This window comes from Mogibacterium neglectum, assembly GCF_030644205.1.
In the GTDB taxonomy this organism is placed as follows: Bacteria; Bacillota; Clostridia; order Peptostreptococcales; family Anaerovoracaceae; genus Mogibacterium; species Mogibacterium neglectum.
Map to the genome: position 1 here is coordinate 1,669,660 of NZ_CP128647.1, position 57,671 is coordinate 1,727,330.

The 57,671-nt window shown below is 42.3% G+C and carries 53 protein-coding genes (2 of these 53 only partly in view); 13 read left to right on the forward strand and 40 right to left on the reverse strand.

The window, feature by feature from the left end:
* The 10 genes from QU661_RS07945 to QU661_RS07990 all read right to left on the reverse strand — a co-directional run.
* Positions 1-1,489, reverse strand: the 5' portion of a protein-coding gene (locus QU661_RS07945) for a heavy metal translocating P-type ATPase (protein WP_304989679.1). The gene continues 638 nt to the left of window position 1, outside the view; the window shows 1,489 of its 2,127 coding nt (coding positions 1-1,489); it begins with the start codon at positions 1,487-1,489; the stop codon falls past the left edge of the window.
* Positions 1,489-1,833 (reverse strand): DUF6110 family protein, encoded by a 345-nt coding sequence (locus QU661_RS07950; RefSeq protein ID WP_304989680.1) that lies wholly within the window; start codon positions 1,831-1,833, stop codon positions 1,489-1,491. The genes QU661_RS07945 and QU661_RS07950 overlap by 1 nt, the downstream gene beginning before the upstream one ends.
* Before the next feature lie 226 nt (positions 1,834-2,059).
* Positions 2,060-2,728, reverse strand: coding sequence for a GntR family transcriptional regulator (locus QU661_RS07955; RefSeq protein ID WP_304989681.1), 669 nt, complete (start codon positions 2,726-2,728; stop codon positions 2,060-2,062).
* Positions 2,719-3,720 (reverse strand): 4-(cytidine 5'-diphospho)-2-C-methyl-D-erythritol kinase, encoded by a 1,002-nt coding sequence (gene ispE / locus QU661_RS07960; protein ID WP_304989682.1) that lies wholly within the window; start codon positions 3,718-3,720, stop codon positions 2,719-2,721. Before ispE ends, QU661_RS07955 begins: the two co-directional genes overlap by 10 nt.
* 103 nt (positions 3,721-3,823) lie before the next feature.
* Positions 3,824-4,612: an Ig-like domain-containing domain gene (locus tag QU661_RS07965; RefSeq protein ID WP_304989683.1), complete on the reverse strand. Its 789-nt coding sequence runs from the start codon at positions 4,610-4,612 to the stop codon at positions 3,824-3,826.
* Complete coding sequence (locus QU661_RS07970) at positions 4,613-5,134, reverse strand: nucleoside deaminase (protein ID WP_304989684.1); 522 nt, start codon at positions 5,132-5,134, stop codon at positions 4,613-4,615.
* A gap of 131 nt (positions 5,135-5,265) precedes the next feature.
* Entirely contained in the window at positions 5,266-6,423 is a 1,158-nt protein-coding gene (locus QU661_RS07975; RefSeq protein ID WP_304989685.1) for a CD0519/CD1768 family membrane protein, read from the reverse strand.
* Positions 6,424-7,135: 712 nt separating this feature from the next.
* On the reverse strand, positions 7,136-8,029 hold the full coding sequence (gene pepI, locus QU661_RS07980; protein WP_304989686.1) for a proline iminopeptidase: 894 nt from the start codon (positions 8,027-8,029) through the stop codon (positions 7,136-7,138).
* A 29-nt stretch (positions 8,030-8,058) separates the two neighbouring features.
* Complete coding sequence (locus tag QU661_RS07985; protein ID WP_304127370.1) at positions 8,059-9,153, reverse strand: M24 family metallopeptidase; 1,095 nt, start codon at positions 9,151-9,153, stop codon at positions 8,059-8,061.
* A gap of 199 nt (positions 9,154-9,352) precedes the next feature.
* Positions 9,353-11,143 (reverse strand): aminopeptidase P family N-terminal domain-containing protein, encoded by a 1,791-nt coding sequence (locus tag QU661_RS07990; protein WP_304989687.1) that lies wholly within the window; start codon positions 11,141-11,143, stop codon positions 9,353-9,355.
* 112 nt (positions 11,144-11,255) lie between these two features.
* On the opposite strand from QU661_RS07990, the gene QU661_RS07995 reads away from it, so the two are divergent.
* The 7 genes from QU661_RS07995 to lpdA all read left to right on the forward strand — a co-directional run bounded on the left by QU661_RS07995 (position 11,256) and on the right by lpdA (position 18,955).
* Positions 11,256-11,915 carry a CvpA family protein gene (locus QU661_RS07995; RefSeq protein ID WP_304989688.1) on the forward strand — a complete coding sequence of 220 codons (660 nt, stop codon included), beginning with the start codon at positions 11,256-11,258 and terminating at the stop codon, positions 11,913-11,915.
* A gap of 137 nt (positions 11,916-12,052) precedes the next feature.
* Entirely contained in the window at positions 12,053-13,141 is a 1,089-nt protein-coding gene (gcvT, locus tag QU661_RS08000) for a glycine cleavage system aminomethyltransferase GcvT (protein WP_304989689.1), read from the forward strand.
* 65 nt (positions 13,142-13,206) lie between these two features.
* Positions 13,207-13,578, forward strand: a complete 372-nt coding sequence (gene gcvH, locus QU661_RS08005; protein WP_304989690.1) for a glycine cleavage system protein GcvH — start codon at positions 13,207-13,209, stop codon at positions 13,576-13,578.
* A 40-nt stretch (positions 13,579-13,618) separates the two neighbouring features.
* Positions 13,619-14,944 (forward strand): aminomethyl-transferring glycine dehydrogenase subunit GcvPA, encoded by a 1,326-nt coding sequence (gene gcvPA, locus QU661_RS08010; RefSeq protein ID WP_304989691.1) that lies wholly within the window; start codon positions 13,619-13,621, stop codon positions 14,942-14,944.
* Positions 14,944-16,362: an aminomethyl-transferring glycine dehydrogenase subunit GcvPB gene (gene gcvPB / locus QU661_RS08015; protein WP_304989692.1), complete on the forward strand. Its 1,419-nt coding sequence runs from the start codon at positions 14,944-14,946 to the stop codon at positions 16,360-16,362. Before gcvPA ends, gcvPB begins: the two co-directional genes overlap by 1 nt.
* Positions 16,363-16,534: 172 nt before the next feature.
* Positions 16,535-17,536 carry a lipoate--protein ligase gene (locus QU661_RS08020; protein WP_304989693.1) on the forward strand — a complete coding sequence of 334 codons (1,002 nt, stop codon included), beginning with the start codon at positions 16,535-16,537 and terminating at the stop codon, positions 17,534-17,536.
* A gap of 45 nt (positions 17,537-17,581) precedes the next feature.
* Positions 17,582-18,955: a dihydrolipoyl dehydrogenase gene (gene lpdA, locus QU661_RS08025; protein ID WP_304989694.1), complete on the forward strand. Its 1,374-nt coding sequence runs from the start codon at positions 17,582-17,584 to the stop codon at positions 18,953-18,955.
* A gap of 115 nt (positions 18,956-19,070) precedes the next feature.
* On the opposite strand, the gene QU661_RS08030 is transcribed toward lpdA, so the two are convergent.
* Both QU661_RS08030 and QU661_RS08035 read right to left on the reverse strand, forming a co-directional pair.
* The gene (locus tag QU661_RS08030; protein WP_304989695.1) at positions 19,071-20,189 is read right to left on the reverse strand and encodes a hypothetical protein; all 1,119 of its coding nucleotides are present in this window, start codon (positions 20,187-20,189) and stop codon (positions 19,071-19,073) included.
* A 369-nt stretch (positions 20,190-20,558) separates the two neighbouring features.
* Positions 20,559-21,104: a glutathione peroxidase gene (locus tag QU661_RS08035; protein WP_304989696.1), complete on the reverse strand. Its 546-nt coding sequence runs from the start codon at positions 21,102-21,104 to the stop codon at positions 20,559-20,561.
* 323 nt (positions 21,105-21,427) lie between these two features.
* On the opposite strand from QU661_RS08035, the gene QU661_RS08040 reads away from it, so the two are divergent.
* From QU661_RS08040 to QU661_RS08055, 4 genes are all read left to right on the forward strand, one after another.
* Positions 21,428-22,699 carry a double-cubane-cluster-containing anaerobic reductase gene (locus QU661_RS08040; RefSeq protein WP_304989697.1) on the forward strand — a complete coding sequence of 424 codons (1,272 nt, stop codon included), beginning with the start codon at positions 21,428-21,430 and terminating at the stop codon, positions 22,697-22,699.
* A gap of 1 nt (position 22,700) precedes the next feature.
* A complete protein-coding gene (locus QU661_RS08045; RefSeq protein WP_304989698.1) occupies positions 22,701-22,955 on the forward strand; it encodes a putative Se/S carrier protein in 255 nt (84 codons plus the stop codon).
* Between the two features lie 141 nt (positions 22,956-23,096).
* On the forward strand, positions 23,097-23,861 hold the full coding sequence (locus tag QU661_RS08050; RefSeq protein WP_304989699.1) for an acyl-CoA dehydratase activase: 765 nt from the start codon (positions 23,097-23,099) through the stop codon (positions 23,859-23,861).
* A 179-nt stretch (positions 23,862-24,040) separates the two neighbouring features.
* Positions 24,041-24,526: an imm68 putative immunity domain-containing protein gene (locus QU661_RS08055; RefSeq protein WP_304989700.1), complete on the forward strand. Its 486-nt coding sequence runs from the start codon at positions 24,041-24,043 to the stop codon at positions 24,524-24,526.
* Between the two features lie 92 nt (positions 24,527-24,618).
* On the opposite strand, the gene QU661_RS08060 is transcribed toward QU661_RS08055, so the two are convergent.
* The 10 genes from QU661_RS08060 to rpmE form a co-directional block, all read right to left on the reverse strand.
* Positions 24,619-26,265, reverse strand: a complete 1,647-nt coding sequence (locus QU661_RS08060) for an InlB B-repeat-containing protein (RefSeq protein WP_304989701.1) — start codon at positions 26,263-26,265, stop codon at positions 24,619-24,621.
* A 174-nt stretch (positions 26,266-26,439) separates the two neighbouring features.
* Positions 26,440-27,321, reverse strand: coding sequence for a LysR family transcriptional regulator (locus QU661_RS08065; RefSeq protein WP_304989702.1), 882 nt, complete (start codon positions 27,319-27,321; stop codon positions 26,440-26,442).
* Positions 27,322-27,721: 400 nt separating this feature from the next.
* Positions 27,722-28,051: a hypothetical protein gene (locus QU661_RS08070; protein WP_304989703.1), complete on the reverse strand. Its 330-nt coding sequence runs from the start codon at positions 28,049-28,051 to the stop codon at positions 27,722-27,724.
* A gap of 106 nt (positions 28,052-28,157) precedes the next feature.
* Entirely contained in the window at positions 28,158-28,616 is a 459-nt protein-coding gene (locus tag QU661_RS08075) for a C-GCAxxG-C-C family protein (RefSeq protein ID WP_304989704.1), read from the reverse strand.
* A 141-nt stretch (positions 28,617-28,757) separates the two neighbouring features.
* Entirely contained in the window at positions 28,758-30,086 is a 1,329-nt protein-coding gene (gene tyrS, locus QU661_RS08080) for a tyrosine--tRNA ligase (protein ID WP_304989705.1), read from the reverse strand.
* A gap of 66 nt (positions 30,087-30,152) precedes the next feature.
* Positions 30,153-30,794 (reverse strand): uracil phosphoribosyltransferase, encoded by a 642-nt coding sequence (upp, locus tag QU661_RS08085; protein WP_304989706.1) that lies wholly within the window; start codon positions 30,792-30,794, stop codon positions 30,153-30,155.
* A 53-nt stretch (positions 30,795-30,847) separates the two neighbouring features.
* A complete protein-coding gene (gene rpiB / locus QU661_RS08090) occupies positions 30,848-31,276 on the reverse strand; it encodes a ribose 5-phosphate isomerase B (RefSeq protein ID WP_304989707.1) in 429 nt (142 codons plus the stop codon).
* 112 nt (positions 31,277-31,388) lie between these two features.
* A complete protein-coding gene (locus tag QU661_RS08095; protein ID WP_304989708.1) occupies positions 31,389-32,381 on the reverse strand; it encodes an L-threonylcarbamoyladenylate synthase in 993 nt (330 codons plus the stop codon).
* A 17-nt stretch (positions 32,382-32,398) separates the two neighbouring features.
* Positions 32,399-33,463 carry a peptide chain release factor 1 gene (gene prfA, locus QU661_RS08100; protein WP_304989709.1) on the reverse strand — a complete coding sequence of 355 codons (1,065 nt, stop codon included), beginning with the start codon at positions 33,461-33,463 and terminating at the stop codon, positions 32,399-32,401.
* Between the two features lie 206 nt (positions 33,464-33,669).
* Positions 33,670-33,867, reverse strand: coding sequence for a 50S ribosomal protein L31 (rpmE, locus tag QU661_RS08105; protein ID WP_304989710.1), 198 nt, complete (start codon positions 33,865-33,867; stop codon positions 33,670-33,672).
* A 222-nt stretch (positions 33,868-34,089) separates the two neighbouring features.
* Between rpmE and coaBC the strand changes: the two genes are divergently transcribed.
* A complete protein-coding gene (gene coaBC, locus QU661_RS08110; protein ID WP_304989711.1) occupies positions 34,090-35,292 on the forward strand; it encodes a bifunctional phosphopantothenoylcysteine decarboxylase/phosphopantothenate--cysteine ligase CoaBC in 1,203 nt (400 codons plus the stop codon).
* Positions 35,293-35,412: 120 nt separating this feature from the next.
* Positions 35,413-40,170, forward strand: a complete 4,758-nt coding sequence (locus QU661_RS08115; RefSeq protein WP_304989712.1) for a hypothetical protein — start codon at positions 35,413-35,415, stop codon at positions 40,168-40,170.
* A gap of 76 nt (positions 40,171-40,246) precedes the next feature.
* Here QU661_RS08115 and QU661_RS08120 read toward each other — a convergent pair whose 3' ends face one another.
* The 18 genes from QU661_RS08120 to QU661_RS08205 all read right to left on the reverse strand — a co-directional run.
* Positions 40,247-40,735, reverse strand: coding sequence for a hypothetical protein (locus QU661_RS08120; protein ID WP_304989713.1), 489 nt, complete (start codon positions 40,733-40,735; stop codon positions 40,247-40,249).
* Positions 40,736-40,839: 104 nt separating this feature from the next.
* Positions 40,840-41,382, reverse strand: a complete 543-nt coding sequence (locus QU661_RS08125) for a hypothetical protein (protein ID WP_304989714.1) — start codon at positions 41,380-41,382, stop codon at positions 40,840-40,842.
* A 42-nt stretch (positions 41,383-41,424) separates the two neighbouring features.
* Positions 41,425-41,835 carry a hypothetical protein gene (locus QU661_RS08130; RefSeq protein ID WP_304989715.1) on the reverse strand — a complete coding sequence of 137 codons (411 nt, stop codon included), beginning with the start codon at positions 41,833-41,835 and terminating at the stop codon, positions 41,425-41,427.
* 163 nt (positions 41,836-41,998) lie between these two features.
* Entirely contained in the window at positions 41,999-42,223 is a 225-nt protein-coding gene (locus QU661_RS08135; RefSeq protein WP_304989716.1) for a helix-turn-helix domain-containing protein, read from the reverse strand.
* 18 nt (positions 42,224-42,241) lie between these two features.
* Entirely contained in the window at positions 42,242-42,700 is a 459-nt protein-coding gene (locus QU661_RS08140) for a hypothetical protein (protein WP_304989717.1), read from the reverse strand.
* A 246-nt stretch (positions 42,701-42,946) separates the two neighbouring features.
* Entirely contained in the window at positions 42,947-43,546 is a 600-nt protein-coding gene (locus tag QU661_RS08145; protein WP_304989718.1) for a helix-turn-helix domain-containing protein, read from the reverse strand.
* 256 nt (positions 43,547-43,802) lie between these two features.
* On the reverse strand, positions 43,803-44,885 hold the full coding sequence (locus tag QU661_RS08150) for a D-alanine--D-alanine ligase family protein (RefSeq protein WP_304989719.1): 1,083 nt from the start codon (positions 44,883-44,885) through the stop codon (positions 43,803-43,805).
* Positions 44,886-44,962: 77 nt separating this feature from the next.
* A complete protein-coding gene (gene prmC, locus QU661_RS08155; protein WP_304989720.1) occupies positions 44,963-46,897 on the reverse strand; it encodes a peptide chain release factor N(5)-glutamine methyltransferase in 1,935 nt (644 codons plus the stop codon).
* 14 nt (positions 46,898-46,911) lie between these two features.
* Positions 46,912-48,501: a transcription termination factor Rho gene (gene rho / locus QU661_RS08160; protein WP_304989721.1), complete on the reverse strand. Its 1,590-nt coding sequence runs from the start codon at positions 48,499-48,501 to the stop codon at positions 46,912-46,914.
* A gap of 14 nt (positions 48,502-48,515) precedes the next feature.
* Positions 48,516-50,609, reverse strand: coding sequence for an LTA synthase family protein (locus tag QU661_RS08165; protein WP_304989722.1), 2,094 nt, complete (start codon positions 50,607-50,609; stop codon positions 48,516-48,518).
* Between the two features lie 6 nt (positions 50,610-50,615).
* Entirely contained in the window at positions 50,616-51,491 is an 876-nt protein-coding gene (rsmA, locus tag QU661_RS08170; protein WP_304989723.1) for a 16S rRNA (adenine(1518)-N(6)/adenine(1519)-N(6))-dimethyltransferase RsmA, read from the reverse strand.
* Between the two features lie 23 nt (positions 51,492-51,514).
* Positions 51,515-52,087 carry a ribonuclease M5 gene (rnmV, locus tag QU661_RS08175; protein ID WP_304989724.1) on the reverse strand — a complete coding sequence of 191 codons (573 nt, stop codon included), beginning with the start codon at positions 52,085-52,087 and terminating at the stop codon, positions 51,515-51,517.
* Positions 52,071-52,496: an FtsB family cell division protein gene (locus tag QU661_RS08180; RefSeq protein WP_304989725.1), complete on the reverse strand. Its 426-nt coding sequence runs from the start codon at positions 52,494-52,496 to the stop codon at positions 52,071-52,073. The genes rnmV and QU661_RS08180 overlap by 17 nt, the downstream gene beginning before the upstream one ends.
* A 21-nt stretch (positions 52,497-52,517) precedes the next feature.
* A complete protein-coding gene (locus tag QU661_RS08185) occupies positions 52,518-54,293 on the reverse strand; it encodes a peptidoglycan DD-metalloendopeptidase family protein (protein ID WP_304989726.1) in 1,776 nt (591 codons plus the stop codon).
* The gene (locus QU661_RS08190) at positions 54,266-55,624 is read right to left on the reverse strand and encodes a DnaD domain protein (RefSeq protein WP_304989727.1); all 1,359 of its coding nucleotides are present in this window, start codon (positions 55,622-55,624) and stop codon (positions 54,266-54,268) included. Before QU661_RS08190 ends, QU661_RS08185 begins: the two co-directional genes overlap by 28 nt.
* Positions 55,625-55,656: 32 nt before the next feature.
* Entirely contained in the window at positions 55,657-57,018 is a 1,362-nt protein-coding gene (gene dnaB, locus QU661_RS08195) for a replicative DNA helicase (protein ID WP_304989728.1), read from the reverse strand.
* Positions 57,019-57,020: 2 nt separating this feature from the next.
* Positions 57,021-57,467: a 50S ribosomal protein L9 gene (rplI, locus tag QU661_RS08200; RefSeq protein WP_304989729.1), complete on the reverse strand. Its 447-nt coding sequence runs from the start codon at positions 57,465-57,467 to the stop codon at positions 57,021-57,023.
* Between the two features lie 190 nt (positions 57,468-57,657).
* On the reverse strand, positions 57,658-57,671 hold the 3' end of the coding sequence (locus tag QU661_RS08205) for a DHH family phosphoesterase (protein ID WP_304989730.1). It continues 1,789 nt past the right edge of the window; the window shows 14 of its 1,803 coding nt (coding positions 1,790-1,803); its start codon lies beyond the right edge, outside the window; it ends in the stop codon at positions 57,658-57,660.

Consider the following 57,671-nt stretch of genomic DNA (forward strand, 5'->3'; position numbering starts at 1 on the left):
GCAGTGTATCAATCTTGCCCTCTTCGCCATCTGGCACTATGCTCTTCCTATCTTCAACTACGAAGTGGTAGCTACCAATTATTGCATTCTTACTGTCGATATTGCTCGAAATTCCATGAGCAACTACGTACTCAACCTTCGAATGCATCTCTTCATGCGAGATATTGCGCTTCTTGGCTTCTTCAACTACTGCATTTGCAACAGAATGAGGATAATGCTCTTCGAGGCAAGCTGCAATGCGCAAACTCTCCTCTTCCTTTGCATCGCCGAAAGTAATAATATCTACTACAGACGGCGTAGCGTGTGTCAGCGTTCCTGTCTTATCAAATATTACAGTATCTGCCGTTGCGGTCGCCTCGAGGAACTTACCACCCTTTACAGATATGTCATACTTGCTAGCTTCCTTGATTGCAGAAAGCATCGAAAGTGGCATCGACAGATTCAAAGCACAAGAGAAATCTACCATCAAGAATGACAGCGCTCTTGTCGCATTTCTGGTCAAGAGATAAGTTATTACGGTTCCTGCTAGAGAATATGGAACCAGCCTATCAGCCAAGTGGAAAGCCTTCTCCTCAGTCTCTGACTTTAGCTTCTCCGACTCCTCAATGATCTTTACGATCTGGTCATACTTACCTGTACCTGCAGACTGAGCAACCTCTATAACGCAGCTTCCATCTTCAACGACAGTTCCAGCATATACATATCCACCAGGATCCTTGCGAACCGGAATAGATTCACCAGTCATAGTCGCCTGATTTACAGATGCGGAGCCTTCAATTACCTTTCCGTCTAGCGGAATTACGTTAGAAGTACGAACTACGATTTTATCTCCTGGCTTTACTTCTTTGATATCGACTAATACATCGACATCTTCCGTTCTCTTCCATACCTTTGTTACGTTAAGAGACATGACACTAGCTAGATCTGTAACCGACTTGCGACGAGTCCATTCGCCTAGTGCATCTCCGACGTCAAGTAGGAACATTACGGATGAAGCGGTGTCAAAATCATTCCTAAGCATTGAGACTGTAATTGCAGTAGCATCAAGTGTTGCAACTTCCAGCTTACCTTTAGAGAGCGATTTTATACCCTTAGCGATGAATCTAGTGCTCTTGGCTATTGTAATGCCGTTGCGTAACCAGATTGGCAGAAATATATTTCTCAGGACTCTAAACATAATCATGCTAACCATTTTCTCCTGGTACTTATGATCAAGTGCCCTGCTTGTCTGCTCTGGTACTAGCGCGATAGCATTTTCATCACTGAAGGAGAACCCCCTCAGCGCATCAAGAAGAGCCTGTCGTCCTTCTGCACCACCTCTGTATCTAATCGATGCATCGCTAGTTCTGTCGTGAACTGTCGCTTGAATGACAAAGGGTTTATTTCTCAGGTAGTACTCTAGAATATCGGCCTGCTCCATGGTCATATTATACTTTGGAACACGCACACGTATCCTAGAACTCGATTCGTGAAGTATTACAAATCGCATTATTCTGCGTCCTTAGCTTCTTCTACCTGCTCCCCAGCAGCCTCTTCATCTTCATCGTATGCTTCGACGATTGCTCTAGCGTTCTCTACCATTAGCATCTCTTCTTCAGCATAACGAACAGCATTCATATCCATAGCATCCTCATAGATGTCTTCGCAGTTCTCTCTTAGAGTTGTTGTCGTCTCCATAAGAGTATCCTTGCCACGTAGAACTGCAGCTGTGCAGTGTGTATATACTTTCTTAGCATCCTTGCTTGTAAGGATTAGCTTGCCAACTGTTCCAGCAAGGAATCCTGCTGCAACGCAACCAATACCAACACAACTCTGCTTACCTATAAATTTCATAATAAACCTCCTAGTCTTAATCTTTTATAATTATATTGATTGTATCAAATATATCACCTATAAAATTCGCTAGTCAACATTAACTTTTGTTTCGTACCCCTAACTATGGGAGTGTTTTCAAGGGTTTCAGCGCCTATATCGGTCTTTTCTATGTATATTCTCAGAAACATCACAAAAAACGCACAAAAAAACGGGCAGCCATGAGCTACCCGCATCAAAAAAATGACTATATCATGCCATTTCCTTTATCTTTCTCTACGACAAACTTTCTAAGTGTTGTGATATGATCTGACGCCGCTTTCCTTGCCGCTTCAGCATCACCAGCTACGATGGCATCTACTATCTTCTTATGCTCAATCGGCTGAATCATATACTTGCTCTGGCTCTCGTAATATACATAACGGAATCTCATCGATAGTTCCTGAGCCTGCTTAACCATCTGTGTGAGAGTCTTGTTTCCACTGCACTCCACAATATAACTGTGTAGCTTAACGTCATACTCTACCATCTCGTCCATCTCACCGTTCTCCATCGCGAGCTCTCCTAGTCTGAGAAGTTTCTGCAGAGCTGCTTTATCCTCATCTGTTGCCTTAACTGCAGCAATAGAAGCTGCGAGTCCACCAAGAGTTTCTCTCACCTCAAACACGTCTTCAAGATCCTTGATTGAAATTTCAGATACATATGCACCGTGACGCGGTTCAATAACAACTAATCCTTCGTTTGCAAGTTTGCGAATCGCCTCTCTGATAGGTGTTCTGCTTACGTTCATCTTTTCCGCTAGGTCAATTTCCATGAGTCTTGTGTGCGCATCGATCTCACCTGTTAGGATTCTCCTCTTGAGTTCTAGGTACACTAACTCTCTAAGTGGTTTCTGAATCTGAAAATCTAACTCCATAAGTTAAGTCCTCCGCTCTTTGTCTTCCAGTATCGCCAAGTCGGTTCAACCCATCTAGCAGATTCTAAAGCTTCATAGTCAGCCTCGAATCTAGTTTTGTCGGTATAGTAAGCTGCCACTGTTGGACCGCTACCGCTCATCAGAACTTCATCAGCATGCAAATACTCGCGCATACGCGACACTAAGTTCTGCACTTCTCGGTATTTCGTAAGTGTGTACAGTTCAAGTTCATTATAGAAGCGATTAACATCCACTTCCCTTTGCGCAAAATCTGTACCTTCGGATTTCCCATCAATTGCCTCATATACTTCCTTAGTAGATACAGCAATGCCAGGATTAAATAAAATCACCAAATATGGTTTTGGCATGACCGCCTCAACCACTTCGCCTATTCCAGAAACTATAGCAGCACATTTAGCCTCCTCGAGCTCTAGCAAGCCCTTCAGTTCATCAGCATTAAGATGTGCGTTCATCATTATAGAAAAAGGTACATCTGCACCAACCTTAGCACCCGCATCCATGAGTTCCCTTAGAGACAAGGGGTTACCAAACAGGTGATTCACTCCGAGCATGACCACCGCAGCATTTCCGCTGCCACCAGCAATACCAGCCGCTACAGGTAGCTTTTTATTGATCTCGATTGAGATACACTCTGCATCTCTCTCTTTCATCAATTCGTTGAGATCATATCGATTAGAAATCACCTCTATGACGGTTACTGCGCCTTTTACAGCCAGATTGTCTGCAGTTAATGGAATATTCTTATTTGTCGATGATAAGTATATGTTAGTTTCTGCAAAAAAACAATTATAATTGAAACTATTTATTAATTTGGTTCTTATTTTCAAAATATCGAAAATATTGATACCTTGCATAAATGACTTTATATCGTGATATCCGTCCGTTCTTCTAGATAACACGTACAACGAAAGGTTGATTTTCGCATACGCCTTTAGTTCAATTTCAAAAGGCTTTATATCTTCTCTGCCCATATATCCCGCCCTAGATTCTAAAAATGCGAGGACGCTGTGCATCCTCGCATATATTGTACTATTTTCCATACATAATTGTATATATTATTTGTGTTTTTTCGAATTACTTCGATGATTTTTTACCCTCAGCCTTACGGGCTTTAATTGGGCTTGGCTTGTGAACCTTATACACATTAGGTAGAAGTTCGCTTATCTCAAGTTTCTCCTCAACTTTTTTTGTACCCTTTCTCTTAGCTCGCTTTTCAGCCTTAGCAACTCTCTTCTTCTCTTCAGCGATTACTTCTTCTACTGACTTGCCAGTCTTCTTCGCTTCCTTGTAAGGATTAAATGTGGATTCTCCAGATTTCTCCTTCTCAACCTTATCGTCATCATCCTTGTTGTGCTGCTGTCTTATCGTTACAACCATGATACCACCGAACATGATCACCATCATAATCATGTTAATAGTTGTGTTCAATGTTTGGTTAAAGGTCTTAAAATTTACAACGGTATCTTTACCAAGGGTGTTTCCGTTATCATCTACGAAATTCTTTCCGATTACAAGTTTGTACTCCGAGTTATTCTTGACCTTGAATTTCTTGTTAGTACTATCTCCGAGTACAAGTACAAGTCCCGAATCGTCGTTGGCAGATAGAACCTTGATTGGAATCTTTTTGCCATCCTTATCTACAATCTTAACATTCTTTTTATTATTAGCCTGTGCTGCCTTACTTGACACAGAGTGGTTAAAGTAAAGTTTCACTCCCAGGTTCTCAATTGAGGTATTTTTTTGACCATCCTTAGGATATGACGACTTCAGCACAAAAGCTGTATCATCTGCTGCAAAGCACATTGTTGCGCTAAGAACAATCATAAACATTGATAGAACTGCAATTAGTCCTCTTCTTTTCATCTAATTTTCCTCCAATATATCAACTTTGTCTTCGAATGAATCTATATTTTTCTTGCGAAACTGAGACTTAGATATCCTAAGTTCTCTAAAGAAGCTGGTTAGCACCTCCGCACATTTATCGGCAAGTATTCCTCGTTCTACGTCTATCCTGTGATTGAGCTGTGCTTCGTTCGTAATATCAAATATAGAGCCGGCTGCTCCATGCTTAGGATCCATCGTTCCTATATATAGCTTATCCAGCCTCGAGAGCACCATAGCACCTGCACACATAGAACAAGGCTCTAGTGTTACATATAGTTTGCATCCGCTTAACCATTTAGTACCGAGCTTAGCTTCAGCTACGTCCATCACTAGCATCTCGGCATGAGCTGATGAAGATGCATATGCCTCTACCATATTGTGAGCTCTGGCGATAATTTCATCGTCCTTCACTACAACAGCTCCAACTGGAACCTCTCCGAGCTCTGCAGCTATATAAGCTTCTTTCAAAGCTTCTTTCATGTAGAAATTGTTATCTCGCATATCAGTTTACTTTATCATAGAGACATGTGTTTTTCAATAAGAAAACCAGCCAGACATACGTCTGGCTGGTTTTCTGTGTCATGTGTTTTAAATAATCTAATACGCAATTTGTACAAATCCTGCACTGTTTTCTAGTGGATCAATAATATGAACATTAGATGTGCAACTATACCTGCACAAAGACCTCCGATTGTATGAGACAGGATAGCCTTTCCTGCAAGTGCTCTTGATTTAAGAGCATCCATCATTCCGATGTGCGTGCTGAGATATCCTGACCAACACATCCCCATAGCTGTAAACACTGCTATATCATTAGGTGAAACTTTGCCCGTCTTGATGAACTCAGGTACTAGTGAAATAGCAGCTCCTACTGCTCCTAGAGATGTGATTGGGAATGAAATAGCCTCTGGTGAGTGGAATCCGAACAGTGGCTCAATTATGAAGTTTATCTTCTGTCCAAGATATGGCAATAGTTTGATGCCTTCGTATGCTGCGCCTGTATATCCGTTCTTGCCAGGTCCAAATGTAAACATCATTACGAATGTGCATACAATCAGAACTCCTGGAATGATTGCAAGTCCCATCTCAACTCCGTTCTTGCCACCTTCGAGTAGTGAATCGAGCACTCTCTGAAACATGTTTCCTTCGCGGATAAGCCTGTATTCGCCTTCTGTCTTGAGATCTTCTTCTGAGAAATGCTTTGCATATGGTTTCATAGCTTCATCGCCGTAGAACTTCTTAGTCTGCCAAAGCATAAGTCTTACACTAATAATTGACCCTATAATAGCAGCAACATTACCTAACAGTGCGGGGGCGATAAATTGCTTGCCCTGTGCAATCATAAATGTTGTAACAATAAGTCCCATTCCGAATGAAGTTCCTAAATTACAAAGCGCTGGAACCTGATACTTACGGAAGTACTGTGTGAAAGTCTTGTCCTTTGCAAACGAAATGATAGCTGGGTTATCAGATAAGTATGTAGCTACTGCTCCTGTGATACTTGCCCCTGGTAGTCCCCATATCGGTTTCATAAGCGGGGCGAATATTTTATTAATAAGCGCAATTGCTCCGAATTCAGAGAGGAGTCCACTGATGGCGCCAGCGAGGACGGCCATCGCCATGATTAGAAATACGGTTGATAGGAGCAGGTCATGTGCTGTAGCCATCATAGTTTTGAACATGTTCCCCACGCCCATCTTATGCCCTAGCCACGAGAATCCTCCGATAAATATGAACAAGAATATGAATGTTTCAAGACTGACGGCTTTTACTTTCTTCTTGCCTTCCATTGGTGATACCTTCCTTTCATATAGGTCTATTATTTTAATCAAATTTGTTACAACAACTCATTACAGGAACTTGGATATATACCTGAACTTTTTTGATAATTGATTCACTATTTTGTCTCGGCTAAAGCATTTTTCTCATCTTTTTCATGCGCCGGGTGAGCCCTGTAAGATTATTTATGCTGTCGTTTCCGTTGAATTTATTATCATTTATAGGTATTTATATGTCAAATTGGCAAATTTCTAAAAAATTATATTTTGATAATTTTTTATCGTAATTTGGTGATTTGCTTTAAAATTTTCTGTTTTTTGTCGTTTTATGACAAGTTTATGCAAATTTTAGCACCATATATGTTGGTGATTAAAATTTTTTTTAGCACAATATATAGTAAGTGCACAAAGTGACAATACCGATATAATGTGGTTTAGTCACTTTACGTATTCGTATTTTTAACAAAAAGTAAAAAACAGGCAGATTTTTTAAAATTCTGCCTGTTAGCTCATAAATCAGTTTTTATTTAATCAGCTTAATAGTCAGAGCGACTACTTATAGCGTTTCTTCTTAGCGAATACTGCGAGTGTACCTGATGCAATAGACATCATAGCTAAATATAGTGTAAAAAATTGACCATTAGAAAAGCGCAGCATCCGCTGCGCTTTTTCTTTTGCAATATTTGCTACTCGCGACTTAATCAGCTAATTTCGGGGTTGCCGATTACTTATCGTACTTGTTAAGCCACTCGATGAGCACTTTGCAGTAATCATCGTGTCTGTCTACGAAGCACGTGTGTCTTGAATTCTCCCAGAGAATCCACTCTGAGTTTGGAATTCCATCTGCAATAGTCTTAGCTATTAGTGGTGAGCATAGATCGGAGATTCCGCTGCATACTAGCGAAGGAATCTTAATCTCGCCTAGTCTATCAACATACTCGAAGTCCTTTAGCGAACCTGTAGGCGCGAACTCATTTGGTCCCCACCCGTATAGGTATGCCTCGCCGCCAGCCTTCTTAGGACGTGTACAGCACTCTGGTGCATCTTTGCCAATCCAGTAGTCACAGTATCTGTGCATATACTCAGCTACCGCTTCATTATAAGCCTCTCCTGAGAACTCTCCAGTTTCAAGAGCGTGATTAATCGCATCCTGCATGTGCTGTGGCATCATCTTAATACGTCTTAGACCTTCTTTCTCCCAGAGACTGCTTGATGGATGTCCACTGGAAATAACGAAAGACTTAACACCCTTAGGCTTTCTTTCGATAGCATATGCAATCTGCATCATGCCGCCCCATGACTGTCCGATGATATGGCACTCGTCTAGTCCTAGGTGCTCTCTTAGCGCCTCAAGCTCATCTAGCCATGTATCCTGAGTCCATAGTTCTTTGTGACCATCTAGATACGAATTTCCGCAACCAATCTGGTCATACATGATAATCTGACGATCGTCATCATCTGCGAGATTATCTAGAACCTCGTAGTAGTTGTGTGTTGAACCTGGTCCACCGTGCAAACAGATGAGCGGTGCCTTGCCATTTTCTTTTTTCTCACCTACAACTCTATAATAAGTTTCGTAGCCGAGAAAAGGCATGTAACCTTCTGTAACCTTTGCCATTAATTAACCTCTCCCTTTAACTAATTTTTTTATTTCTCCGCAGGAACAACAATTGGCTCTTCCTTAGGATATCCGTTTAGTACTTCGCATCCATCTTCTGTGATGTATAGGATGTCCTCGATACGAACACCGATTCCCTCATCATATAGATAGATCCCAGGCTCTACGGAGAAGCACTGTCCTGGCTCAATAATCTCATCATTTACAAGAGATACATCACCAACTTCATGATCCTCAAGTCCAATTGAGTGACCAGTTCTGTGTGTGAAGTATTCGCCAAAGCCCTTCTCTGTAATGTAATCTCTTGCAGCCTTATCGACATCGCTCATCTTGTTGCCAGGCTTAGCAGCAGCGATACCTCTCTTGTTGGCTTCAAGAACAACATTGTAAACTTCTCTCTGTCTGTCGTTAATCTCGCCTATAAATACTGTTCTAGTAGTGTCTGATGCATAATTATTCCACATACCACCGATATCAAGCACTACGGAATCTCCATACTTACCCTTACTATCATCAGTTACATGGTGTGGATCAGCTCCGCCCTTTCCGTATGCTGTAATAGGATCGAAAGATAGACCCTGAAATCCAACTTCCTTGCAAAGCTCAACGCACTTAGCATTTAGTTCTCTCTCTGTTAGGCCCTTAGCAACCCAAGGAATCAGCTTATCCATAACCTCATCGATCTTCTTAGCAGACTCTCTCATAATCTGACGCTCATGCTCGTCCTTAATCTGTCTAACCTTATCAACAATTACAGACCCGTTTACGAACTTGCTTCCAGCACCTAAATCCTGAAGCTTAAGAAGGAATCTTGCTGGCCAGTTCTTGTCAATACCGATAGTCTTATCCTTCTCAATGAACTTAGCTAGAATCCCAACAGGTTCCTCGATATCATCATAATATGTTAGCGGTACACCGAGGTCTTCTGTCTGTGGGAAGAGCTTGTTGAGAACAAGCTGTACATCCCCATTTACATTTATGTAGAGTGCTAGCATTCTCTCACCAGGAATAATCCACTTGTCGAGCATGTAGAAGATGCTTACAGGATCAGTAATAATCATCTGTGGCATATCCTGCTCTTTCATCTTTGCAACAACTCTCTCTAGCTTAGACTTATTAAGCATAATGTTCCTCCATTTCTATTGTGCATTTATGCATGTACAAATATACATTCATTATACATCTCCGCCATGTGATTTAATATACATTTGGCAAAAATTAATCATAATATCTGAATAATTGCCAAACCATTTCTTAATCTCCTAAAAATCATGAGTTTTTCAAATTGCTTAAGGCTTAACATGTACTCCGCCACGGAAAGCTTTAAATCTCTCTAGTGTACTCCTCGAGCCAAGCGCGCTCTTCGTCATTCATATATGGCGAAAGCTTTTTAAAACATTCTTTGTGATATTCGTTGAGCCATTCCTTCTCGGATTTTGTAAGCTCATCTGGTTCTATTCCATCGAGGTCAATAGGTACAAAATTCAACGTCTCGAAGTGCATGAATTGCCCATATTTATTCTTCTCTCCTTTTACGGTTAGCAAGTTGTTCTCGATACGAATTCCGAACTCTCCCTCTTCATAGATTCCAGGTTCGTCCGTTACCATCATGCCTGCTTCGAACTGATGGTGCTCATTCTTAGAAGGAACTATGTACCAACGGAATCCGGTTGGTGGCTCATGTATGCTGCCCAGGTAACCGAAGCCGTGCCCAGTTCCGCACTGAAAATCTTTATTCAAATCCCAGATTGGCTGTCTAGCTAGCACGTCGAGTGACCAGCCATGATTTCCATATAGGAAATTTGCCGCCGAGAGGTGCTGCATGGATTTATATACAGCTGTATAATATTTTTTCATCTCATCACTTATTGAACCAAGAATCGTAGTTCTGGTGATATCTGTAGACCCCTCTAGGTAGCCGCCACCAGTATCCGAGAGTAGCATCTGTCCACCTTTTAGTTCAACATCTGACTCTGGCGTTGGAGAGTAGTGCATCATCGCAGCGTGTGCACCAAATGCGTGTAGAGGCTCAAAGGAATCCCTGACATATCCTTTCTGCTCACTTCTTAGCTGGGTTAGTTTTTCTGAAGCGCTAAGCTCGGTAATCTTCATCTTGTCGTAGTTGTTCTTAAGCCAGTAGATGAACTTTGTGAGAGCTACACTGTCCTTTAGCTCCGCTTTTCTGACATTCTTAATCTCGGTTTCATTCTTGATAGCCTTCATAAGTATCGTAGGATTTGCCCCTTGAACGACCTTACATGGTAGATTCTTGTATAGTGCGTAGTTCATCTTCATAGGGTCAATCAGTGCTGTTGCACCAGCGTCGACCTTCTTAGCATCTTCATATATATCATTGTATGGATGAACATTTACATTGTTCTCTTTGAGCATCTTGCGGAGATCATCATTTAACTTTTTCTCTTCAACATATAAATCCGCACTATCCTCCCTAACAATTACATATGCTAGGACAAGAGGGAAGAAGTCAATATCGTTACCTCGCATATTGAGAAGCCATGCTACATCATCAAGGGATGCAACCAGATGAATATTTGCTCCAGCTTTCTTCATCTCCTCGCGAACTCTATTTAGCTTGCTACCGGTGCTTTCTCCACTATACTTGTCTTCTAGGAACCATGCTGGCTCTTCGGATAGTGCCGGTCTGTCTTTCCAAATCTCCTCAACTAGGGCCTGCTCATAGTCAATTTCTACATTTCTACCAGCAAAAGCCTCCTCGTATGCCTGTCCATCGCCCATCGATAGAACTCTTCCGTCAAAAGCAACCTTTCCGCCATCTGGGACTTGCTGCGCAACCCACTCGACAGTTCCTGGTGTATCGTCAACAAACATCTTCATGAGCTCGATACCACTGCCCTCACACTCCGTGAGAACCTGAGTAAAGTATCTGCCATCAGTCCATAGACCAGCCTTATCCTTGGTAATGGCCACTGTCGCATATGACCCAGAAAAACCTGTTACGAATCTAATAGCTTTAAAATGTTCGCCTACATACTCGCTCTGATGGAAATCTGCCATCGGTATAACGTATGCGTCTATACCTCGCTCTGCCATAAGCTTTCTTAGCTGAGCAATTCTTTCTGCCGCTGCTGTCATAATAGCCTCCCTAACCATAAAATGTATAAGCTTAAATAATAGCAATATTTTAACAAGCTCATTCTAGCACTCTTTTGTGCCGTTTTGGTGACGCAATAGTGGTATTGATTATATGACTCAGATGTTAGATAATTTAGTCATGGTATTAGATATTATAATAGTATTAATTTTCTTAATATGTGCACTGCGTGGCAAGTCGCAAGGGTTTCTTGAATCCCTTATCAGACTAGCTGCAATTTCTGGTGGGGTTATAATTGGCATCATGAATACAGATAGGATTAGGTCGCTTCTCTTTGCACTTCCTATCGATGATTTTATGAAAGGTAAGCTAACAAAAAAATTCAACGGACAAGAGATGGATTTACTACAGTTCATCCCTAAAGTGTTGCGCACTAAATTCGAAACATTTGGTCTTGATGGTATTAACACCACCGTGAATAGATTTACAAATCTTTCCATCACGATTATCTCTTTCTCACTTATAGTATCTGTTGTGTGGATTATTTCTACACATGTGAGAAAAAGGATTATGCGTGGACGTAAGAGCAAAAACTTGCTCGGAACCGTAGATTCGAGCGTGGGACTTCTGTTCGGTTCTATCAAAGGGGCAATCATCATATTCTTGCTCCTTGCCCTCATGTTTCCGCTCACATCATTGTTTGCACCGCAGTATATTCATACATTAAACGAACAATTAAACAACTCTTATATAGCCGGGTACCTATATGATATAAACCCATTAATCTACTTTATGCGCAGGCTATATATTTAATATTTCTATATGAAAAAGCATGACACAAAATAAACTTTTGATGTCATGCTTTTGTTCATTGATTGTAGTGTTTTGCTATGCTATATTTTGAGTATATTCAATGTATCTAATCAAAAACACTCAAGGAGGTAGTCTTGATGGATAAGAAAACACCACTATATGATACCCACGTTAAGTATGGCGGCAAGATTGTGCCTTTTGGCGGATTTTTACTTCCAATTCAGTATGAAACAGGTATCAAGCAGGAACACATGGCAGTTCGTACAGCGTGCGGTCTATTCGATGTTTCCCACATGGGTGAGATTCTCGTAAACGGTCCTAAGTCTGTTGATTTTCTTAATTATGTACTAACTAATGATTTTACTGACCTTAAAGTTGGTCAGGCAAGATACAGCCCAATGTGCAACGAACACGGTGGAACTGTAGATGACCTGATCGTGTACAAGCGCGGAGAAGACGACTATTTCGTTGTTGTTAACGCAGCAAATATAGAGAAGGACTTCGCTTGGATGGTTGATCACAAAATTGACGGCGTTGAGGTTGTAAACGTTTCAGATGAATGGGGACAACTCGCTCTGCAAGGTCCTAAGGCAGAAAGGATTCTCGCTAAGGTTGCTAATCCTGCACTCATCCCTGCCGGTTACTACACAGCTAATTTCGATGGCTCAATAAAGGGAATCCCTTGCGTTCTTTCCAGAACAGGATATACAGGCGAAGATGGATTTGAAATATATATGCCAGCTGACAAGGCTGCAGATGTGTGGGAAATCCTTATCGAAGCTGGTAAGGAAGAGGGACTTATCCCTTGCGGACTTGGAGCTCGTGATACACTTCGTATGGAAGCGGCAATGCCACTATACGGACACGATATGAACGATGATATATCACCTAAAATCGCCGGTCTTGGTTTTGCAATCAAGATGGACAAACCTGATTTTATCGGCAAAGCTGCAATCGAAGCGGCAACCCCTCTCAAGGAGAGAAGAGTTGGAATCAAGGTTACTGGTCGTGGAATCATCAGAGAAGAGTGCGACGTATACAGAGATGGTGAAAAGATTGGACACATCACTTCCGGAACATTCCTACCATATCTAAACGGCTCTTACGGAATGGCTATCGTTGAATCGGCAAAGCGCGAAATCGGTGCAGCTGTTCAAGTAGATGTTCGCGGTCGAAAGATCGACGCTGAGATGGTTAAACTTCCTTTCTATAAGAGAGAGCAGTAAGACGATCTGTATTTGTTAAAAATAATATTTTATATCAAAATAATATATACAAAAGGAGAGATAAAATGGCAGATTTAAAGTATTCAAAGTCGCATGAGTGGATCGCTGAAGAGGAAGGTCTATGCGTTATCGGTATTTCTGACTATGCTCAGCATAGCCTTGGTGACATCGTATTCATCAACCTTCCTGAGGTTGACGATGAAGTAACAGTTGGCGATGCATTTGGTGACATCGAGTCAGTAAAGGCTGTTTCCGATGTGCTATCCCCAGTTACAGGAATCGTTGCTGAAATCAACGAGAGCTTGTTCGATGCACCTGAGACAATCAACGAGGACCCATACGGCTCTTGGCTAATCAAGGTTAAGGATATAGTTGAGACAGAGGAACTTCTAACCTCAGACGAATATGACGCGTTTGTAGAATCAGAAGAAGCATAAACCGTATTTACATTAACGCTTTTGGACAAGGAGGTTCGAATTGGGTACATTTATTCCTAACACTAAAGAAGAACAGCTCCAGATGTTAAACGATATTGGCTACAAAGATTGGGATGATCTATTTAAGGACATCCCTGCTGCAGCTAGAATCAAGAGCGAGCTCAACATTCCAGCTGGTAAGTCCGAGCTAGAAACTGCTCAAATTATGGAGAAAATGGCAAACCGCAACGTGGTATATGATTCAATTTTCCGCGGTGCTGGTGCTTACAATCACTACATCCCCGCTGCAGTAAACTCAGTAGTAAGCAAAGAGGAGTTCATCACTGCTTATACCCCTTATCAGGCTGAGATCAGCCAGGGTATACTTCAGTCAATTTTCGAATATCAGACTATGATATGCGAACTTACTGGCATGGATGTGTCGAACGCTTCGCTTTATGATGGTGCTTCGGCAGCTGCAGAAGCATGCGCTATGACAAAGGATCGTAAGCGTAGCACAATTTACGTATCGGAGACTGTAGATGCTAGAGTTCTTGAAGTAATAAGGACATACTCTTTTGGAAGGGACACTGAGGTAAAGGTTGTTCCAGCATGCGAGTGCGGTGGCGTTACTGATGTAGAAGCACTTAAGGCTGCTCTCGCAAAGGACAAGTCAGCAGCTTGCTTCTTGATGCAGTATCCTAACTACTATGGTATTGTCGAAGATGCTGACGAAATTGCTGAGATAGTTCATGGAGCTGGTGCACAACTCATCATGAGCGTTAATCCAATCGCACTCGGAGTTCTGAAGACTCCTGGTGAGATTGGCGCAGACATCGTTTGCGGAGAAGGTCAACCTCTAGGATTAGGCCTCGCATACGGTGGTCCTTATCTAGGCATTCTAGCAACAACTACTAAGAACACTCGCAAAATCGTAGGACGGCTAGTCGGTGAAACAGTTGACTCGCGTGGAGAACGCGGGTTCGTACTGACTCTACAGGCTAGAGAACAGCACATTCGTAGAGAGAAGGCTAGCAGCAACGTGTGCTCCAACCAAGCTCTCTGCGCTCTAAAGGCTGGTGTATATATGACAGCTGTTGGTCCTGCTGGAATCAAGCAGGTTGCAACACTTTGCTCATCAAAGGCACACTATCTGGCTGAAGGCCTTGTAGGCGCAGGACTTTCGCTAAAGTTTGACAAGCCATTCTTCCATGAGTTCGTAACAGTTTGCAAAAATGTGGATGCCATTCTTAAGGCACTTGCCGACAAGGGTATCCTCGGTGGACTTAAGCTAAGTGACACAGAGATTCTCTGGTGCGCTACAGAGCTTAACACTAAGGAACAGATGGATGAAGTAATAGAGATCGTTAAGGGGGTGAGCAAGTAATGAAACTTATATTTGAAAGAAGCATTCCTGGCAGAGGTCAGGATTTATTCCCTGCTTGCGACGTTCCTGTAACGCTACCTGAGGTTCCAATGAGAGCTAGTGCCCCTAATCTTCCAGAGGTTCCTGAGAATGAATTGGGTCGTCACTACACTGCTCTTGCAAAGGAGGCTCACGGTGTTAATGACGGATTCTATCCGCTAGGTTCTTGCACTATGAAGCATAACCCTAAGATTGACGATGCAGTTGCATCGCTTAGAGGATTTACTAATATCCACCCTCTTCAGCCAGCTGAAACAGTAGAGGGCTGCACAGAGGCAATAGACACACTAGAGTCATATCTATGTGAAATCACTGGTATGGATCACGTAACATTCCAGCCAGCCGCTGGCTCGCAGGGAGAGTTCACAGGACTGCTTCTCATCAAGGCTTATCTACGCGACAAGGGTCTTGGACATAAGAACGAGATTCTAATCCCAGACGCTGCTCACGGAACTAATCCTGCAAGTGCTGCAATGGCAGGATTCAAGGTTGTAGTTGTTAAGTCTAATGAGCACGGGAGCATCGATATGGATGACTTCAAGTCTAAGATTAACGAGAATACAGCTGGTCTCATGCTCACAAACCCTAACACGGTTGGTATCTTTGATAAAAATATCTTCGAGATTACAGAGCTTGTTCATGAGGCTGGTGGTCTCTGCTACTACGATGGAGCTAATCTAAATGCTGTAATCGGACTAGTAAGGCCTGGAGACATTGGATTCGATGTAATCCACCTCAATCTGCATAAGACATTCTCGACACCTCACGGTGGAGGCGGTCCAGGAAGCGGTCCTTGCGGATGCAAAGATTTCCTTGGAAAGTACCTACCTGGATTAACTGTTAAGGATGGCAAGTACGTTCGTGCAGAGAAAAGCATCGGCAACGTTACTGGATTCTACGGCAACTTCCTAGTTAGCTTGAGAGCTCTAGTATACCTAACGTACATCGGTGGAGACGGCGTTCCTGAACTTGCTCACAACGCTGTTCTAAACGCTAACTATATGATGGAGAAGTTAAAGGATCTATATCCCATGGCTTACGACTGCACTTGCATGCACGAGTTCGTAATGAGCCTCGAGAAATTCCATAAGGAGAACAATGTCTCCGCACTAGACGTTGCTAAGGCACTCCTCGACTTCGGAATTCACCCACCTACGATGTACTTCCCACTCATCGTAAGTGAGGCTCTCATGGTTGAGCCTACTGAAACTGAATCACGTGAGACTCTCGATGATGCAATCGCTGCATTTAGAAAGATTTATGACTCGATTATAAATTCACCTGCTTCTGTTTCTGCTTCACCTGTTACTACTCCAATGCGCAGATTGGACGAAGTTAAGGCTGCGAGAGAACCAGTTCTAAAATACGAATTTTCATAAAAACCTCGCTAGAAGATACTTCTCACAATTCAAACACTGATTTTGATTAACGATTGATCGTCTTCTGGCTACATAAAAACTTAAGCCTGGGTAGATTCTAGCTTGCGCCTGACGCGACTGTCTATCTAGGCTTGATTTAACTTAAATCTAATAGCAAGGAGCTATAAATTAAATGAGATTAAGATATACTGAAACTGATTGTACCAATCCGTTTATCAACCTCGCTACCGAGGAATATATGACTTTTCGCGCAGCTGAAGGCGAAGTTACTATGTACCTATGGCAAAACGCTAACACTGTAGTTATCGGAAAGAACCAGAACCCTTGGCGTGAATGCAGAGTTGAGTCCATGAGAGAAGGAGACTGCAAGCTAGCTAGAAGAATCTCTGGCGGTGGAGCTGTATATCATGACCTTGGAAACCTCAATTTTACATTCATTGCAAGGGAGGGTGAATATGATATCCCTAAGCAGACAGAGGTCATTCTTGAAGCGGTTCGTTTACTAGGTATAAATGCTGAAAAGACTGGAAGAAATGACCTCACTATCGATGGCATGAAGTTCTCAGGACACGCATATTACCAGAGCAACGGCTACTGCTATCACCATGGAACTATTATGTTCAACGTTGACCCAACTCCACTTGGAGAGTATCTCAACGTTTCCGCTTCTAAACTAAAGTCAAAAGGCGTAAAGTCCGTTCGTTCCAGAATCACCAACCTCATCAATCACAAACCTGACGTAACACTTGAAGAGCTCAAAAAAGCTCTCTATGACGCATTTGCAAAGGTTTATGGCGGAGAGGTTGAGCGCTTTGACATCCCTACAGCTGATTCCGATCCAGAGCTTAAGGCTCTAATTGACAAGTACTCATCTGAGGAGTGGCGCTTCGGACGCAAGATACCATTCACAACTTCAATCTCCGAGAGACTTGATTGGGGCGGTATTGATATTGAACTTCAGGTTGAAGGAGGTGTGATTAAGGACTCTGGAATATTCTCTGATTCGCTCGAGACCGAAGTATTTGAGGTGCTAAAGGAAAAACTAATTGGTTGCAAATACAGCAAGTCTGCAATGGCTACACTTGTTGAAAGTGCTCTGCCATATGCACCTAACAGCAATGAATACCAGATTTGCTGTGACATCATTAATCTGATTGCTGAAGGTATTATGTAGGTATATCTTGGTGCATCTGCACTATCGTTATGAAAAGAGGAAGATATGGCTGAATTTAATTATGATCTAGTTGTTATTGGTGCTGGCCCTGGTGGCTATGAGGCTGCTTTTGACGCTGTTAAGTACGGCATGAAGGTTGCTGTAATCGAGAAGGATAGAGTTGGTGGTACCTGCCTCAACAGAGGCTGCGTGCCTACAAAAACTATCATGCGCTCGTCCGAACTCGCTAAGGAAGCGAGAGAGGGTTCTAAAATCGGTGTTAATGCTGCTGATGTTAAGGTTGACCTCGACGCTGTTAGAGCTCGTAAGGACGAGGTGCTTGATACCCTACGCGAGGGCATTGAAACCGGCCTTGCAAAGGCTAAGATTGACCTACTACATGGTCTCGCGCTAGTCAAAGATGAGCACACTGTATCTTATACAGACAGTGATGGCAAATCACATGAGGTAACTGGTAAGTTTATCCTGATTGCAGCTGGTGGCAATCCGTTTATTCCGCCTATTCCGGGCGCCGAGCTCGATGGCGTTATGGACTCGACCGAGCTCCTCGAGCAGGGCGGTACGCCCTTCGATGATTTCGTAATCATCGGCGGCGGCGTTATCGGTGTTGAATTTGCTACTGTATATAATGGTTTTGGCTCACATGTAACTGTTGTTGAGGCTCTAGACCGTCTCATCCCTACTGTTGATAAGGAATTGGCCCGCAGTCTGAAGATGAGTCTGCAGAAGGACGGCATCGATGTTCTAACTAAGTGCCCTGTTGTAAGAATTGAGCAGGCGAACGGAAGACTTGCGGTTGTATATACCGAAAAAGAGGAGGAGAAATCAATCCCTGCAGATGCTGTTCTCATGGCTGTTGGCAGAAGATCCGATGTTCCTAGTCTGCTATCTGAGCAGCTCCAGCATCTTGCAGTAGAGCGCGGCCGTCTCGCCGTTAATGAGCACTACCAGTCGGCGAGTCCGAGCATCTATGGCATCGGTGACGCAATCGGCGGCATCGAGCTAGCTCATACAGCAACTGCCGAGGGTAGAAATGCAGTTGCTCATATGAACGGTCAGGAACCACCAATCCGCATGGAAACCGTTCCAACCTGCATCTACTCGGTGCCTGAGATTGCGTCTGTCGGCATTTCCGCGGACGAGGCCAAGGAGCAGAACATCGAAATCATCACTAAGAAGTACGCTATGGGAGCAAATGGCAAGACAGTCCTTGAGGACCTCGGCCGCGGCACCATCAAGCTGATTGCCGACGCAGATAGCCATATACTGCTCGGCGCACAACTCATGTGCGGCCGCGCTACCGATCTTGTAGGCGAATTGGCGCTAGCTATTTCAAACAAGCTGACACTCGAAGATGTAGCTTCAACAATCCATCCACACCCAACATTCGTGGAAGCGATTGCAGAAGCGGCAAGATAGTATCGGCTGTTCAGGCGAATTACAATTATCACAATTTCTAAACGTAAAACTCGTTTGCTGCACTAGGCGGCAAACGAGTTTTATCATTTTATTCATTTATCTTTTAACTGTAATATTAACTTTCCAATTCTATTAATTTGAGATAAGCCATCTTAACTTCATCAACATCATTTCTGCATTCGGCAAACTCCTCATAGAACTCGCCAGCTCGCAGCCTTAGGTTCTCTAACTTTGCTTTATCTCCATCAAAGGCCTGTTCAGAATATTCAAATTTAGCCTTTAACCTAGACCCTATATCCTGAGTTTTCCATCTATTTAGGATATTTAATGCAACCTTTTCTGTGTTCAATTCACCAATTATTACGGCATATGTAATATATAGATTCAGCAAATTTAATGTCTCATGTGTTACAAATAACTCCCAGATAACTTCGAGATATTTTCTCTCTAGCAAGAACTTCATCTCTTCTGTAAGAGTTTCTCTGTTCAGAGCTTTTCCTACGACTATCCTGCTCCAGATTGATATCCTCTCGTGAATTCTTTCTCTGTCTTCAAAGTTCTCAGCTTCGAGCTCTACAAATCTTTTAATCGCTTCTTCATCATTAGAGTCCGCGAGTAATCGCTCTCTAATTACATAATATTCAAAATATTTTGAGTCGCGAAGCTTCGTGAATTTACCTCTAAATATTTCCATTTCAATATTCGAATTTGCTATATCTATAGCCATTCCAGCAAGAGGAATCAAGTAGAACGGCATGTTACTAGTCCTATAAATTGCAAATGAAACACAGCTGTACAGAATGAACATAACGATTTCCGTCAGTATCTCCACTCTTCGTAATTCTAATCTTATTTCTTCATAGCTCAGATTCTTCATTGAGCATCGGAGGTATTTATCTGGAATAAAGAGTTCATTTATCATATATAACTGCAATGAATGGTTGATGCGACCCTTGAGATATACGAATATCCAGAAGGCATATACTGACTGCTTGCTCTCTTTTGATTTCCATATCAGGCTATTCACGATGTATTTGACAGGAGATAATACTCTAACAAATATTTCTGCAACAAGGCATGAAAGAGCTGCAGTTATAATGTATTTAACAAAACCGATATTTGATCCACTAATTACAAGCCATACATTAAATGAAGACGCAAGAAGTATTGCTATGCCAATATGTATGAGGTAATTAAATTTTAGGCTAATTCCATTTTTCTTAATCGTTTCCATAATATTGTAATAAACCGCTAGAACAGCACAATAAACATATAAATATAACTTTCATTATCTTACAGTCCTCTCATTTAATTCGTCATAATCTCGCATTTCATGATATCCCTCCGATAAGATAATTATACATTTTTTAAACGAACGTTCAATCAATCACGCATTTTTCACCCGAATAATAATCATTTAATCATTATCCAGTCTAGATAACTATCTAACCGCACAATAATTTCTAAAACAAAAAGCGCCCACCGAATTTACTCGGCGGACACCAGTTTTAGCTCTATACATACACACATATACCTTTAATCTCAACCCATTGCTTGGTCCATTTGCGTGCTTATGCTATTTTTTAAAAATACTCTCTATAGATTAGATAAGGCTCTTTACGCAAGCAACAACCTCACTCATATCAGCTGTTGGCTCGAATCTAGCAACTACATTCCCTTCTCTATCTACAACGAACTTAGTGAAGTTCCACTTTATGTTAGCGTTATTTCTGAAATCAGGATCGCCCATTGCAACGAACTCCTCAAACTTCTCTCTGTCGGGGAAGTCTCCGAAGCCCTCAAAGCCCTTCTGGCTCTTTAGGAATGTGTAAAGCGGAAGCTCATTCTCACCGTTTACATCCGACTTCTTAAGCTGTGGGAATGTAGTGTTGTAGTTGAGTGTGCAAAACTCGTGAATCTCATCATCTGATCCAGGTGCCTGTCCACCGAACTGGTTGCAAGGAATATCGATAATCTCTAATCCAGACTCGTGTAGCTCCTTGTAAAGCTCTTCTAGTGGCTCATACTGAGGTGTAAATCCACATCCAGTTGCAGTGTTAACGATGAGCATTACTTTGCCCTTGTTATCAGCGAGGTTCAGCTCACTTCCATCTGGTTTAGCTAGCTTAAAATCATAAATCTGTGCCATTTCATATCCTCCTATGAATATCTCATATATAAATTAGTTACATTGAATGTCTTTTGAACAATTCAATTGTATCACATCGATTTCCGTTGTCAACATCTTTCCTAAAATAGTTTATTTTTCTCATAATCGCTTATTTTGACAGCACTCCCACAACATATGCTAACTGTCACTTGCACTAATACTATATTCATAAAGCTTCAAATGATTATCAGTACAGTCTATAGATTGCATAAAATCTATAGCTTTATTCAATAGGTGCATTACTACATTAGTTGATATAATTTTATCAGTATATTTGACTTATTATTATGGAGGTTATGAAAATGGCAGATTATCGTAAGATGTGGGAAGATCTCGGCATGGATGTGGATAACCATGACCTACTATGTAGCGTTCTTCCAGGAGCAATTGGTGACGTATTCCTATCTCAGGAAAATAGACCTGAGGCAATGGATTATTTTGACATGGTTCTAGCTGATGTTCACGGTCTTCGCCCAGCTGAGCTCGTTGAGTTTAGAAAGAATGGTGGTAAGGTATTTGGAACATTTTGCACATACGTTCCTGACGAAATTATCTTTGCAGGTAACGGTATAGCAACGGGGCTTTGCGCAGGCTCTCAGTTCTGGGTACCAGGCGGAGAGAGATATTTACCAGCCAACACATGCCCACTTATAAAGGCAATGCTCGGAGCTAGATTTGATAAAACATGTCCTTTCTACAGGCTCGCTGATATATACATCGGAGAGAATACTTGCGACGGTAAGAAGAAAGCTTATGAAATCCTCGGTACCGACGTTCCAATGCATATCATGGATCTCCCTCAAATGAAGAGACCTAAGGATATCGAGAAGTGGGCTGAAGAGTGTCATGACCTATTAGAGATGGTTGAGAAGGAGACGGGCAACAAGATTACTTCTGAGAAGCTAGCTGAAAACATCAAGAAGATTAACGCTAAGCGTGCGGCTCTCAAGAGGCTGTACGACCTACGCAAGAACAAAAACATTCCTATCAGCGGAACTGATACACTCCTCATCTCCCAGATTGCTTACTACGATGACCCTGAGAGATTTACAACTATGGTTAATAAGCTCTGCGACGAGCTCGAGAAGAGAGTCTCTGATGGCATTTCGGTATTCCCTGCAGGAACTAAGCGTATCATGATTTCTGGAACACCTATGGCTATTCCAAACTGGAAGATGCATAATCTAATTGAGACTTCCGGTGCAGCAGTAGTCTGTGAAGAGACATGTACTGGAACTCGTTACTTTGAAAACTACGTGGATGAATCAGGCGAGACTCTAGATGAGATGGTCTCAAATATCGCTGACCGTTACATGAAGATTAACTGCGCTTGTTTCAATCCTAACTCAGGCCGTTTCGATGATATAATCAGACTTGCTAAGGAGTACGACGTAGATGCTGTAATCGACGTTAACCTAAAGTTCTGCCAGACATACGACATCGAGGGTTATCTGCTTGAGGATAAGCTCAAGGAAGCTGGAATTCCAGTGCTCGGAATCGAGACAGACTACACTGATAGTGATGCACAGCAGCTCAAGACACGTATCGAGGCATTTATAGAGGTGCTAGGCTAAAATGCTCCACTATTATGTTTTGTTCGACAATCACACGGATGCCATGGAAATGTATCGTGCTATAAAAGCTACTTCTCGTTACGCCCAAATTAGTCCGACTCCGCGCGAGTTGAGCGTTTGCTGCGGTGTGTCGCTACTGGTCAAGGAAGATGATGTGTCTTTTATAAAGGAGCTCGCTGAAGAACAGCAACTCCGATACTTATCCATTAACGGACTCGACAACGAGTTCAATAGCGGTAGGCATAGATACGGCTAGATGTAGCTTGGTTTGGCTAAGCACGTCTATAGTTACGTACGACTAGCTGTAGTTTGATATACTTGATATGTTAGATAAAGCTTGATAAATTTGGCATGCTCCAAGTTAGGTGTGATTAAGCAACATACAAAGGATTTTTAAATGACTAGAATAGGAATTGATATTGGATCGACCGCTTCGAAGGTCTGTGTGATCGGCGGAGATGACAAACCTCGCTTCGAGGTGCTGCCGACTGGCTGGAACAGCAAAATTACCGCTGGCATAATCAAGGAAAACCTTGAAGGGCTCGGTGCGGATTTAGAAAGTGCCAAGATTGTTGCAACTGGCTATGGCAGAATTTCCGTAGACTATGCCGACAAGGTGATTACTGAGATTACATGTCACGGACGCGGTGGCTATGAGATGGCTGGACAGGAAGACTGCTCTATTATCGATGTCGGTGGGCAGGATACCAAGTATATCTTGGTTCAAGACGGCAGGGCCGTTGACTTCCTCATGAATGATAAGTGTGCCGCTGGAACCGGCAAGTTCATCGAAGTTATGGCAAATCGCCTTGGGCTTACAATCGAAGAGCTATTCGATGAGGCTAAACGTGGAAATCCGATACCGATTAGCTCGATATGCACTGTTTTTGCAGAATCTGAGGTTATCAACTACATGGGTGAAGGTCGCCCTAAGGAAGAGATTGCAGCTGGTGTAATCGACAGCGTTGCGACTAAGGTCGTGACACTGTGTCAGAAGAAAGCTATCGCAGATAAATGCGTGATAACTGGCGGATTAAGCGGAAATGAATATTTTGCAGAGCTTCTCTCTAAGAAGTTAAGTAGAACAGTTACGCCTCTTCCTGACGGTAGATATGCTGGCGCGTATGGAGCGGCAATTCTGGCAGGAAAAATCGAGAAGTAAAAGTCTTTTAAGACAATGTGAGCGAACATATAACTAAAGGGCTATTCCTATGGGAGTAGCCCTCTTAGATTTTGAGCAATAATATCTAATTACTATCAACTTGATGTATGACAAAATATTGCATGATGATATAATTACAATGATTAATCGACAAATTGACATTTGCGGAGGATGCCTGAATGTATATTGAAAACAAATATTGGAATAATTACATTGGAGACAGTGACGATAGTCTTAACCTTATTGCTTTTTTAGAAGATCAAAGTAGCGACGAGATAGAGTTTTCCAATATACTGCAATCTTTAGGAGTTAATAAACAAGGTGAAAACTTCAGAAGAACTGTTTCCCCTTTGGGATTTACTAATTCAATGGGGATCTATCTTGATTTTCATTTCGCTATTGATATAATAACTGACCTTGCCGCAATATTATTAGAATGCAAGGTAAATGGCAGTGTTGATCTGCACGACTTAGAGCCATTTGATACGGATTCTCGTAGGGTAATGATAGTTGCTACACCTCAAGACTACGAGCTTTTGAACAAGGCCCTTTCCGACTTTTCGAAAAATCCGCTTGAGTATGACCTTTCTGAACTTGTTCCGCAGGAGGATATGCTGGAGATGGCAGAAATTTGCGAAAGTCTCAGACAAGAATTGTTAAGTTAAATTCCGGTTTATTGAGGCCAACAAAATCTCAGTATCAAGTTAAAAAGGAGCTGTCGCTCATGCGACAGCTCCTGATATTTTACATTAATACACTAATTGTCTTTTCTTCTTTTGAAATATACTGCAAACAATAATACTCCTGATATAACTAATACCGCAACATACAACGGCATATTTATATTATCACCCGTCTTTGGTAACTTGCTATTATTTGGTAGTTTACCGGGTTTGTTTGGAGTCGGGTTCTTGCTGTAAATAGCATATACTACCATATCCTCGTTAACAATGGTTGAACCCGTAAATTTAGTTCCTTTTCCATCATTTTGAGTATTCCACTCCTTAAAAATATAACCACTCTTTGTTGGCTCACTTGGCATCGATTGATTAGCTAAAGCATCGTTATCAATTGATTTGCCGTTTTCCACCTTTACAGTAGCGTGTGTAGCATTTCCGTCCTTGAAAGTTACGGTGTTATCAGCCGGTTTATTTACCTTGAAAGTATATGATATTTGGTTTGGCTTATTTGAGTCTGCCGCTTTATCCAATCCACTTGGATCTTGAATTGCTGCAAATGACCAGTAATTTCTGGTCGCACAATTCTCATGTCCCGAGCCTAACTCCTCATGATTGTTATGTTCGGGAGATGGAAGATAAAATTTTTCAGTATGCGAAGTAGCAAAATCATAGAATCCGGAAACTGTACCTCTTATAGTCACCTGAGAATCTGGATTTGAGTCATTAGAAACTTTTAATCCTGAAATACTAACATTAATGTTACTTGTATCTATGGAATTAATTTTTTTAATCAAGTCTTTCCATTTACAAACTTTAGCTTTTTCATTTTTACGTAATTTTACAAGCAAAGTATTTCCTTCCTTCGAAACATTTGCTGTAAACCCATCTAATCCCCTAATTGTAGCTGTTGGATTGTTACTAACAGTTACCCCGTCTGGGATATCTAATGAAAAAACGATTTGTGCATCTGACATTGCATACTGATTGTAAATTTTCTGAATTCCCTCATCCGACATGCCGCCAGTTTGAGTTAAGAACAAAGCAAACCCATTCATATAACGCTTGAACCATGAAGCATTCATAGAAAACTCAAGGTCTATTGGATCACCTTTCTTATATTCGTCCACTTTCTTTGAATCGGTGCTTCCCTTAGCCTTTATATCGGCTAAAACTTGTAATTTCTCTAATGGCTTACTAGTTTCTTCAGCAGTTAAAATATCACTTTGTTTAAACTTATGCGGATTTGTTCTCTCTTCAGGAATCGTGGAGAATTGCTGAAAGTACGGATTATTTTGTGGTTTCAAAGGGTGAAGGAAAATGTTCAATCCACTCCACTTTGGAACAATGCCAGTATTTAGAAACTCAGGAGCACAGCAAAAATTGATTATCGTGCTAACCTTTGCATGCTGATTAACAGCAGTATCTTTAGGTTCCAACACATATTTAGGAACAAGAGTTTTAAAATATGTTATAGGTTCTCCTGCAGCTACCGGAATGTTTTCTACTTTTGAATATTTTAAGTCAACCCAATAATTATCATTTTTGATTTCTGCACTTTTATCAACTAAAGGACCCTGCAAGTCCTCACCATACATAAAATAATGCACAGGATGGAGTGAGCTTAAATCTTCATCTGCAAATACAATTGATGTATTTGAGAGCAGTAATAATATGATCATAAGATTCAATATTAAGCTAATATTTTTTTTAACTGCCTTATTCATCAACATTAATGTCCTCTCTTAATTGTTAATTATCTATAATGTACACGGAAATTCTACCATATACATATATATATAGTGCTATGTATTAATAAAATACATAGCAGCTGGCATTCGTTGTTCAGAGAATATAAAATCAAGTCTAATAGACTTTGTGATGTTTTGAATACAACCTTCCTATATTCTTTCATTTATAAACTCTATAAATTTCTTAATCACAGGATCAATCCACTTACTCTTATGACATATGATAGTACTCTTGAGCTCTGGATCAGGACATGTAACATCGATTGTCGCCAGCTTGCCATCTGCCACCGGCTTCTCAACGACGAACCAAGGGAGGTATGATACACCATATCCGCCCTCTAGGATATTGACGATTGCTGCTACTGAACCGACCTCAAGTGCAGGTTCGAGCTTCATATCGATATCATTTGCAAACTTGTTAAGGTAGAATGTGTATCCCACTTCTCTATCCGCAACTATTAGCTGTTCAGCAAGGATTTTGCGTAGCGACACCTTCTTGCCTGCTAGAGGATGATTTGGGTGAGCTACGAACACCATCGGTACATCCTTCTCAAGCATGCGCTGAAAATTCTGCGGATTGGAGTTCTCCGCCATAGTGAACACGAGGTCCATAGTTCCTGCGATGAGCTTCTCTCTCAGATCCTGCGTAAAGTCAGATACCTTAATAACGACATTTACATCAGGATACTCCTTGATGAAGTCAATCGCAATATGTGGAAGAGCCCCGATAGATAGGCTTGAAGATGTTCCGATTGTAAGCGTTCCGCTGAGACCTTCCTGCTCTCTGATGCTTGCTACCGCTTCATCTTCCGCCTTAAGCAGACGAAAAGCATATGGTAGGAATGTTTCTCCCGCCCTAGTGAGGTTTATCCTCTTGCCGATTCTGTCAAATAAAGGTGCTCCAAGTTCATGCTCGAGCTGTTTAATCTGGGCAGTTACGGCTGCTTGAGAGTAGCCTAGACTCTCTGCTGCCCTAGTAAAATTATTCATCTCCACAACCTTTATAAAGGTCGCTACGTTACGATTTTCCATAATACCTCCAGCAAGGACCGCAATTATTTATTTTTATCAATTAACTCATTTTAATTAATTTTACATGTTTTGCTTTCAAGTTTATTATAAGGGTACAGCAAGGGAGATTTCAATATCTTCGCTGTTATTACACAATCCATACATAGAATATCCATACAAAGAAAGCGAGGCCTCATGTCCTCGCTTTTTTATGTAGCTGTTTAATTCATGTCGCTTATTATCAAATATTTATAATCGATAATATTTATCTATAAAATTGCCCGCAATTTTATATTGTAGCATCCTATAATCTCTTACTTGTGCTGCATTTTATTTCATCGTTATTGATAAATTTAACGTGTTCAAAGCGCTAAGTACGTCCAATATTAGCACTCTCTATTTACCCAATGACAGATTCCCTTTAGTTCTTGGACTTCTTCTTGAGAGTCTTGTACGCAGCACCTTTTCCGAGATGCTTCGCTTTCTCTTCAGCTTCCTTCTCTGCCTCAGCATCCTTCACCATCTGCTCTTCCATCATTTTAACGAGCTTGATTAGGCTGTAAGCGATAAAAACATACATCGCTGTCATCAGAATAATCATGGCACCAACCATAGCGCTCTTGCCACCTGTGAAGTATGCGCGAATCATAATAGCATCCGTAATTGCCGCTACGATGATGAATATAACTACTGCAATTCTGCCCTTTTTAGCGCCACCTGGTCTCTCGTATTTCGATTGTTTCTTAGCCATAAATCGCCTCTTTCTGCACAAATTATTCGCTGTTTCAAAGTCGTATGTTCGCAAACTCAAATTCATATATGATTCAATAACACTTAGTCTTCCCAATATATCATATTTACCAACAGACATGAACCCCGCATTCACGCTCCATGATGCGAGCGAATGACTCAAGCACTGTTACCACTATTTCGGTACAGTGTTCCTTGCGAACCGGTGTTGCAAATTCATAGCCCTCCAGCAAATCTGGACATAACGCACTACCAAACTTTGCTATGACATCGTTATTGAGTTCTCTTACGAGAGAAGTGCATTTCTCATAGCTTGGATCTCCAGGGATTACTCTGCCAAATACTTTTCCGAGCGACATCGTCGCCGCCGCTACAGCCCCGCATACATTTCCACCGTCACCAAAACCGAATGGGAATCCTGTTGCGATGGCCATTATATCATCTCCCATCCCGAGATCCCAATGCTTGTTTGCAATCGTAATTACGGACTCTGAGCACATACATCCGTTTGTGAAAGCATGGATTACGTCACGCCTTACATCTTCAAAATTAACTTCTTTAACCATATTGCACCTCCTAAATATATAAATAGTATCATTTTATACATATACAGATATGTATTCATCCAATAGACAAAGCGCGCATCGCTGCGCGCTTATGTTTATTTGCTTAAATCACCACAGTGTAAGCTAATCACAATTAACTTGCTATTTCAATGTTACTGCAACGAATTTCTTCTTACCCTTTTGAATTGTAAGTTTTCCATCTTCGAAGTCTGCGAGAGTTACTCTTCTCTTTCTGTCGGTAACCTGCTCACCGTTAATTCTAGCACCACCCTGCTCTATCGTTCTAAATGCGTCACCGTTAGACTGTGCTAGTCCAAGTTCCTTTAGTAGGCTAGCTAGACCGAAGCCTTCGCCTTCAAAGGAAGCCTTGTCTAGTTCAACGGATGGCATAGTCGCTACATTAGTGCCTCCACTTGCAAATACCGCACGAGCATCTTCAAGTGCTTTCTTCGCTTTCTCTTCGCCGTGTACTAGCTTAGTGACTTCGTAAGCGAGAATCTCTTTTGCCTGATTAATCTCTGCGCCCTCGAGGGAAGATAATCTATTTACCTCATCCATTGGCAGGAATGTGAGCATACGGAGGCACTTGTTAACATCCGCATCTGCGACATTTCTCCAGTACTGGAAGAAGTCGAACACTGAAACCCTTTCTTCATTTAGCCAGAGCGCACCACCTGCAGTCTTACCCATCTTCTCTCCATCGCTCTTGGTGAGAAGCGAGAAAGTCATACCATACACATCTAGGTCTGACTTCTTCTTAGCGATATTGACACCAGCGATGATATTGGACCATTGGTCGTTGCCGCCGAACTGAGCCTTGAGACCAAAGTCTCTCGCCATTACGTAGAAATCATATCCCTGCATTAGCATGTAGTTGAACTCTAGAAAAGTAAGACCTTCCTTAAGTCTTCTCTTATAGCACTCGGCTCTAAGCATGTCGTTTACGTTAAATACCGAGCCAATCTCACGAGCGAACTCGATGTAGTTGAGGTTTCTTAGCCATAGAGCGTTATTTGTACTTACCGCAAGTCCCGGCTTAGGTTCTCTGTTCTGGTGTCCTGGCTTCATGACGCCACCGTTGCCAGTGTATTCCCACTCGTCATCGAACGGTAGGAAACGGTCAAATAGGTCTTTGAACTTCTTGCCGTTTGCATCGATTTCTTCAATATCCATCATGCGGCGCAGGTCAGTTCTACCAGAAGGATCTCCAATCATCACAGTTCCGCCGCCGACGAGAGCCACTGGTGTATGACCATATTTGAGCATATACGCAAATATAATAATCTGAATCAAGTGTCCAACATGCAGACAGTCTGCAGTTGGGTCAAATCCTACGTAGAACTTAATTTTCTCGCTTCCGAGTAGATCTCGCATAGCCTTTGGATCTGTGCACTGTTCAATCAGGCCTCTTTCTTCAAGCACATCATATACGTTAGTGTACTTGCTCACATTATCTGGAATCTGTATCATCGTGTCCCTCCTATAAAAATAACCTGCAGCTCTCGCCGCAGGCTTAATATCATTAGCTTGCCGAGATTACTTTGTACCGTAAAGTCTGTCGCCTGCATCTCCAAGTCCTGGAAGAATGTAAGCGTTTTCGTTGAGTCTCTCGTCCTTTGCCGCAATGTAGATGTCAATATCAGGATGAGCCCTGTGTAGAGCATCTATTCCTTCTGGTGCGGCTATCAAGCATAGGAATGCGATATCATGTCCACCTCTGCTCTTGATAGAATCGATTGCTGCGATAGCACTTCCACCAGTTGCAAGCATTGGGTCAACAGCGAAAATCTTTCTCTTCTCGATGTCCTTAGGTAGCTTACAATAATATTCAACAGGAAGATGTGTATCTGGGTCACGGTATAAACCAACGTGCCCTACCTTTGCATTTGGAACGAGCGCAAGCATTCCGTCCACAAAGCCAAGACCAGCTCTTAATATAGGAACGATTGCAATGTCTTCTCCCTCAAGCATCTTAACTGTAGTCTTGCACATAGGTGTTTCGATATCAACTTCTTCGAGCGGTAAATCCCTTGTCGCTTCGAATCCCATCAGCATCGCCACCTCAGTAGCGAGCTCGCGGAACTCCTTTACACTAGTGTTTACATCTCTCATGAGAGACGTCTTGTGCTGAATCAGCGGATGATCAAACACATATACCTTGCCTTCTCTATTAGCCATTATAATCCTCCTGACTATTTCAATCACCTATTATTAAGTATATACAAAATACGTTATTCATCAAGCATGTTTATGCGACGAAGGTGCTTTCCGCCTTCAAAATCTGTCGCTAGCCACTTATCGACAATTTCAAATGCCAAATCCTGCTCTATCATCCTCGCACCCATCGCAAGCACATTTGCGTCATTGTGCCTTCTCGACATCTCCGCCATCTCTACGGAAGTGCAGAGCGCACATCTAACGCCCTTGACTTTATTCGCTGCGATAGAAATTCCTATGCCGGATCCACAGATAACGATTCCCTTCTCAGCCTCTCCATCAGCGACTGCTTTTCCAACAGCTTTTCCATAACCTGGATAATCAACAGACTCTACCGAATCAGTTCCAAAATCAACTACTTCGAACCCTTCCTTGAGCAGCTTGTCCTTAACTGCCACCTTGAGCGGATACCCTGCGTGATCGCAGCCAATAGCAATCTTCATATAATCCCTCCTAGCATATCTCCGCTGTGTTTATAGCATGTACATCAGCGATATATGTCATATAAATAATATAATTTTTACATTCTCCGTGTTCGTAAATATTCTAAATATTTTAAACATTCACGATGTCATACCCTGCCGACTTGACCATCCTGTTCATGACGGAAAATCCGACTTCGTCCCAGTCGTACGCCGCTATGTAAATTATATCCACACCGTCTCTATCGCACTGCCTAAGGTCTGCAAAGAAGTTATTCGCCGCCTTGTCACCATTCCCCATGTAGTCAAGTACTGCTGTCCGCATGTTGTTCGACAATGCCTCATCCTCTAGCTCAGCAATCGCTGCGCATACCGCATCTTTGCTACCTTCTACTATTCGTACGGCAGCCTTCGGTGCGTAATGCTTGTACTTCATACCAGGTGACTTCGGATGGAAGTCATCTGCTCCAGGCTTTTTGAATAGAGATGGGTCATACTGAACCTCACCGTCTACAGCCTCTTCAATCTGGCTCTTAGTTATAAACCCTGGCCTAAGTATCGTCGGAACTTCTGATGTTAGATCTAGGACTGTTGACTCTATACCAATAGCGGTCCTCTCGCCCTTAACTATCGCATCAATTCTGCCGTCCATATCCTCGGCAACATCCTCGAATGTCGTCGGGCTCGGTTTGCCAGAGAGGTTAGCGCTCGGTGCCGCAATCGGAACGCCTGCTGCCACAATAATCTCAGCAGCCTCGCGCCGTGACGGCCATCTGACCGCAACTGTATCAAGCCCTCCTGTTGTAACCTCGGGAACTCCTGCATTCTTGCGAAGCACGAAGGTAATTGGCCCTGGCCAGAGCTTGCTCATGAGAGCCTTCTGTTCATCGCTTACTCCCCAAGCTACACTGTTAAGCATATCTATGCTCGCCACATGGACGATCATCGGATTATCGCTTGGTCTTCCCTTCGCCTCGTATATGCGCCTTGTAGCGGTAGCATCTAGGGCATTTGCCCCGAGTCCATATACCGTTTCAGTCGGAAAGGCCACAAGTCCGCCTGCACGCAGAATAGCTCCAGCTTCAGAGATTCCATCAGTGTCCGGAAGGATAATTCTCGTCTTCATTAGATGCCTCTCTCGTCTTAGAAATCTCTCATCTTCTCTGCTTGATCCTCGGTAATCAGTGCATCGATCACTTCATCGAGGTCCCCATCGAGGAACGAGTCAAGCTTGTACAGAGTAAGATTGATTCTGTGATCTGTGATCCTGCTCTGTGGGAAGTTATAAGTTCTAATTCTCTCTGATCTGTCTCCGGAGCCAATCTGCGACTTTCTTTCTGCTGCAATCTTATCGTTCTGCTCCTGCTGCATGAGGTCGAATAGTCTCGACTTAAGAACCTTGAAAGCTTTTTCCTTATTCTTAATCTGCGACTTCTCGTCCTGACAAGTTACTACGAGACCAGTTGGCATATGCGTAAGTCTAACTGCAGAGTCCGTAGTATTTACACACTGTCCACCGTTTCCAGATGCCCTATATACGTCTACACGTACGTCGTTAGGATCTAGGTTAACCTCAACGTCGTCGACTTCTGGCATTACCGCAACTGAAGCCGCCGATGTATGCACTCTACCGCCCGACTCAGTCTCTGGAACCCTCTGTACTCTGTGAACACCACTCTCGTACTTGAGTCTGGAGTATGCGCCCTTCCCCTTGACCAGCATTACTACTTCTTTTACACCTCCGATTTCAGTCTCATTGCTCTCTATGAGCTCTGTCTTCCAGCGCATTCTCTCAGCATATCTGAGATACATACGAAGCAGGTCGCTTCCAAATAGTGCTGCTTCATCTCCACCCGTACCCGCTCTAATCTCTAGGATTACGTTTTTATCGTCGTTAGGATCCTTTGGAAGAAGCAGAATCTTAAGGTTCTCTGTGTATTCCTCAATCGCTGCTTCGTTAGTCTTGAGCTCCTCACGCGCCATCTCACGCAGCTCCTCGTCATCCTCCATATCGAGGATCCCCTTAGCTTCTTCAAGCTCTTCCTTTGCCTTCTTATACGCAGTGTACTCCTTGACGATTGGCTCAAGGTCGCTCATCTCCTTCATCAGCTTCTGCCATTCCTTCTGTTTTGCGATAACATCGGGGTCAGAAACCTTCTTCGATAGCTCCTCATATTTCTCAAGTATAAAATCTAGCTTATCAAACATAATTACATCCTTTACTTATAAGTTATATATTCTTAATTTTATATATTTATCAAGCCTTGCAAATGCTCCGCGATTATCACTCGCCGAAGTATCCCGAGCGGCTTTGCTTGTCACCTATGAAAAAAGCGTCAGGAAAACCACCGCCTGTGGTTCCAAACGCTCCAAAATGAGGACGCTGCAAACAGCGTCCTCTAAATATTAATTTCCTAAAGGTTGTATTTGTTCTTGAACTTCTCTACACGTCCACCACGGTTAGCAAACTTCTGCTGACCTGTGAAGAATGGGTGGCACTCTGAGCAAACTTCGACTCTCATAGTGTCAGTTGTTGAAAGTGTAGTAAAGGTATTACCACATGCGCAAGTAACTTTACATTCCTTATAATCAGGATGGATTCCTTCCTTCATGCTAGCTCTCCTTTTCTTAAAAGTCTATCGTGTGCACTCGCGTGCTATCCCAATAGCCTTGTTATTATAACAAAGCATAGCATCTTGTGCAAGGGAAAACTCTAGTAAGTATTGAATTTTAGCCATTTTGATACGATTAATGCTGTGTTTATGATTGAGAAATCACACATGAAAGTATATTATATTATTTAACCACAAGATGTAGATAACAGGAGGAGTCACATGCTTAAAGATAAATGTGTTGTTGTCGGTGTCACAGGCGGAATTGCCGCATACAAGACGGCATCTCTAGTCAGCGCTCTCAAGAAGGAGCGTGCGGATGTGCACGTAATCATGACTAAAAATGCGACGGAATTCATCTCGCCGCTGGTCTTTGAGACACTTACGGGCAACAAGTGTATGACTGATACATTTGACAAGGACTTTAAATTCGATGTAGCGCACATATCTATCGCGAAGGCGGCAGATTACTTTGTCGTTGCTCCGGCAACTGCGAATTTCATCGCTAAAACATCGTACGGAATGGCTGACGATATGCTCACAACGACATTCCTCGCTGCGAACTGCACCAAGCTGGTCGTACCTGCTATGAATACGCAGATGTTCCTTAACCCTATCACTCAGGGTAATATCATGAGACTTCTCAAGGTTGGAATCAGAATCATGCAGCCATTAAGCGGAGTACTGGCCTGCGGAGATGTGGGTGTTGGCAAGATGCCTGAGCCAGAGTCTATTTTACAAGAAATCCTCTTTGACTTGGCATACGCAAAAGACCTCGCTAGCAAGAAGGTGCTCGTTACCGCTGGCGCTACTCAGGAAGCAATCGATCCAGTTAGATACATCACCAACCATTCGACTGGGCGCATGGGATATGCGCTAGCTAAAGCTGCTGCTTATAGGGGAGCGCAGGTTACGCTCATCACTGGCAAGACTAGTTTAGAGCCAATTCCTTATCTGAACACGATTGAGATTACAACTTCTGCCGAAATGTGCGAGGAAGTGCTAAAGCATGCGCCTAAGGCGGATTACATATTCAAGGCTGCTGCAGTTTCAGACTATACACCAGTTTATACATCTGATGAGAAGATCAAGAAGCAGGACGGCAATATGGTCATAGAGCTCAAGAGAACCTCTGATATCTTGGCTGAGCTCAAGAAGATTAGAAGACCTGATCAGATTATCTGTGGTTTCTCGATGGAAACTCAAAATTTGCTCGAAAACTCCCGCAGCAAGCTCGAGCGCAAAGGTCTCGACATGATATGTGCGAACAGCCTAAAGGAAGTAGGCGCTGGCTTCGGCGGGGACACCAATATAGTTACCCTTATAACTAAAGAAGATGAGACGGAACTGGGTAAGCTCAGTAAATTCGATACAGCGATGGCGATTCTAGGCAAGGCCAAGATGCTCGGCGAGAAAACTAACTAATCGCAAGCTTCTAACTTAAGTCCCGATTTATGTCGGCAATTAAGAATTAAGATAGAAACTTTTGCAAGGCGAGTTATTGAAAATTGATAAACGGTATTAGAGATGGACAACAAGGCATTAATGATAAACACAATCAAAGGGGCTCTATTGAACCCCGACTTCATCGAAGCTGCTGGATTAGATAGCGATGTAATGGCGATGCGTACAGAACGCGAGGATTTCGTCGAGATGGTGTACGAGCTGTATTACCATTCGGGTAAGCACGGACGGTTCGACAGTAAAGTAATTCTAAGCATCTGTTCGCGCTATACTCCAGAGCTTGAGGTCGCTCCACGTGAAGGTTGGCTCGAGCATACGAGGCTATATCTCCTCAACTTGATATTCCCTCACTTGGACGGACCACAAGACCCAGATAAATTCAAAGCTGGGAGAAATATCTTGCTACAGCTCATGCGTGGCGTGTACGAGTATGAAAGGAAGACTCTTCCATTCGATCCTTGCTATGATATCAACCTTCTCAGCGATGAAGAGATAATGAGCAAGGGATTTACTGATGAGTATCTAAGATTTAATAAACTCGTTAGGATCAATTATGTCTATGAGTTCATGAGACTTAGCTCCGATATCTCACCTTTTAACACGCTCGGTCATGTAAGCGGAGTTCACTACGTTGCTATGTACACAGCAAGACAGCTTTGCGATGCTGGAATCAACGTCGATCTCGGGCTCTTATCTGCCGCTGCAGCATCGCACGATATTGGTAAATACGGCTGCCGCAAGGAAGAAGAGCGCCGTGTTCCTTACCTTCACTACTATTACACGGACTACTGCCTGACTAGATTTGGGCTGCCGACCATCATGCACATCGCTGCAAATCACTCGACTTGGGACCTCGAGCTAGAGAATCTATCCGTAGAGTCACTACTGCTCATATACGCCGATTTCCGCGTGAGAAGCATAAGGGACGAGGATAATCAAGAGACCATAAACTTCTTTACATTGGAAGAAGCATTCGATGTAGTCCTCAATAAATTTGATAATATAAACGAAGCAAAGAACCACAGATATGAGAAGGTGTATAACAAGCTTCTCGACTTCGAGGAGTTCATGCGCGAAAACGGTGTAACCACTGACCTCCCAGAGGATTGGGCCGAGACCCCGCACTTTAGGTGCGCTCCAAAGGTCAGAGATCTAGCCCTCTTAAGTGGACCTGAGGCTACTTCACAGCTCAAGTTTAGAGCAATAGAGCACAATATTCGCCTCATGAAGATATTCAATAGTCCAGCTGAGTTCTCCAGTCTTCTTGAACGCGCTAGGAGCGAGTCTCAGTGGAGCAATATCAGAACTTATTTGAATATTCTCGGCGAGTACAAATCCTACATGACGGAGGATCAGAAGGTAATAGTCCTCGATTTCATGTACGACATGCTTTTTAACAGAGAGAGCGACCTCAGAGAGCAAGCCGCTCAGATAATGGGCCAGATAGTCGCAAGATTTCGCGAGGAATACAAGAAAGAGCTACCAAAATCAGTACCCACAAGGGATTCTGATACCACTAATATCACACAGTTTTCTAGTTACCTCGAGAAGCTTTTCATGCCATCTAGAAAGCATACGGATTTTCATAGGAAGCGTATCATCGAGGCGACGCCTGATTTTGTAAATGAAGTCGTTAAAAACTGCAGACCTTCGTGCCGCAGCAAGTATTTTGATGTCCTCGAGGACTATTACCACGTAGCTGATCTCGATGAGCAGACAATTATCGTTCTATGCAGCACTGCACTCAATATCGATAAGGATCTAATGCCAGAATCGTTCCTGGAAAGCCTAATGTTCTTTACAAAGGATATCCTTAACAGCTACAGTCAGGATACTGATCTCCTTGCACTCGCTGTGATTGAGCGATTCTTCCATGACTCAGGCATAGATGTAGATGTGAGACGCCTGAGCATTCTTGGAATATCCAACAAACGAGATGTGACTGAGTCGGTGCCTTCATCACTATTTCTGGACAATCTAAAGACTAGTACATCCTGGATATCTAAACTCGCTAACATAGATTACATGTTCACGGTAGCAAAGCAGGGCTACAATGTTATGCACATCGCAACGCATTTTGTAAACCTGATCAAAGTCAGTGAGGCTATCGTAGTTCGTAAGCATGCTGGCGAATGCTTGATAGAACTTGCTAACAGTATGCCTAGCGATCAGATAAACGAGCTCTGTATCGACCTCTTCAACGGTCTCGAACTAAGTGACTATCAGTTCCTTAAGTACATTCCTGGCTATCTAGGGCACCTTATGATGTATCAGCCTGACAACGAACAGAGTGAGACAATCGAAGCGCTTGAAACTATGTTATATACGGGGAATAGCAAGTCGGCAGCTGCATCGCTAAGCACTATGGCAGTGCTCCTAGAGAACTACGACAGGCTACCTGAACCTGGCAAGAATGCGGAGAAGTACAAGAGTAGACTACTCGGCATGATTATCAAGGCTATCAGTCATTACAATATTGCGCTATCGCAGGAAGCATTACGGGTACTTGGAATGAGAATATTTGGCAGCGAAGTCATGACTCTCGATTCAAAGGGCTGGGTTGCATCTCACTGTTTCAAGAGACTAGCTGCTGTGATTCCGCTAATTGGTGATGATATCGGACTAGAATTCTACAACAACGCGGCGGTGTTAAATTATATATACAGATTTATCGCTACATATGTTGATGAAGTTGGGAAATTTGAGTTTAGGGAGTATGACAAAGTCGCATTCTTCCCTGGTGCATTTGACCCGTTCACTCTTGGGCACAAGGCGATTGCAACGACTATAAGGGACATGGGATTTGAAGTGTATCTGGCACTAGATGAGCTTTCTTGGACCAAGAAGATGTTGCCTCATGCACTGCGTAGGAACATTCTCGCTATGTCCATTAGCAGTGAAGAGGGCTTAAATCTATTCCCAGACGATATGCAGATTAACCTCGCTAATTCGGATGACATGCGGAGACTGAGAGAGCTTTTTTCAGGCAAAGATTTATACATAGTTACAGGTTCAGATGCTATTGAAAATGCCGCTTGCTACAAGGCTGCCCCAAGCGAATATTCGATTCACTCGCTAGGTCACATTGTATTCGATAGAGAGTCGAGCGATGATTCGCATAGAGATAGCGGTGATGGCTACCCAATCACGGGCGAGATTATAAAGCTGCACCTCAAGAGATATTCTGAGGATGTCAGCTCCGCTAGGATTCGTAACAATATTGACCTCGGGCGAGATATCGGCACGCTGCTCGACCCAGTTGTGCAGAACTACATATACGATATGAACCTCTATAAGCATGAGCCTGCATATAAAGAAGTGCTTACCGCTAACAATATCAACTTCAGCGCCTTTGAACACATGGATGCTGGTTTCACCATGCCACTTAGCGATGATTTAGAGACGGCTGGCTACGACCCCTTGGTTCTCAGCGAATACCTTGATGATCCTGCTACGAAATCAATCCTGATAAAAGCTAGGTCTGGAGAACGAGAAGAGCCTGTGCTCTCTGCGTTTGCATCGACTAGAAAGCTTCGTGCGAATGACCTGCTCGAGGAATTCGGCAGCAGCGAAGTAGCTTCTACGATTAGAAAGAGTGCGCTTGGCTCGATAGCTTCAATCGGTGCATTTTATGCAAAAGATGATGCAAATGCAGGTGTTTCCAACCTTAATCAGATTCTGCTCACGGAGATTATGACGGAACTCCTCGATGAAGATTACACTTACGTAATCTATCGCCCTGTAAATCCTGCAGGTATGGACGAGGATACGATTGACCTTTTAATCCACCATGGATTTGTCAATATCTCTAGCAGTGAGGAAGAACCAATCTATGCAGTGGATATGAAAGCACCAATCGTGCTATTTAGAGATGTCGAAGCGTGTATCAAGGCTCCGTTCAACAAGAACCCTAGGATTATTAAAGCTGCAGATGATGCTCATGCAAAGCTCCTTAAGACTTTTAATGAGCTATTTCCTGGCAAGCTGATACTGACTTTTAATCCTAGTGCAGTATATAGCCGCATCGTAAATATGGTTACATCTGAAAATGGAGTACCTGCAGCTTCCGATCCTATGAAGAATCGTGGTCCTTATATGGCGGTCCCATACGGCAAGGCACTTTCGGATGTGGTCATACCTAATACAGTAACAAAGGCTCTTAGGACGGATAAGTATTTTAAGAATGATTTATCGGGATTCACTATCCGAGAATACCGTAACTACGCACCGCTACAGGAGCAGATAACAACTATCAAGTCCTTTGAAAAGCCTGCGATATTAGTTGATGACTTCCTTCACAATGGTCAGCGTTTAAACCACATCGCGCCTCTGATTAAGGACGCGGGAATTGACCTTCGAAAGGTAATCGTAGGAGTACTTACTGGCAGAGCGTTAGATACTATGAAAGAACGAGAAATTCCAGTTGAGGGTGCTTATTTCCTACCAGATATCTCGATTTGGATAAATGAGCATGACAGCTATCCATTCTTTGGCGGTGACAGCCTCGAGCTAGTCGACGACTCTAAGGAGCACAGGACGATTAATCTGATGCTGCCATATACGACTTTCAGCTTCGTGGGCGAAAACGATATGGATAAGGTATATAAGTATTCAATTACCTGCCTCGAGAATGCTCGGGACATCCTTCGCATACTCGAGCAGGAGTACCAGGCCGAGTACGGCCGCAAGCTGACACAGAAGCTGCTCGGAGCAGTCATCTCAAGACCTTGCACGCCAATGTTGCCACCAGGTCTCGAGTACGACAGCTCCTTCGCAGCTTCCGATTTTATCGAAAATGATATACGTAGGGCTGAGAGGCTGCATATGTTTAAGAAGTAGTTGATATTTAAAGAACCCCAGCTTAGCAGTGCTAAGCTGGGGTTCTTTTGCATTTATCAAATTCTATATTCAATTATTAGTTGAACCGCTTATAGTATTTCTTGTTAAAAAGCCACTGCAAATTAATCTTTGGCTTTTTATCGTTAGCCTTTATAAGAAAGCCGAAATACTTATACAGCTCATCACTGATAGCTTTCTCGTCTATCGTATGTATATCTATTTCATCATAAGCATATACTCTTCTCAACTTAAAAGCTTTATCGAATTCATATCTTATCCCTCTATTGTCAATATAGATATAGGCATCATCATCACCATGCCACATGTAGAGCTCCGGCGTTTTACCGTCAACGGAATGGGCTTCGTTATAAATATAAACTCTGCCACTAAATGCCCCCGAAACGCCACTATCTGGTCTGTAGACCACTTTGTCTACCTTTGGTTGCTTAATAGCATCCAAATTGTCTATCACCATTGCAAAATCTGGATGTGTACCTTTTGAATGTTCAATATGAATTGCATAATAAACCGAGTATTCTGTCAGGTTTCTTTTTACATACCACATTACAAAAACCACCCCGACTCCTACGAGCAAGCAACAAGTAATTATAAGCATCCTATTTATCAACTTGCTGAGCATAGTTTACTCCTTTTCTTTCTACAATTTCTTTAGTTGAACCGCTTATAATACTTCTTGTTGAATTCTTTCTGCATATTGATTAGAGGCTTGTGATTGACGTTGGCTTTGACGAGGAAACCGAAGTTGTTATAAACCTCCTTATATAATTCTTCGTCGTCGATATCACTTTTTTCATACTCCATCTTAGCTGTATTAGAATTATAAATTGCTTTTAATGAAAAATCAGAGTTAAATATATAACTTCTATCCTTTGAATTCGAATACAGATATTCCACTCCGTATACATACGTTGCGCAAATCGAAGGACTGTTGCCATTATTTCTTTCGTTATACACTTTCGCCAGTCCATCATAGTCATACCTTATTCCTCTACTCGCGGGTGTACGTATAACCTTTATGTTCTCTAATGCCATTGCCATCTCTGGATGTGTTCCCTCCTTATGCGTCATGTTGTGGGCATAGTAAACGGAGTATTTTCTGAGATTGTAGTCTATGTATAGGTTGGCAATTATTAACAATATCCCCATAATTAGCACTACTATACTAATGCCTATTATTCTATTTTTATTCATGCTTAATCTACTTCTTTTTAAATAATGTTTTTAGCTTCTTTGTTAGTTTAGATACAACTTAACAGGGATGCCAGGTCTTTCAGAGCCAAAATTAGAGCTACGATTGAGCTCTCCAACCTCCGTGCCTGATATAAGCTCAACTTCTGTTTTATCCGTCCATCTAAGGCCTTCTTCAGTTAGGAAGTTGTCATCCGTAAGATTCTCTCCTATCAAATCAATTTTGATATTCTTAAAATAGTCGGGGCCACGAGTACCCTCATTAAAGTCACCAGAAACATTCACACCACTTATGCTGGGTGTGTTATCTGCTGTTTGTTCTGTTTCTTCTGATAAGCTTCCGCTTGCTGCTGATGAATCACCAAGTTCGGCATAGTCAGCTGCTATAACGATTGGTGTGATATTAAATAAAATAATGCAGACTAAAATAACAATAGATGAAATCTTCTTTATCATGATACACACTTCTCCAATTTTTTATTAGATATAAATTTCAGTGACACTCTATCATATATCACTGTACACTATCAAGTATTTTATATAGTTGCTAACAGTACCTTTAATCATATTTCAAAAAGCTATGACGAGAACAGCATTATTTGCTGCTCTCGTCATATAGTCAGTCATTCACATCTACCGCATCTTTCTCATACACGAGTATATCGCCAGGCTCGCAATCCAGATATGTACACATTTTATCTAGTGTTGTAAACCGAATTGCTCTTGCACGGTTATTTTTTAATATCGAAATATTAGCTGGAGTTATATCGATTGCCTCAGATAATTCACGAATCGTCACGTTTCGGCTCTCGAGGATACTGTCTAAATTTATTTTGATTGACATGTTTTATATTCCCGCTGTCTACACTGTTAACTTGTTATCTTCTTGCAGTTCAATATATTTGATTATTAGCTTTCCTACCGACATAAATGCAAATGCACATAAAAGAAAGACTATCATTAAAATAGATACTTTTACATTAAATATCTCAAATATACGTTCGCCTTTATTTGATAATACCCCATGAATTAGCTCGCATGCGAATTCAAATAGAAAGATGTTAGCAATAGATTTGCAAGTCTTTGCTTCTTTTAGGGAAAATCCCTCATTTATACTTGGTAGCATCCACAGTTTAGCTATCACGATAACTATCCCTACTGTAATAACTATTCCATATAAGGCTTCAGTTACGGCTTCATAGTTTGTAAATTGTTTTGTCAAAATATCGATACTACCTAGTATAATTGCTAGCATAGTTGCTAGTGTAAATACTATCAATATTGCTCTTGTTAGCTTAAAAGTTATATTATCCTTATTCATGGTGATGCTCCTTTCGTCTTACGAATATTACATATTTAATTGCGAAATGTATTTCCTGATACCTTTACTTTATCTAAATCTTACCTCATAGCATATCGAAAAACAATATGTTTTGGCTCGTATTTTGTTCTAATAAAATACATTTTGACTAACTTTCTTTATATTGACCCTCACAAATGGTAAAAAAATAATGACTCCAAGGTAAATTTAAAGTCATTATTTTTTTATCTTATTAAGTTCTGCTATTTACTCTAAAGAAATTGTCTTGTAATTATGCCCATTATAGATAAACCTTACCCTATTAATTCCTTTAAGATTCTCTTTAGAAATTGGAATTGATATCTTTTCATTGTGTTTAAATGACAATTTTGTAAATATGGAAACTTCTATAGTATTATTATTTATATCAACGAAGTATCCACCAATACTTTTATATATAGGCAAATCTGTTTTTATGTATAACTTCTCATTAGATATGTATGCACCTACAATTTCTTTTTTATTTGAGATATCATTTATATTACTGAAATAAATTGCAACTGACAAAAGACTTATTATTAAAATAAAAATTAAGAAATACAGTATTTTATTTCTTTTACTTATCTTTTTTCTAATAATTGTATCTTCAGAAAGTCTATTCACAATATCACTATCCTCCTGCAATAGCTCATTCAGTGGAATATCCAAAATATTTGAGATATTAACTATTAGCTTTATATCTGGATAATTTCTATTAATCTCCCAGTTTGAAATAGTAGATCTTGAAACTTGCAGCTTTTTAGCTAAGTCATCTTGTGTTAAGCCTAATTTAGTACGTTTCTCTTTAATAATTGACCCAATTTTCACTGTACTATCCTCCTTTCTTTAATCTGATTTTAGAAAATTATAAAAGAACTCTCCAGTGTTTCACCAGCACAAATCATAAAAAAATTGCCACAAATTGTGACATTGGAAACTTTGTAGTTATGTTTTATTATCGAATATCGAATCTTTAAACTCGGTATTAAATTTTTTATCTACAAACAAGAACACGCATTCAACGCATGGTTTTACTTATACAACAAAAGCCCAGGAATTCACTCCTAGGCTTTATCCATCTCAATTAATATTTCTCATCATACGTATGCTCTTCAATCGCCAGCTTAATCAAACTGTCCAGCAAGGTTGGCTGATCTATGCCCATCGCTTCCCACAGCTGTGGATACATGCTGATATTCGTAAATCCTGGCATCGTATTAATCTCATTAAACACAACTCTGCCGTCTTCAGTATAGAAGAAATCAACTCTAGATAGTCCGCGGCAGTCCATTACCTTGAATATCTCAACGGCGCAGTTTCTAATCTCCTTCTGCTTGCTCATCGGAATATCATCGACAACTCTCGTCTGTGATTCAGGGTTGTTGTACTTCGCATCGTAATCGTAGAATTCGCCAGCGGATAGAATCTCTCCCACGCAGGATGCCTTCGGATTGTGATTGCCGAGAACCGCAACTTCCATCTCTCTGCCGACAATCATCTCTTCGACGAGGACTTTGTCATCATACTTAAATGCATTTTCAATAGCCCCTTCGAGCTCTGACTTCTTCTCGACCTTAGAAGCTCCAACCGAGGATCCAGCCGAAGACGGCTTAACGAACAGCGGTAGCTTTCCGTCATTCGTGCTGAGAGCATTCATAATTTCTCCCTCACGATCATCGGCAAAATCCTTCTTCTTAATCACGCAGTACTTCGCCTGAGTGATGTCAGCCTCGCCCACGATAATCTTGGTAAATGATTTATCCATTCCATTAGCAGAAGCCTTTACTCCAGGACCAACATATGGAATTTCCGCAAGCTCAAAGAGTCCCTGCACTGTTCCGTCTTCTCCGTTATCTCCGTGAAGCACTGGTATGATGCAGTCTATGCTCTTTGCGGTCGCTCTATCCTCTTCGTCGAAAACGAGGATTCCGTGTACCGTCGGATCCGCAGGGATGCACACCTGTTTGTTATCAGGTCTATTTTCCCAAGCACCGCTAGCGATTTCATCTGTACTTGCCTCGGTCAGATACCATCTGCCCTCTTTAGTTATTCCAATTTTAGTAATTTCATAGTGGTCAGAATTGAGTCCCTTGATGACATTTACCGCTGAACTTCGTGATACCTCATGTTCATCGGACCTTCCTCCAAATATAACTGCAATATTCATCAATAACCTCCCATATCTGGTGAATGGCTAAGCTATCCGCACACGCTCTATACAGCGGGTACCTTGCCTTAAAATATTTACTTTTCTTCTGCCGGTTTTTTCTCGGCTATAACGACTCTGTTCATTCCAGCCAGATCCTTGATAATCGCGGCTGGCTTATAGTAGTGCGTTCTCTCCAGTAGGAATGATACAGCTTCGCCCTGATCATACCCTATCTCGAGTGCGAGCACTCCGCCTTCCTTGAGGTGAGCGGAAGCGTTATTTGCAATAACCTTATATGCATCAAGACCGTCCTCACCACCGTCTAGCGCAAGCCTTGGCTCGTGATCCTTCACCTCTGGGTCGAGTGTCTCGATAATCTCTGACTTGATGTAAGGTGGGTTGCTGACGATTAGGTCGAACTTCTCATCTCCATCAAGCGACGAAAACATGTTGCCGAGTGCAAAGCTTATCCTGTCCAGTACGCCGTTGATTTCCGCATTCTTTCTGGCGACTTCGAGCGCCTTCTCACTGATATCCGATAGCTTGACACGAGCACCTTGCGATAAGCTTGCAATCGAAATTCCGATTGCTCCGCTGCCCGCACACAGGTCGAGTATCTTCGGATTCTCTAGTTCCATGCCGCTGATGATGCCCAGTACCTGTTCTACGAGCACTTCCGTGTCGAGCCTTGGGATGAGAACGTTTTCATTTACACAGAACGGCAGACCCATGAATTCCTGTACCTTTGTGATGTACTGAAGTGGAACTCCCGATGCGCGCTGGTCAATTCTCTCTCTATATGCTTCGACATCAGAACTATCGAGCAGCTCTGTGTCTCTCGTTATTATCTCGTTATGTGTAAATCCAGTTACGTAGCAGAATATATCATCCGCATCTCCGTTTGGATTGCTGATGCCTGCTTCCCCTAGCTTCGACCTTCCAGCACTAACTAAGTTCTTGACCATCGTCTCGTCCTCGCTGTACCTCTTATCTTCGAGTTCATCGAAGATGGAATCGAGCTCCTCATCTTGATTTTCCTCATCTAAATCGTCGCTAACATCTTCATCCTGTTTGCTTATTACACCAGACTCAAGTTCACCAAGCACAGCCTTAAGTGATGTTATCGCAACTTCAAGCTGCTCTTCGTCTGGCTCTCTAGTTGTTAGCTTCTGCATCATGAGGCCTGGCCAGCTTAGCACCCTAACGACCGCATTATCACTTCTACCAGCCCACCTAAGGAGCTCATAGCTGAGGCCTGCAATTACTGGCATAAGAAGAAGTCTAGATATGATTCGCCATGCTAGATTTGGCCATCCGAGAAATGAGAACAGCACAAGGCTGATAATCATTACGAACATGAGGAAGCTAGTTCCGCAGCGAGGATGAAGTGTGTAGAACTCCTTGGCATTTGCAGGAGTTAACTCAAGACCATTCTCAAAGCAGTGAATCGACTCATGCTCTGCACCGTGATACTGAAAAAGTCTCTTGACGTCGTTCATCTTGGAAATAGCCAGCACATACAGCACGAAAATCAATAGCCTCAGCACACCTTCTGCTAGGTTGAGCAGCACCGTATTCTTGGTCAAGTGCTTAAGTAAATTCACGCTGTATGTCGGCATGATTACAAACACGACAACCGTGATGAGCAGCGATATCGCAACTGAGATGCCGAGCATGACATTCCACACGGTCTTAGGGTTGAACTTTTTCTCCAGCCACTGGTCGAACTTGCTCGAATCTTCTTGTTCCTCTTCAGGCATTGCTTCTTCGAGGATTTCGGATGAGCGCATCAGCGTCTTCATTCCTGAAATCAGCGATGAGAAAAAGCTCACCACTCCTCTCACAAATGGTACCTTAGTCACCTTAGACGGTGGCTTGATATCCTCTATCTCTAGCTTTATATCGCCATTAGGAAGTCTGACCGAAAGCGACTGTTTGTCTGCGCCGCGCATCATTACGCCTTCCATTACCGCCTGACCGCCAATCTTGGTCGGCTTAGCGTCCTTGATGAAAATCTTACTATAATCCATCTTTCCTCCGACTGTTAGAAATTCAGCTCCTTGAGCATCACATCTACGAAGTCCTTGTTGCACTTGGTATGGCTCAGGTTGTCGAGTACCTTCTCCGCGACGTCAGCAGGATTTCCCGCCGACATCTCACGTCTCATCATGTTCATCACGAGATATTCATTATCATCTAAGAGAAGCTCTTCCTTCCTCGTGCTAGACTTTGCCAAATCAATTGCAGGGAATATTCTGCGTTCACTGAGCTGTCTGTCGAGGTGAAGCTCCATGTTACCTGTACCTTTGAATTCCTCATATATTACATCGTCCATCCTGCTCCCCGTATCTACGAGAGCAGTTGCTAGTATCGTTATACTGCCGCCCTCCTCGAGGTTTCTTGCCGCACCAAAAAATTTCTTTGGAGCATGAAGAGCCCCAGGATCAAGTCCGCCAGATAGCGTTCTTCCCGACGATGGCGTCTCCATGTTATATGCGCGCGCGAGCCTGGTGATGCTGTCCAGTAGAATGACTACGTCTTTGCCCTCTTCTGCTAAGCGCTTTGCCCTCTGAATTACCATCTCCGCAACCTTTACGTGGTGCGCAGGCAGCTCATCGAATGTCGAATATATTACCTCAGAGCGAGTGAGCGCCCTCTTCATATCCGTAACCTCTTCAGGTCTCTCGTCTACGAGGAGTACAATCATCTCAATCTCTGGATACTTCTTCTCTATGCTCGCTGCAATCTGCTTGAGCAGAACCGTCTTACCCGCCTTAGGCTGGGCTACGATAAGACCACGCTGACCCTTGCCGATAGGTGCGACTAAGTCCATGGCTCTCATCGCCAACTTGATGCTCGTGTCTTCGAGCACGATTTTCTCGTTCGGGAAAATCGGTGTCAATCTGTCAAAATGAGGTCTTCGCCTCGCGCTAATCGGTGATTCACCGTTCACTTCTTTCACATATAGAAGTGCTCCGAATCTCTCGCCTTGATTAGGATGCCTCGAGATGCAGCGAATCTTATCGCCAGTTCTGAGGCCGAACCTTCTAATCTGAGTCTGTGATACGTAAATATCCTTCTCAGATGTTAGGAAGTTGTTAAATCTCAGGAAGCCAAATCCCGCTTCTGCGATTTCTAGGATCCCCTCGACCTCTGGGCGGTCCTGTTCATTGCTTCTCTCTTCAGAATCCTCTGTATCTTCAGCATCTGTGCTACCATGAATTTCTTCAGGCTTATTTTCTTCATTATCTAGCGCTTCTTCTTTACTTACTGCAAAAGCTTCGCTTATAACTGGAGTATCTACAGAATCACTTATCTCTTTGATTTCATCATTTTCCACAGCTATAGCCTCTTCAGCGGCTTCGGTCTTTTTGATTTTTGCTGCCACTTTCTTGGTTCTAGTAGCTTTAGCTAGGGTTGCTTTTGTCACTGCTTCGCTCGCCTTTGATCTAGCCCTTTTGGCTGTAGTTGTACCCATTTTGGTTTCTGATGCCTTTGTGGTCTTTGCAGATTCCGCTTTCTTTGTTGTTTTCGTATCTACAGTAGTTTCTGCTTTCTTCATTGCTTTTGTTGTCTTTTTAGCTTTCGTAGCTCCTGTTGACTCCATAACTGTGCTTTTCTTTTCCTTTTCCATTGTTCCTCCCGGACTTATAGCTCCTCGTTGCCACCTATAGTTGATAGGATTGTCTCATCTTTGGAGTCAATCTGGCTTACTCGTAGCTTCTTGACGTCCTTTTGGTCGATTTTCTCACTTAGTCCAAGTAATGTCGGACTTAGATATACAGTCTTAAGCACCTTTCCGTTTAGGCTGACTGTACTGTGCTCTGTGAAATTCTGTCCTTTTATGTAGTATTTCTTACCGATTGAGATTATGCCATCAATCTTAATTTTCTTGTATCCCATGCGCATCTTTGTCCGCTTATATGGGTTCTTACCGCCAAATACATAGTTCTTGCCATATAGCATGTCATAAGCGAGCGCTTTCAGGTTCTTATTGTAGTCCTTAGAGTTCTTATCTGCAGTCTGCTCGTAATCAAAGATTACGCCCTGATGACCCAGTCCAACATTCTTAAGGATATCGGCAGTAACCTCGTATGAGGTGATATCCTTGTCATTCTTTTTAAGACCAATATTATCCCATATTACATATCTAGTCTGGTAGAGGTCACCTGTGCCGTATTCAGATTCCTTGATATCAAGCGCAGGGATGTGGTCTCCATAGATTAGCACGACGGTAGGCTCGCCAGATTCTTCTATCTTCTTGAGCAAGTCTCCTGTAAATTCATCCATTTCATGAAGTTCATTTACATAATACTCGTACTTCCACTTAGTAGCTTCATCCTTTGCAGTTACCGTTGTATATGGATCCTTGAATACACGCTCTGTCGGATATGCACCATGTCCTTGCACAGAGATAATATGTAGCAAATCCCTCGTATCTGACTTTGTAATTATATTCATGATATCGTCGGTCATGACCTTATCCTTAGCCCACCCAGTTGGCGTTTTGACAATGTTATTCATGTATTCGAGTGATGTAAAGTTATCAAATCCGAGCGATGCATATACCTCATTACGGTTATAGAATAATGCTCTGTGGTCGTGCATTGCATGTGTATTATAACCATGACTCTTTAGTACATATCCGAGGCTCTCGAGAGATTGTTCACGAAGCTTACCCTTATATGGATATTCTCCTGGTCCAAAGAATCTAGAGCTGATACCAGTTAATACCTCAAACTCCGTGTTAGCCGTTCCAGCTCCGCATGCCGGAACCTTAAACCAGCCTGTAGAATAGTTTTTCATTAGATTTGTGAAATTTGGGGTTGGGTCATTTGAAACCTTGATATTTTTGTAATCCTGCGCATAAGAGAATGATTCTAGTTGCAAAATGATGATATTAGGATATTTCTTTGCATCGTTTTTCTGCACAAGAGTGGTATTTGTCCCATTCTTGGTGTAATTTTCGAGAATTGATTGTATTTCTTTCTTCGAGTAATGGTTAGGCTTTTTAATTCCTTTATTTACAGAGGTGTTTAAGAAACAGTACGCAAATCCGTAATCTCTATACGCATAGTTGAGGTTTCCGAAGAATGTGCTGAGCGCCTTAGTCTCAATAAGACCGAGCGTACTGCCAAAACATGTTGCAATTGCGACAACAATTATCCCTAGTTCCTTCTTGTAATTTAGATTAGTCCACTTGTAGCAATTTATGTAATAAAGTACAACTATGAGTAGTGCAACACCAATGATTGCAGCACCTAGAGTAATCTGTGCCTTTGAATAATATGTGGTGAGCAGTGAGAAGCCGTCCTTTGTGTTTTGCAAGTCATAAAGTGTGAAAGGGGTCATTCGCTTGAGCAGGATGACGCCGTTGACAGTTCCTAGAATCCCCCATACTGTGCATAGTATTAGGAATGCAAAGCCTCGCTTCCTGAACATTAGTGCAAGGCACATCGTCGCGAATATGATCAAACAGTTATATAAGAAAATGATTGGGTGCTTGAATAAAAACATAGCGCCATCTAAGACTCCGCTCGTAATTCGTGCAAATGTCTCGATGTATAGGTTCATCAAAATTGACGCAATCGCAAGCTTTAAAATGAACTTTCTATCATGCAGTTTTCCGTCATTTAATTTCGGTACCTTCTTTGGAAATCTCGCACGGTACTTGTCGTGCACCTTATGTGCGCCACCCCTTATCTTTGCCAGAACCCCTCTACAGAAATTCTTAACTTTCATATTAAGTTACTCCTTCCAAATGGAATTGGATAATTCCGCAAATTCTTCCATCGTTAGCGTTTCCGCCCTGCGCGATGGATCTATATTAGCACTCTCAAGTGCACACTTTATGACATCTTTGTCAACGTCATCTAGTGCTTGCAGGGAATTTAAAAGAGTCTTGCGTCTCATCGAAAAACCTGCTTTTATGCACCTAAAGAAGTTGTTATCATCGTTAACCTGAACCGCTAACTCATCTCTCATGTTGAGCCTAAGCACCACCGAATCCACTTTTGGCACTGGATAGAATGATTCTCGTGAAACATCGCAAATCTTATCCACTGTGCACCTATAGTGAACCGCATATGTAATCGCGCCAGCTAGCTTGGTTCCTGGCTCGGCTGCAATCCTATCACCGACTTCCTTCTGCATCATAACCGTGAGGCTCTCAAATCCCGCATTCGCCTCAATCAGCTTAGTGATTATTGGCGTCGTTATATAGTACGGTAGGTTCCCGACTATCCTAGTCTTAGTAAGTCCGCGAGCTCTCATATTTTCGTTCACAACTGATTTGATATCAACTTTTAGAATATCCTCGTGGATAATCTCAAAATTATCGTGTAGCGCAAACTTGGTTCGCAAGATAGGGATTAGCCTATCATCAAGCTCTATTGCGATTACGTAGCCAGCAGCCTCTATGAGCTCTGTTGTAAGTGCACCTTCTCCCGGCCCAATTTCAACAACTAAAGTCTGTTCATCTATTTCACTACCCTCTACTATTTCATCTATTATATTTTGGTCATTTAGGAAGTTCTGCCCGAGGCTCTTCGCGTGCTTGAACCCATGCGGAACTCGTCCGCTACTAGCATTATGCTTCCCTTTGTGTTTTGCTTTATTTCCCAATTTTTTCTCGCTATTTCTCAGTTTTATACTTTAGAATTCAAATTCTTTCTTTGACCTTTATGAGCGTTGCTTCGAGATCCTGTATAGATATCCCAAACCCATTCAGCTTCTTTAAATCCGAGCTCTGCTCCCACATGCTCTCGAAGTACTGCAGCCTTTTGCCCTCCTATGAGCTCTAGTTTGTTAAGATCATGCATAGATATATTCTCTTGTTTGGCACTCTCGGTTATACCATGAACTTTAGTTAACGCCAGCCTGATAGCATCTGGTGCAGCATTCTCGACTCCAATATCGTCATCTTTAATAGCCTCTGATTTAGGCAAATATGCGTGGAGTGCTTTCGTAAATTTTGCCATTAACTTTCGCCTTATCTCCTCGCCAGAATAGTCAGGATCAGTCAGGATAATGATACCTTTCTCCTCATAGGCTTTCTCGATTAGCCCCCATGTCTCACTCGTTATCCCAAATCCATGCGTTGCAATAATTAGCGCATCACAGGCTTTTGCTACGGCATCGATATCGTCACGACCTTCTACGACTATCACTTCGTTTATGCTAAGCTTATCCTCTTTTCCCGAATTATTTGTCTTTTGCATTATCCTTATCCTTTTCGTTAGGAAATACAAATAGGATTTCATCTGGGTTAACAAGCCTTAGCTGCTTTCTAGCCTGTTCCTCTATATACTCCTTGCTGTTTACATTCCTAAGCTCAATTTTGAGTTCTTTTCTCTGCTCTATAAGCTCTTTCTGCTTATTCTTAAGCCTTCTGTTCTCTAGTTCGAGCTTGACGATGTTACGAACCGACGCTGCAAGCAACAGCAAAACTACAGCCGCAATTATCAAATTACGCCTGTTTGCAGGTTTTGAAAAAATTCCTCTTGAGCTCGATCTCTGCTTTCTTTGTTTTTTCCTAGTTTCTAGCCTAGTTTCTCTGCTTTCAGCTGAGACCGTGGTCACCCTCTCGGATGACCTCATCTCTCTGTTCTTCTTTTTGCTTTTGCTCATTAAAATCCGTCGTCCCCATAATTAGAATATGTAGCTCCATGGGTCCACTGCCTTTCCTCCAACATGAACCTCGAAGTGGAGGTGGGCTCCAGTGCTTCGACCCGTATTTCCTACGGCTGCAATCACTTGTTCCTTATACACCTTATCACCTACACTTACATTTATCTTACTGCAGTGTCCATAGAGTGTTTCCTGCCCGTTATCATGCTTGATAATTACACAGTTTCCATAGCCGCCAAATGTGCCTGCCTTCGTGATAGTTCCTCCATCAGCAGCGTAAATAGGTGTTCCTGTTGGGCAAGAGAAGTCTAGTCCTTCATGCATTCTTCCCCATCTGCTTCCGAACTTTCCGTTGCTGTTGATAACGTAACTGTTCTTGATAGGCACTGCATACGAACCACTCGATGCGGTTTTAGGTTTATCGTTGATTCCAACCTTAACAATCTTCTTAACTGGCTTAATAACTACTTCTTTGCTCTTAATATTTCTCTTTACTTCCTTACCGTTTACTTTCGTTATTGTTCCGCTGATTATCTGTCTTCCATCAACACCTTCCTGTGCAACTAGCGACTCGCCCTTGTAGAGATCTTTAGTCTCCTGTTTCTCTGTTTCATATGGGATTTTCTCTGACATCTTTCCAGTTTCAACGGTTCTAACTTCGAGTGGCGAAACCTTCTTTTTCATGTTTACAAGGTCTCCCGATTTTAACAAGTTCACAGATTGCTCGCTGTTCTTGCCACTCATATCCTTGACATTTACATCATATTTCCTAGCGACGCTGTTAATACTTTCGCCATCCTTTATGATGTGGCTCATATTTATTTTTCCGCCGTGAAGGAGCTGCTCCGAAGCCTGCTTTTTACTCTGAACACTAGTAAGCATCACATCTAGCTGCTTAACCTCAACCTTCTTAGCAAACTTAATCTGTTCAAGCTTCATGCCCTTTGCAGTTTTTTTATAGTGAGCAAGCGTTTCCTTAACCAAAGAATCTGCTGTTCCCCTAGTCTCCACGACAGTCAGCAGCTTGCCATCCTGATAGACGCCATAAGCAGATACCTCAATGTCCGTCATATAGGTCAGCTTATTCATAACAGTGTCCGCGTCATCTAAATCCTTTTCTGCTGCAGAAACCTTCCTAAATGTCACATTGTTTCCAGCGATAAACTTGATGCGCGCACCGTTGTTATTCGACGACATATGGTCTCCAGCAACATCTAAAAGACCAACAACACTATCCTCAGATTTTACATACCCGAGCACACGTCCGTTATATGCATATTCATAAACTGTGTAATGTTGCATAGTCAGTAATACGCCGCAAACCATGATAATTAAGGCAAACAGACCGCTCACCATCTTTGCACCACTTCCTTTATACCTTACACGCATGTCATGATATTCTGTGGCTAGGCTGTATCCACAGCCTATAAAGAATCTGTCAGAAGCATCTTGAATCCTGTCATGCAGGTAAATAGGTGCAGCCGCTACCGTAGCTATCGCAGCTCCCATTTTATTCCATACGGTAGGCCCCTTTTCTGCTCTTTTTGCTTTTTTGACAGCTCTAGCCTCACTTTTCTTCTGTTCTATTGCCCTAACCTTATCCTGCTTAGCTTGTTTCTTCGCTTTCTTGGCAGCTTTGGCTTTCTCCTTCTTGGCTTCTTTCGCCTGCTTACTAGCAGCTTTCTGTGCTGCCTTCCTCTCTGTCTTAGACGGAGCCTTCTGCTTTTTCTCCATGTTCTCTATATTCTGTAAGTTATTATCTTTATTATCTACTTTATTTGCCTGTCTTTGTTCCATCTATAAGCCTCATCTGCTCTCTCTTTTACGCAAGAGCAGCGCATTCCATCATCCGTAATTCCGTGATCCTTACATATTGGACACTTGTATTTAACTTCCAAATAATCCTCTGGATACCCATTCACTGCAAGGAACTCTTTCTTTTGCTCAATGAGTTCCCTCTGCCTCTGCAGCAGTTCGGTTCGTTTTTCCTTACCTATACTGCCAAGTCCAGTGAGGAGCTTTTCTTTTATATCCGCCTCGATGCTTGCAAACTTCTGCATTATCGGCATTTCAGTTTCGAGCTTCTGTTGTTTTTCCTTCTGATCGTGTATAGCCTTCTCTCTGAGGTATTTATAGTATTCCTCTAGGACTCGTTTACTGACATTTACGCTACCATCTGAATTTGCATTTCCAGACTTTTCTGTTTTCATCGTTTTGCCGCCAGCATATCTAGCACCTTGGTCGTTGTTCTGGTTATGCGTTTGGTAGTTAGGCTCGATTCCTCCAACCTTGCGATATTTATTTTCTAAAACAGCATCGACATATCTAAGTGATGGCTCACGCTTTCCTGCAGTGAGCTTCACAGCTTCAAGAACTTCTTCGATGTTGTATCCGAAATTATCAAACCAGCGATCCATCATCTCACAGTCGCCAGAGGTCCATTGGCGATTAAACCCAATTTCCTTGAATATTCTGCCGTATAGGTATCTTCGTTTCGCATCCTTATCCAGAAGCGCCTTTACATCAGCTTCCGTATTACAGCCTTCCTTATGCCAATTAATAGCGACTTTATTGATATAGCGAATATCGCTATGACCGTTATCACTGCTGTATTTTATCGCATAAGCATATACCTCTGGTGAAACTCCGAATGTGCCAATCGTATCGGCAATCTTGCGTGCATCACTAGAAGGAATGCTCCTCCCACTCACACTCTCGTAGGTATCATACAGATGCTTTAGGTCGAGATTTACAAGGCGTGAATCCTGTTCTTCTGACTCATTGCCAGAACCCCTACTCTTTTTGTTTCCGTAAAATCTTGAAATCTGGCTCAGAAAAACTACTCTATATGAATCGTCATCAGGCATATAGTCTCGTCTGATTACCCCCACACTCTCCCAGTAGTCCCACGCAGCGTCGATTTCATCTGGAGTGATACCAAGAACATTTGCAGTCTTATTTCTGTCCTCTACAATTCCGTGTCTTGCACTCATCAAACCGAGCAAATACACCTTTACATAGTCACCGTTCGCACTGGTAAAGAACTCATTTATCATGAGGTTCTCGACTTCCGTGCTAAACAGGTAGACATCTTTATTCTGTTCCGTAACAAACTCAGTGTTGTTCATGGTTCTCCTTGAAAATGCTTGTTTATTCAAATCTATACTGTGTACTCGAGGTTTCCGAACTTCGTGTATCTTGCAATCCAAGCCAGGTTAACGGTTCCCGTCGGACCGCTTCTGTGCTTGGATATTATTACTTCACATGTGTTGCCAGATGAAGTGTCAGCCTCTTCATCCTCATTTTGATAATAATCATCCCTCTTTAGGAACACTACGATATCTGCGTCCTGCTCGATTGAGCCAGACTCTCTGAGGTCAGACAGCATCGGACGATGATCCTTACGCTGCTCGGAGGCACGAGAAAGCTGTGATAACAGGATTACACAGACGTCAAGCTCCTTTGCAAGAATTTTGATGCTTCTGGTAATAGCACTGATTTCATTAGTTCTGTTATCTCCACCGTAGCCTAGAGACATAAGCTGTAGGTAATCGATAATCACAAGGTCTAGCCCATTCTTCTCCTTGAGCCTTCTGCACTTGTTTTTCATCTCGAGAATCGAAATCTGCGCTGTATCGTCAATGTTTAGATTTACACTCTCGAACTTCTCCTGAGCCATATCGATGCTGAACCATTCATCGTCTTCGATTGTTCCATTCTTGATATGTTCCATATCGACTCTTGCTGACATGGCGAGCATTCTCTGTCCGAGCTGCTCTTTAGACATCTCCATACTAAACACAAGCACTGAATGTCCTGCCATCGCTGCATTTTCCGCTACGTTAAGAGCAAATGCGGTTTTTCCCATACCAGGTCTAGCCGCAAGCACAACAAGGTCGGTCTTCTTGAGACCGCCCAGCATTTTATCAATATCTCTAAATCCAGTTGTAATACCTGGAAGCCGTCCTTTGTTTCTCACCAGCTCATTTATCTGGAGAATATTAGTCTGTAGGACTTCTTGAATCGGTGAATAATTCTTGCGTTGCGAAGCCTGTGCGATTGAAAAAATCTCTTTCTCCGCTTCATCTAGAATCAGCTCACTATCCATGCTCCCATCATACGCATTCTTGCGCATGGTATCAGCCGACTTGATGAGCTTTCGCATCTTCGACTTATCCACAACCGTGAGTGCATAGAACTTTGCATTTGAAGGATTGATTGCATCTCCTGACAGCCTGCTAAGATATGTCATACCACCAACTAACTCAAGCTGGTGCACCTTGTTAAGCTCCGCTCTCGTCGTCATTAGGTCAATAGTTATACTTCTTCTGAACATGCTCATGAACATCTTATATATCTCTTGATGTTCCTTGAGATAAAAATCTTCTGGCTTAAGTATATCAACGACATCCTGCACGGCGTCGTCGCTGAGCATCATCGAGCCCAAAACTGCCTTCTCCGCTTCTATGTCTTTCGGAGGCTCTAGAGCCTCCGAAAGCTGACTATTTATTTCATTTGGCATGTTTATTCCTCAGTAACAGTTACCTTGATACGAGCTGTAATCTCGGTGTACAGCTTGATATCTACCTCGTGTTCTCCAATTTCCTTAATTGGTTTAATCAGTACGATTTTCTTCTTATCGACATCGAGCTTTGTCTGCTCCTTGATTGCGTTAGCAATATCCATCGAAGTAACTGATCCGAATAGCTTTCCGCCTTCACCAACCTTAGTCTTAAGCTTTATGGCCTCTCCTTCGAGCACCTTTTTAACCTGATTAGCCTCAGCCTTATCTAGTGCAATCTGCTCTTCGCGGTTAGCTTTGTCTCTCTTAACCTTTGCGAGATTTGAAGGAGTAGCCTCAATTGCAAATCCACCTGGAATTAAGCGATTTCTTGCGTAACCGTCACTTACCTTAACAACGTCCCCGGCTTTACCCGTTCCTTTAACGTCTTTCTTTAAAATAATCTGCATATTGCCCTCCTTTTTCTTCTGTGCAATCCCTATCAATTTTATTTTACTAATTTCCATCGCTTGGATTCTTGTTGTTCTTGTAAATCCTTTTTTAATTAACCTACACATTTTTCAAAGACAGAAATTTTGTTAGTATATTGGAACATCTTCGAAGTTATTCGCATATAGATGCTTTTGAACTTATCCGCCCCTACTCCTGTCCGT

Bases quoted from the DNA above. Each gene is read 5' to 3' on its own strand.
- QU661_RS07950 (WP_304989680.1), bottom strand. From the start codon at position 1,833: ATGAAATTTATAGGTAAGCAGAGTTGTGTTGGTATTGGTTGCGTTGCA.
- QU661_RS07955 (WP_304989681.1), bottom strand. From the start codon at position 2,728: ATGGAGTTAGATTTTCAGATTCAGAAACCACTTAGAGAGTTAGTGTAC.
- ispE (WP_304989682.1), bottom strand. From the start codon at position 3,720: ATGGGCAGAGAAGATATAAAGCCTTTTGAAATTGAACTAAAGGCGTAT.
- QU661_RS07965 (WP_304989683.1), bottom strand. From the start codon at position 4,612: ATGAAAAGAAGAGGACTAATTGCAGTTCTATCAATGTTTATGATTGTT.
- QU661_RS07970 (WP_304989684.1), bottom strand. From the start codon at position 5,134: ATGCGAGATAACAATTTCTACATGAAAGAAGCTTTGAAAGAAGCTTAT.
- QU661_RS07975 (WP_304989685.1), bottom strand. From the start codon at position 6,423: ATGGAAGGCAAGAAGAAAGTAAAAGCCGTCAGTCTTGAAACATTCATA.
- pepI (WP_304989686.1), bottom strand. From the start codon at position 8,029: ATGGCAAAGGTTACAGAAGGTTACATGCCTTTTCTCGGCTACGAAACT.
- QU661_RS07985 (WP_304127370.1), bottom strand. From the start codon at position 9,153: ATGCTTAATAAGTCTAAGCTAGAGAGAGTTGTTGCAAAGATGAAAGAG.
- QU661_RS07990 (WP_304989687.1), bottom strand. From the start codon at position 11,143: ATGACAGCAGCGGCAGAAAGAATTGCTCAGCTAAGAAAGCTTATGGCA.
- QU661_RS07995 (WP_304989688.1), top strand. From the start codon at position 11,256: ATGACTCAGATGTTAGATAATTTAGTCATGGTATTAGATATTATAATA.
- gcvT (WP_304989689.1), top strand. From the start codon at position 12,053: ATGGATAAGAAAACACCACTATATGATACCCACGTTAAGTATGGCGGC.
- gcvH (WP_304989690.1), top strand. From the start codon at position 13,207: ATGGCAGATTTAAAGTATTCAAAGTCGCATGAGTGGATCGCTGAAGAG.
- gcvPB (WP_304989692.1), top strand. From the start codon at position 14,944: ATGAAACTTATATTTGAAAGAAGCATTCCTGGCAGAGGTCAGGATTTA.
- QU661_RS08020 (WP_304989693.1), top strand. From the start codon at position 16,535: ATGAGATTAAGATATACTGAAACTGATTGTACCAATCCGTTTATCAAC.
- lpdA (WP_304989694.1), top strand. From the start codon at position 17,582: ATGGCTGAATTTAATTATGATCTAGTTGTTATTGGTGCTGGCCCTGGT.
- QU661_RS08030 (WP_304989695.1), bottom strand. From the start codon at position 20,189: ATGGAAACGATTAAGAAAAATGGAATTAGCCTAAAATTTAATTACCTC.
- QU661_RS08035 (WP_304989696.1), bottom strand. From the start codon at position 21,104: ATGGCACAGATTTATGATTTTAAGCTAGCTAAACCAGATGGAAGTGAG.
- QU661_RS08040 (WP_304989697.1), top strand. From the start codon at position 21,428: ATGGCAGATTATCGTAAGATGTGGGAAGATCTCGGCATGGATGTGGAT.
- QU661_RS08045 (WP_304989698.1), top strand. From the start codon at position 22,701: ATGCTCCACTATTATGTTTTGTTCGACAATCACACGGATGCCATGGAA.
- QU661_RS08050 (WP_304989699.1), top strand. From the start codon at position 23,097: ATGACTAGAATAGGAATTGATATTGGATCGACCGCTTCGAAGGTCTGT.
- QU661_RS08055 (WP_304989700.1), top strand. From the start codon at position 24,041: ATGTATATTGAAAACAAATATTGGAATAATTACATTGGAGACAGTGAC.
- QU661_RS08060 (WP_304989701.1), bottom strand. From the start codon at position 26,265: ATGAATAAGGCAGTTAAAAAAAATATTAGCTTAATATTGAATCTTATG.
- QU661_RS08065 (WP_304989702.1), bottom strand. From the start codon at position 27,321: ATGGAAAATCGTAACGTAGCGACCTTTATAAAGGTTGTGGAGATGAAT.
- QU661_RS08070 (WP_304989703.1), bottom strand. From the start codon at position 28,051: ATGGCTAAGAAACAATCGAAATACGAGAGACCAGGTGGCGCTAAAAAG.
- QU661_RS08075 (WP_304989704.1), bottom strand. From the start codon at position 28,616: ATGGTTAAAGAAGTTAATTTTGAAGATGTAAGGCGTGACGTAATCCAT.
- tyrS (WP_304989705.1), bottom strand. From the start codon at position 30,086: ATGATACAGATTCCAGATAATGTGAGCAAGTACACTAACGTATATGAT.
- upp (WP_304989706.1), bottom strand. From the start codon at position 30,794: ATGGCTAATAGAGAAGGCAAGGTATATGTGTTTGATCATCCGCTGATT.
- rpiB (WP_304989707.1), bottom strand. From the start codon at position 31,276: ATGAAGATTGCTATTGGCTGCGATCACGCAGGGTATCCGCTCAAGGTG.
- QU661_RS08095 (WP_304989708.1), bottom strand. From the start codon at position 32,381: ATGAAGACGAGAATTATCCTTCCGGACACTGATGGAATCTCTGAAGCT.
- prfA (WP_304989709.1), bottom strand. From the start codon at position 33,463: ATGTTTGATAAGCTAGATTTTATACTTGAGAAATATGAGGAGCTATCG.
- rpmE (WP_304989710.1), bottom strand. From the start codon at position 33,867: ATGAAGGAAGGAATCCATCCTGATTATAAGGAATGTAAAGTTACTTGC.
- coaBC (WP_304989711.1), top strand. From the start codon at position 34,090: ATGCTTAAAGATAAATGTGTTGTTGTCGGTGTCACAGGCGGAATTGCC.
- QU661_RS08115 (WP_304989712.1), top strand. From the start codon at position 35,413: ATGATAAACACAATCAAAGGGGCTCTATTGAACCCCGACTTCATCGAA.
- QU661_RS08120 (WP_304989713.1), bottom strand. From the start codon at position 40,735: ATGTGGTATGTAAAAAGAAACCTGACAGAATACTCGGTTTATTATGCA.
- QU661_RS08125 (WP_304989714.1), bottom strand. From the start codon at position 41,382: ATGAATAAAAATAGAATAATAGGCATTAGTATAGTAGTGCTAATTATG.
- QU661_RS08130 (WP_304989715.1), bottom strand. From the start codon at position 41,835: ATGATAAAGAAGATTTCATCTATTGTTATTTTAGTCTGCATTATTTTA.
- QU661_RS08135 (WP_304989716.1), bottom strand. From the start codon at position 42,223: ATGTCAATCAAAATAAATTTAGACAGTATCCTCGAGAGCCGAAACGTG.
- QU661_RS08140 (WP_304989717.1), bottom strand. From the start codon at position 42,700: ATGAATAAGGATAATATAACTTTTAAGCTAACAAGAGCAATATTGATA.
- QU661_RS08150 (WP_304989719.1), bottom strand. From the start codon at position 44,885: ATGAATATTGCAGTTATATTTGGAGGAAGGTCCGATGAACATGAGGTA.
- prmC (WP_304989720.1), bottom strand. From the start codon at position 46,897: ATGGATTATAGTAAGATTTTCATCAAGGACGCTAAGCCGACCAAGATT.
- rho (WP_304989721.1), bottom strand. From the start codon at position 48,501: ATGGAAAAGGAAAAGAAAAGCACAGTTATGGAGTCAACAGGAGCTACG.
- QU661_RS08165 (WP_304989722.1), bottom strand. From the start codon at position 50,609: ATGAAAGTTAAGAATTTCTGTAGAGGGGTTCTGGCAAAGATAAGGGGT.
- rnmV (WP_304989724.1), bottom strand. From the start codon at position 52,087: ATGCAAAAGACAAATAATTCGGGAAAAGAGGATAAGCTTAGCATAAAC.
- QU661_RS08180 (WP_304989725.1), bottom strand. From the start codon at position 52,496: ATGAGCAAAAGCAAAAAGAAGAACAGAGAGATGAGGTCATCCGAGAGG.
- QU661_RS08185 (WP_304989726.1), bottom strand. From the start codon at position 54,293: ATGGAACAAAGACAGGCAAATAAAGTAGATAATAAAGATAATAACTTA.
- QU661_RS08190 (WP_304989727.1), bottom strand. From the start codon at position 55,624: ATGAACAACACTGAGTTTGTTACGGAACAGAATAAAGATGTCTACCTG.
- dnaB (WP_304989728.1), bottom strand. From the start codon at position 57,018: ATGCCAAATGAAATAAATAGTCAGCTTTCGGAGGCTCTAGAGCCTCCG.
- rplI (WP_304989729.1), bottom strand. From the start codon at position 57,467: ATGCAGATTATTTTAAAGAAAGACGTTAAAGGAACGGGTAAAGCCGGG.